The sequence below is a fragment of the Streptomyces mangrovisoli genome (assembly GCF_000974985.2).
Taxonomy (GTDB): Bacteria; Actinomycetota; Actinomycetes; order Streptomycetales; family Streptomycetaceae; genus Streptomyces; species Streptomyces mangrovisoli.
The window spans coordinates 1-55,844 of record NZ_LAVA02000017.1 but is presented as its reverse complement, the minus strand read 5'-3'; the positions used below and the strand labels follow the sequence as shown (position 1 = coordinate 55,844).

At 70.4% G+C, this 55,844-nt stretch carries 52 protein-coding genes and 4 pseudogenes (1 of these 56 running past the window's edge); 37 read left to right on the top strand and 19 right to left on the bottom strand.

What is annotated here, in order from left to right:
* The 3 genes from WN71_RS08885 to WN71_RS08875 all read right to left on the bottom strand — a co-directional run.
* A protein-coding gene (locus tag WN71_RS08885) for a PP2C family protein-serine/threonine phosphatase (protein WP_046592185.1) crosses the window boundary here: on the bottom strand, positions 1-869 show its 5' portion. The gene continues 313 nt to the left of window position 1, outside the view; only the first 869 of its 1,182 coding nucleotides appear in the window; the start codon lies at positions 867-869; its stop codon lies beyond the left edge, outside the window.
* Positions 870-930: 61 nt separating this feature from the next.
* Positions 931-2,841: a PP2C family protein-serine/threonine phosphatase gene (locus WN71_RS08880; RefSeq protein ID WP_063777742.1), complete on the bottom strand. Its 1,911-nt coding sequence runs from the start codon at positions 2,839-2,841 to the stop codon at positions 931-933.
* A 419-nt stretch (positions 2,842-3,260) separates the two neighbouring features.
* Entirely contained in the window at positions 3,261-4,421 is a 1,161-nt protein-coding gene (locus WN71_RS08875) for a PP2C family protein-serine/threonine phosphatase (protein ID WP_046592201.1), read from the bottom strand.
* A gap of 151 nt (positions 4,422-4,572) precedes the next feature.
* On the opposite strand from WN71_RS08875, the gene WN71_RS08870 reads away from it, so the two are divergent.
* On the top strand, positions 4,573-5,052 hold the full coding sequence (locus WN71_RS08870) for a MarR family winged helix-turn-helix transcriptional regulator (RefSeq protein WP_206300045.1): 480 nt from the start codon (positions 4,573-4,575) through the stop codon (positions 5,050-5,052).
* A 363-nt stretch (positions 5,053-5,415) separates the two neighbouring features.
* Here the strand turns inward: WN71_RS08870 and WN71_RS08865 are convergent, their stop codons facing one another.
* Positions 5,416-5,694 (bottom strand): GlsB/YeaQ/YmgE family stress response membrane protein, encoded by a 279-nt coding sequence (locus tag WN71_RS08865; RefSeq protein ID WP_046592184.1) that lies wholly within the window; start codon positions 5,692-5,694, stop codon positions 5,416-5,418.
* 278 nt (positions 5,695-5,972) lie between these two features.
* Positions 5,973-6,806, bottom strand: a complete 834-nt coding sequence (locus tag WN71_RS08860; RefSeq protein ID WP_046592183.1) for a DUF1206 domain-containing protein — start codon at positions 6,804-6,806, stop codon at positions 5,973-5,975.
* Between the two features lie 343 nt (positions 6,807-7,149).
* Between WN71_RS08860 and WN71_RS08855 the strand changes: the two genes are divergently transcribed.
* Both WN71_RS08855 and WN71_RS43200 read left to right on the top strand, forming a co-directional pair.
* Positions 7,150-8,058 (top strand): restriction endonuclease, encoded by a 909-nt coding sequence (locus WN71_RS08855; protein ID WP_046592182.1) that lies wholly within the window; start codon positions 7,150-7,152, stop codon positions 8,056-8,058.
* A 22-nt stretch (positions 8,059-8,080) separates the two neighbouring features.
* Positions 8,081-8,206, top strand: a complete 126-nt coding sequence (locus WN71_RS43200; RefSeq protein WP_276208090.1) for a hypothetical protein — start codon at positions 8,081-8,083, stop codon at positions 8,204-8,206.
* Between the two features lie 79 nt (positions 8,207-8,285).
* On the opposite strand, the gene WN71_RS08850 is transcribed toward WN71_RS43200, so the two are convergent.
* Positions 8,286-9,653, bottom strand: a complete 1,368-nt coding sequence (locus tag WN71_RS08850) for an MFS transporter (protein WP_046592181.1) — start codon at positions 9,651-9,653, stop codon at positions 8,286-8,288.
* 719 nt (positions 9,654-10,372) lie between these two features.
* Between WN71_RS08850 and WN71_RS08845 the strand changes: the two genes are divergently transcribed.
* The 7 genes and pseudogenes from WN71_RS08845 to WN71_RS08825 all read left to right on the top strand — a co-directional run bounded on the left by WN71_RS08845 (position 10,373) and on the right by WN71_RS08825 (position 15,113).
* A complete protein-coding gene (locus tag WN71_RS08845) occupies positions 10,373-11,074 on the top strand; it encodes an SDR family NAD(P)-dependent oxidoreductase (protein ID WP_046592180.1) in 702 nt (233 codons plus the stop codon).
* A 19-nt stretch (positions 11,075-11,093) separates the two neighbouring features.
* Positions 11,094-11,262, top strand: a pseudogene (locus WN71_RS42625) (PIN domain-containing protein); the annotation flags it as partial.
* A 987-nt stretch (positions 11,263-12,249) separates the two neighbouring features.
* Positions 12,250-12,672 (top strand): annotated as a pseudogene (locus WN71_RS39645) (phosphotransferase); the annotation flags it as partial.
* Positions 12,659-12,838, top strand: a pseudogene (locus WN71_RS08840) (winged helix-turn-helix transcriptional regulator); the annotation flags it as partial. The pseudogenes WN71_RS39645 and WN71_RS08840, both read left to right, overlap by 14 nt.
* Before the next feature lie 167 nt (positions 12,839-13,005).
* Positions 13,006-14,034 carry an SDR family oxidoreductase gene (locus tag WN71_RS08835; RefSeq protein ID WP_046592179.1) on the top strand — a complete coding sequence of 343 codons (1,029 nt, stop codon included), beginning with the start codon at positions 13,006-13,008 and terminating at the stop codon, positions 14,032-14,034.
* A gap of 9 nt (positions 14,035-14,043) precedes the next feature.
* Positions 14,044-14,856 (top strand): helix-turn-helix domain-containing protein, encoded by an 813-nt coding sequence (locus tag WN71_RS08830; RefSeq protein ID WP_046592178.1) that lies wholly within the window; start codon positions 14,044-14,046, stop codon positions 14,854-14,856.
* Between the two features lie 47 nt (positions 14,857-14,903).
* On the top strand, positions 14,904-15,113 hold the full coding sequence (locus WN71_RS08825) for an integrase core domain-containing protein (RefSeq protein ID WP_046592177.1): 210 nt from the start codon (positions 14,904-14,906) through the stop codon (positions 15,111-15,113).
* A gap of 36 nt (positions 15,114-15,149) precedes the next feature.
* Here WN71_RS08825 and WN71_RS08820 read toward each other — a convergent pair whose 3' ends face one another.
* Complete coding sequence (locus tag WN71_RS08820) at positions 15,150-16,259, bottom strand: NADH:flavin oxidoreductase/NADH oxidase (RefSeq protein WP_046592176.1); 1,110 nt, start codon at positions 16,257-16,259, stop codon at positions 15,150-15,152.
* Between the two features lie 221 nt (positions 16,260-16,480).
* On the opposite strand from WN71_RS08820, the gene WN71_RS43195 reads away from it, so the two are divergent.
* The gene (locus WN71_RS43195) at positions 16,481-16,612 is read left to right on the top strand and encodes a hypothetical protein (RefSeq protein ID WP_276208089.1); all 132 of its coding nucleotides are present in this window, start codon (positions 16,481-16,483) and stop codon (positions 16,610-16,612) included.
* A 56-nt stretch (positions 16,613-16,668) separates the two neighbouring features.
* Positions 16,669-17,025, top strand: coding sequence for a hypothetical protein (locus tag WN71_RS08810; RefSeq protein WP_046592174.1), 357 nt, complete (start codon positions 16,669-16,671; stop codon positions 17,023-17,025).
* Between the two features lie 26 nt (positions 17,026-17,051).
* On the opposite strand, the gene WN71_RS08805 is transcribed toward WN71_RS08810, so the two are convergent.
* The gene (locus WN71_RS08805) at positions 17,052-18,191 is read right to left on the bottom strand and encodes a PucR family transcriptional regulator (RefSeq protein WP_046592173.1); all 1,140 of its coding nucleotides are present in this window, start codon (positions 18,189-18,191) and stop codon (positions 17,052-17,054) included.
* Between the two features lie 87 nt (positions 18,192-18,278).
* On the opposite strand from WN71_RS08805, the gene WN71_RS08800 reads away from it, so the two are divergent.
* The 4 genes and pseudogenes from WN71_RS08800 to tgmC all read left to right on the top strand — a co-directional run bounded on the left by WN71_RS08800 (position 18,279) and on the right by tgmC (position 22,203).
* Positions 18,279-19,334 (top strand): ferredoxin reductase, encoded by a 1,056-nt coding sequence (locus WN71_RS08800; RefSeq protein WP_046592172.1) that lies wholly within the window; start codon positions 18,279-18,281, stop codon positions 19,332-19,334.
* 7 nt (positions 19,335-19,341) lie between these two features.
* A complete protein-coding gene (locus tag WN71_RS08795; RefSeq protein WP_046592171.1) occupies positions 19,342-20,460 on the top strand; it encodes a fatty acid desaturase family protein in 1,119 nt (372 codons plus the stop codon).
* Positions 20,461-20,546: 86 nt separating this feature from the next.
* Positions 20,547-21,017: an MvdC/MvdD family ATP grasp protein gene (locus tag WN71_RS08790; RefSeq protein WP_240529603.1), complete on the top strand. Its 471-nt coding sequence runs from the start codon at positions 20,547-20,549 to the stop codon at positions 21,015-21,017.
* A pseudogene (gene tgmC, locus WN71_RS08785) lies at positions 21,014-22,203 on the top strand (ATP-grasp peptide maturase system methyltransferase). Before WN71_RS08790 ends, tgmC begins: the two are co-directional and overlap by 4 nt.
* Before the next feature lie 320 nt (positions 22,204-22,523).
* Here the strand turns inward: tgmC and WN71_RS08780 are convergent.
* The 4 genes from WN71_RS08780 to WN71_RS41795 form a co-directional block, all read right to left on the bottom strand.
* Positions 22,524-22,799 carry a hypothetical protein gene (locus tag WN71_RS08780; RefSeq protein WP_046592170.1) on the bottom strand — a complete coding sequence of 92 codons (276 nt, stop codon included), beginning with the start codon at positions 22,797-22,799 and terminating at the stop codon, positions 22,524-22,526.
* Positions 22,800-23,118: 319 nt separating this feature from the next.
* Positions 23,119-24,654, bottom strand: coding sequence for an ISL3 family transposase (locus WN71_RS08775; RefSeq protein WP_420856475.1), 1,536 nt, complete (start codon positions 24,652-24,654; stop codon positions 23,119-23,121).
* 96 nt (positions 24,655-24,750) lie between these two features.
* Positions 24,751-26,106, bottom strand: coding sequence for a glycosyltransferase family 2 protein (locus tag WN71_RS08770; protein ID WP_052743224.1), 1,356 nt, complete (start codon positions 26,104-26,106; stop codon positions 24,751-24,753).
* Complete coding sequence (locus WN71_RS41795) at positions 26,096-26,254, bottom strand: hypothetical protein (protein ID WP_167382905.1); 159 nt, start codon at positions 26,252-26,254, stop codon at positions 26,096-26,098. Before WN71_RS41795 ends, WN71_RS08770 begins: the two co-directional genes overlap by 11 nt.
* 307 nt (positions 26,255-26,561) lie before the next feature.
* Between WN71_RS41795 and WN71_RS08765 the strand changes: the two genes are divergently transcribed.
* A complete protein-coding gene (locus WN71_RS08765; RefSeq protein WP_046592168.1) occupies positions 26,562-27,821 on the top strand; it encodes a nucleotide sugar dehydrogenase in 1,260 nt (419 codons plus the stop codon).
* Positions 27,822-28,072: 251 nt separating this feature from the next.
* Here WN71_RS08765 and WN71_RS08760 read toward each other — a convergent pair whose 3' ends face one another.
* The 3 genes from WN71_RS08760 to WN71_RS08750 form a co-directional block, all read right to left on the bottom strand.
* The gene (locus tag WN71_RS08760; protein WP_052743223.1) at positions 28,073-28,717 is read right to left on the bottom strand and encodes a TetR/AcrR family transcriptional regulator; all 645 of its coding nucleotides are present in this window, start codon (positions 28,715-28,717) and stop codon (positions 28,073-28,075) included.
* Between the two features lie 75 nt (positions 28,718-28,792).
* Positions 28,793-29,872 carry a Zn-dependent alcohol dehydrogenase gene (locus WN71_RS08755; protein ID WP_046592167.1) on the bottom strand — a complete coding sequence of 360 codons (1,080 nt, stop codon included), beginning with the start codon at positions 29,870-29,872 and terminating at the stop codon, positions 28,793-28,795.
* A gap of 152 nt (positions 29,873-30,024) precedes the next feature.
* Positions 30,025-31,476: an aldehyde dehydrogenase gene (locus WN71_RS08750; RefSeq protein WP_046592166.1), complete on the bottom strand. Its 1,452-nt coding sequence runs from the start codon at positions 31,474-31,476 to the stop codon at positions 30,025-30,027.
* Between the two features lie 360 nt (positions 31,477-31,836).
* Between WN71_RS08750 and WN71_RS08745 the strand changes: the two genes are divergently transcribed.
* From WN71_RS08745 to WN71_RS08720, 6 genes are read left to right on the top strand one after another with little or no spacing between them, the layout of a single operon-like run.
* Positions 31,837-32,604: a crotonase/enoyl-CoA hydratase family protein gene (locus tag WN71_RS08745; RefSeq protein WP_046592165.1), complete on the top strand. Its 768-nt coding sequence runs from the start codon at positions 31,837-31,839 to the stop codon at positions 32,602-32,604.
* Positions 32,601-33,746: a CaiB/BaiF CoA transferase family protein gene (locus WN71_RS08740; protein WP_167382904.1), complete on the top strand. Its 1,146-nt coding sequence runs from the start codon at positions 32,601-32,603 to the stop codon at positions 33,744-33,746. The genes WN71_RS08745 and WN71_RS08740 overlap by 4 nt, the downstream gene beginning before the upstream one ends.
* A complete protein-coding gene (locus WN71_RS08735; RefSeq protein WP_046592164.1) occupies positions 33,743-35,413 on the top strand; it encodes a class I adenylate-forming enzyme family protein in 1,671 nt (556 codons plus the stop codon). Before WN71_RS08740 ends, WN71_RS08735 begins: the two co-directional genes overlap by 4 nt.
* A gap of 30 nt (positions 35,414-35,443) precedes the next feature.
* Positions 35,444-35,830, top strand: a complete 387-nt coding sequence (locus tag WN71_RS08730; RefSeq protein WP_052743221.1) for a Zn-ribbon domain-containing OB-fold protein — start codon at positions 35,444-35,446, stop codon at positions 35,828-35,830.
* Complete coding sequence (locus WN71_RS08725; protein ID WP_052743220.1) at positions 35,824-36,693, top strand: HpcH/HpaI aldolase/citrate lyase family protein; 870 nt, start codon at positions 35,824-35,826, stop codon at positions 36,691-36,693. The genes WN71_RS08730 and WN71_RS08725 overlap by 7 nt, the downstream gene beginning before the upstream one ends.
* Positions 36,690-37,586: an acyl-CoA thioesterase gene (locus tag WN71_RS08720; RefSeq protein ID WP_052743219.1), complete on the top strand. Its 897-nt coding sequence runs from the start codon at positions 36,690-36,692 to the stop codon at positions 37,584-37,586. The genes WN71_RS08725 and WN71_RS08720 overlap by 4 nt, the downstream gene beginning before the upstream one ends.
* An 85-nt stretch (positions 37,587-37,671) precedes the next feature.
* On the opposite strand, the gene WN71_RS08715 is transcribed toward WN71_RS08720, so the two are convergent.
* The gene (locus tag WN71_RS08715; RefSeq protein WP_046592163.1) at positions 37,672-38,520 is read right to left on the bottom strand and encodes an SDR family oxidoreductase; all 849 of its coding nucleotides are present in this window, start codon (positions 38,518-38,520) and stop codon (positions 37,672-37,674) included.
* Positions 38,521-38,704: 184 nt separating this feature from the next.
* Here WN71_RS08715 and WN71_RS08710 point away from each other — a divergent pair, with 184 nt between their 5' ends.
* From WN71_RS08710 to WN71_RS08655, 12 genes are all read left to right on the top strand, one after another.
* The gene (locus tag WN71_RS08710; RefSeq protein ID WP_046592162.1) at positions 38,705-39,862 is read left to right on the top strand and encodes an acyl-CoA dehydrogenase family protein; all 1,158 of its coding nucleotides are present in this window, start codon (positions 38,705-38,707) and stop codon (positions 39,860-39,862) included.
* A gap of 41 nt (positions 39,863-39,903) precedes the next feature.
* Positions 39,904-40,662: a 3-hydroxyacyl-CoA dehydrogenase gene (locus WN71_RS08705; protein ID WP_046592161.1), complete on the top strand. Its 759-nt coding sequence runs from the start codon at positions 39,904-39,906 to the stop codon at positions 40,660-40,662.
* Positions 40,663-40,696: 34 nt separating this feature from the next.
* Positions 40,697-41,857, top strand: coding sequence for a thiolase family protein (locus WN71_RS08700; RefSeq protein WP_046592160.1), 1,161 nt, complete (start codon positions 40,697-40,699; stop codon positions 41,855-41,857).
* 28 nt (positions 41,858-41,885) lie between these two features.
* Complete coding sequence (locus WN71_RS08695; RefSeq protein WP_046592159.1) at positions 41,886-43,040, top strand: acyl-CoA dehydrogenase family protein; 1,155 nt, start codon at positions 41,886-41,888, stop codon at positions 43,038-43,040.
* Between the two features lie 9 nt (positions 43,041-43,049).
* On the top strand, positions 43,050-44,228 hold the full coding sequence (locus WN71_RS08690; protein ID WP_046592191.1) for an acyl-CoA dehydrogenase family protein: 1,179 nt from the start codon (positions 43,050-43,052) through the stop codon (positions 44,226-44,228).
* Entirely contained in the window at positions 44,225-44,593 is a 369-nt protein-coding gene (locus WN71_RS08685) for a Zn-ribbon domain-containing OB-fold protein (protein ID WP_046592158.1), read from the top strand. Before WN71_RS08690 ends, WN71_RS08685 begins: the two co-directional genes overlap by 4 nt.
* Positions 44,590-45,756, top strand: a complete 1,167-nt coding sequence (locus WN71_RS08680; RefSeq protein WP_046592157.1) for a thiolase — start codon at positions 44,590-44,592, stop codon at positions 45,754-45,756. Before WN71_RS08685 ends, WN71_RS08680 begins: the two co-directional genes overlap by 4 nt.
* Entirely contained in the window at positions 45,753-46,625 is an 873-nt protein-coding gene (locus WN71_RS08675; RefSeq protein ID WP_046592156.1) for an HTD2 family dehydratase, read from the top strand. Before WN71_RS08680 ends, WN71_RS08675 begins: the two co-directional genes overlap by 4 nt.
* Before the next feature lie 37 nt (positions 46,626-46,662).
* Complete coding sequence (locus WN71_RS08670; RefSeq protein ID WP_046592155.1) at positions 46,663-47,121, top strand: MaoC family dehydratase; 459 nt, start codon at positions 46,663-46,665, stop codon at positions 47,119-47,121.
* Positions 47,122-47,170: 49 nt separating this feature from the next.
* Positions 47,171-47,935: a 3-oxoacyl-ACP reductase FabG gene (gene fabG, locus WN71_RS08665; protein WP_046592154.1), complete on the top strand. Its 765-nt coding sequence runs from the start codon at positions 47,171-47,173 to the stop codon at positions 47,933-47,935.
* 235 nt (positions 47,936-48,170) lie between these two features.
* Positions 48,171-49,721 (top strand): long-chain-fatty-acid--CoA ligase, encoded by a 1,551-nt coding sequence (locus tag WN71_RS08660; protein ID WP_107469600.1) that lies wholly within the window; start codon positions 48,171-48,173, stop codon positions 49,719-49,721.
* Positions 49,722-49,780: 59 nt separating this feature from the next.
* Entirely contained in the window at positions 49,781-50,431 is a 651-nt protein-coding gene (locus WN71_RS08655; protein ID WP_046592152.1) for a TetR/AcrR family transcriptional regulator, read from the top strand.
* Between the two features lie 42 nt (positions 50,432-50,473).
* On the opposite strand, the gene WN71_RS08650 is transcribed toward WN71_RS08655, so the two are convergent.
* From WN71_RS08650 to WN71_RS08640, 3 genes are read right to left on the bottom strand one after another with little or no spacing between them, the layout of a single operon-like run.
* A complete protein-coding gene (locus tag WN71_RS08650) occupies positions 50,474-51,370 on the bottom strand; it encodes an enoyl-CoA hydratase-related protein (RefSeq protein ID WP_046592151.1) in 897 nt (298 codons plus the stop codon).
* Positions 51,371-51,393: 23 nt separating this feature from the next.
* A complete protein-coding gene (locus tag WN71_RS08645) occupies positions 51,394-52,578 on the bottom strand; it encodes a CaiB/BaiF CoA transferase family protein (RefSeq protein WP_046592150.1) in 1,185 nt (394 codons plus the stop codon).
* Complete coding sequence (locus WN71_RS08640; protein WP_046592149.1) at positions 52,575-53,813, bottom strand: MmgE/PrpD family protein; 1,239 nt, start codon at positions 53,811-53,813, stop codon at positions 52,575-52,577. The genes WN71_RS08645 and WN71_RS08640 overlap by 4 nt, the downstream gene beginning before the upstream one ends.
* A gap of 507 nt (positions 53,814-54,320) precedes the next feature.
* Here WN71_RS08640 and WN71_RS43330 point away from each other — a divergent pair.
* Together WN71_RS43330 and WN71_RS08630 are read left to right on the top strand one after the other, a co-directional pair.
* Entirely contained in the window at positions 54,321-54,452 is a 132-nt protein-coding gene (locus WN71_RS43330; protein WP_143074817.1) for an MBL fold metallo-hydrolase, read from the top strand.
* A 351-nt stretch (positions 54,453-54,803) separates the two neighbouring features.
* On the top strand, positions 54,804-55,415 hold the full coding sequence (locus WN71_RS08630) for a TetR/AcrR family transcriptional regulator (protein WP_046592148.1): 612 nt from the start codon (positions 54,804-54,806) through the stop codon (positions 55,413-55,415).
* Positions 55,416-55,844 lie beyond the last annotated feature (429 nt).

The following is a 55,844-nucleotide window of genomic DNA, read 5'->3' as shown; positions in this document are numbered from 1 at the left end:
TCGACGGTGTTCCCGCGCTGGCGGTAGAGGCGGGGTGACCCGGCGTCGACGGCGTGCGCGGTGCCGGTGGCCAGGTCGAGGCGCAGCAGCAGGGTGGAGGCGTACATCTTGCCTCCGTATCGGCTGTAGACGGCCTGGTCGGCGAGGCATGCCTGGTCGGCGAGGCCGAGGCCGGCGCGGCGGGCGTTGCGCAGTGCCCCGATGGTGAGCCCGGCGAGCAGGGCGGCGTCGATTCCCTCGCCCATGCCGTCGGTGACGGTGAGCGTGAGGTCGTCGGCGCCGGCGGACCAGTCGAAGGTGTCGCCGCCGATGGAGTAGGCGGGTTCGAGGTGGGCGCCGAGGACACACTCCTCGCAGGCGTAGGCGCGGCCCGGCAGGAGCTGCCACTGCATCTCGGCGGCGAGGGTGAGGCGCCGGGTCCGGCGGGCCTGGAGATACAGATCCGTGTGCCGGCCGGCGGCCGCGATCTCGTGTCCCAACGCGGTGGCGAAGTCGGCCAGTTGCAGCACCGTGTCCGGTTCGGCGGACGGTGTGGGCACCCGGACGGACAGCACGCCGAGGCGGTCGCCGCGGACGGTGACCGGCAGGTGCACCATACGGGTGGCCGGGTCGGCCGTGACCTCCAGGACGGGGTGCTGGGTGGTGAAGGCGGTTCCGGCGGGCCCCTCGTGGGCGGAGACCGTGTCGCCGGTGTACGGCAGGTGGGTGACGGGCTGGAGGACGGCCAGGCCGTAGTCGGCGAGGAGGAGCGTCAGGTCCAGGGCGCCGACGCGCTCCGCCAGCAGGCGGCGCGCGGTGGGCACCAGGGCGTGCGGCGGAGCTGCGCGCAGCTGGGCTTCCGCGGACGGGCCCGGATCGGAGGCGTTCACCGTGTCTCCATACCCTCCACTCGGGTCCTGCACGCGCACGCCGTCGAGGCGCGTCGAGTCGTCAGCCCTGAGCGGCCTCCTCCCGGGGACGCGGCAGCGCGCCGCCCGAGTCGAGGTGCGGCAGCGTGTCGTCCGGGTCGGGACGCGGGAGCGTGCCGCCGGGATCGGGGCACGGGAGCGCGTCGTCCAAGTCGGGACGCGGCGGCTCGCCGCCCGATCCGGGATGCGCGGCGGGCGCAGCGTCGCGTTGCGCTCGCCGGTCCGCGGACGGAAGGGTGCGGCACAGCAGGAGACACACGTCGTCGTCGCGTTCGGAGTCGTGCACCAAAGGCTTGAGCAGCGTCTCGGCGCACCCGTCCAGGTCCTCCAGGTCGGCTGTGCTCAGCGCGGCCAGACCGTGCCCGAGCAGCTTGATGCCCGGGTCGATGCCCTGGGACCGCCGTTCGACCAGTCCGTCGGTGTACAGGGCCAGCGTCGAGCCGGGCGGCAGGTCGGCCGTGTGGTTGCGGTACTCGAAGGGCAGGGGGACTCCGAGCATCAGGCCGGGACGGGTGTCCAGCACGCTGACGGTGCCGTCGGGGGAGCGGACCATCGCCGGCGGGTGTCCGGCGGCGGCCCAGACGACCTGGGGATCGCCCGGTCTGAAGCGGGCGATCACGGCGGTCGCGTAGAGGTTGGGCTGCTGGTGGCGCAGCATGCGGTGCAGGCGGGTGAGGATGTGCGCGGGACTGCCGTCCTCGACGGCGTAGGCGCGCAGGGCGGTGCGCAACTGCCCCATGATCACGGCGGCGCGCAGACCGTGCCCGGTGACGTCTCCGACCACGGTCATGAGGCTGCCGTCGGGCTGCTGGAAGGCGTCGTACCAGTCACCGCCGATGTTGAGCCCGCGCGTGGCCGGAAGATAGCGGGCGGCCAGGTGTATCCCGTCGGTGGGGATCAGGTCGGTGAGCAGGGCGCGCTGGAGGGCCTCGGCCGTGGTGCGGTGCTGTTCGTAGCGTCGGGCGTTGTCCAGCGCGATGGCGGTCCGGTGGGCCAGTTCCACCAGCATCACGGTGGTGTCCTCGTCGAAGCGGTCTCCGGGTGCGGTGAGGGACAGCACTCCCGAGGTGTGGCGCACGGCGAGCGGCAGACAGAGCAGGGGCCGGTCGGGGGAGAGGGCGGAGGGCGGCAGATCGTCCACCCCGGGGAGGCCTCCGGGACGCGGTCCGGCGTGCTGGGGGCGTTCGCGACGGGCGGCCGCGACCGCGGCGGCGGAGCGGGCGTCGTGGGAATCCGCCGGTTCGTCGAAGAGCCATACGTCGACGTGGCTCGCGTAGTCGGGGACGAGGAGTTCGGGCAGACACCGCAGGATGTCCTCCTGGTCCAGGGACGCGCTCACCGCGTTGCTGGCGTCGCCGAGGAACGTGAGCAGCCGACGTGCCTTCTCCGCCTGGCCGCGGGCGGCCCGTTCGGCGTCCAGCAGGTCGCGCTGGGTGCGCGCGGCGGTGTCGAGTTCGGCGTGCAGCGCGAGTACGTCCTGGTTGGTCTGGTACAGCTCCTCGCGGTGCAGTCGTAGCTGCCGCTCTGTCTCGTCCAGCTGGCGCAGGACGGCCGCGGACTCCTCGTCCGCCGCCAGGACCGCTTCCGCGTGGAGGGCGTCGTCAGTGCTGTGCGTCCGAGGCGGATGCGCCGGTACGGCGCCGGGGCAGCTGATGGCGAGTTCCTGCGGCGGCGGACTGTGCGGCCCCTGTACGAGGGGTGTCGAGACCGCGTGCAGGAGCACGGTGCCGTCGGAGGCGGGCGGCCGGATGTCCAGGGTGAGTCGTGCACCGCCCCGGCCGAGGTGCTCGCGCAGGCCTTCCGTGAGCGCCGTGAGGAAGCGGGCCCTGTCCACAGCGGGCGCTCCCAGGGCGGACGTCAGATGCGCGGCGAAGATGCGGGCGCGGGCCGCCTCGCAGACCGAGGTGACCTCGCGGACCTCCGGCGGCGTCACGGTCGTACCGCCGGGGGGAGCACGGGCGGTACGGCCGCAGAGATGCCGTCGCCGACGGGACCTCGTGCGCCATGAGAGGGACTCGTCGCCGCGGCGACGGAGGCGCCGGCCGCCCTGGGACCTGGCGCGCCACGGGAGGGGCCCGCTGCGCCGCGGGCCCGATCTGGCGCGCCGCGTCCACTGCTGATCAAGCGTCCCGCAAGGCGTCCCGCGACCGCGGTGAGGCGGGCGCCGAGGCGTGTCGCCGGTCCCGCCGCCTGCTCCGACACGTACATCGTCTCCCTCTGGGCACCTGGCCGCCGTGCCGGGACCGGCACCACCTCTGCGGCAATTATTGCCGCATGACAAGTATCATGGCTGCGTGTCCGGCGGCAGCGACACAGGATCGACACATCCGCCTCCGCCCGCGGGGTGTCGGCTCATCGTCCCCGCCAGTCGAGGCAGACCACGAGGGCGTCGTCCTTGGGGAGCGACTGGCCGCGATGTCCGGTCAGCTCGCGCAGGATGGCGCGCGGTACCTCCGCCGCGGGCAGCAGGCGGGTGGACATGATCGCCCTGGTCAGGGCCGTGTCGCCGTACGCCTCGCCCTTCGGCGAGGCGACCGAGTACACCCCGTCGCTGACGAAGACGAGCCGGTCGCCGGGTTCGACGGAGAAGTCCTGGGCGACGTAGTCGGTCTCCTCGAACATGCCCAGCGGAAGCTGTGCCTCGAACGTCACGCGCTCGACAGCGCCGGCGCGCAGGCGCAGCATCTGGGGGGAGCCCGCGTCGACGACCTTCACCCGGCCCGTGGCCAGTTCGAAGTCGAACATCAGCACCGACAGGAAGCAGCGCCCCTGGTAGTGGGCGTACACGGCCTGGTCCGCCAGGGCCGCCTGGTCGTCGATGGAGATCCCGGCCCGTCGGGCGTTGCGCAGCGCGTTGATGGCGAGGTTCGTCAGCAGGGAGGCCTCTATGCCCTCTCCCATGCCGTTGGTGACGTACAGCTGGAGGTGGTCGGCCGTCGCGGACCAGTCGAAATTGTCACCGAAGATCGCGTACGCCGGTTCGAGCTGCGCGCCGACTTCGTACTCCGGCGCGCTGCAGGAGCGGCCGGGCAGGAGCTGCCACTGCATCTCGGCGGCGAGGGTCAGCCGGTCCTTGCGCCTGGCCTGGAGATACACGTCCGTGTCGCGCTCGGCCACGATGACCTCGTGCCCGAGCACCTGGGCGATGTCCGCGAGCTCGCCGAGAAGCTCGCGGACGCTCTCCTTCTCCGGCAGGGTCACCGTGAGCACGCCAAGACGGTCACCTCGCACGGTGACCGGGAGATGGACGCGCACGGAGCCCTCGGGACCGCTCTCGAGGCAGGGCTCCTGGGCGCCGAAGGCGCGCCCGGCCGGGCTGCTGTGCACCGGCACCGGCACGGCGGTCTGGGGCAGCTCGGACACCGCCTGCAGGACGGTGAGGCCGTAGTCGGCCATCAACAACTCGACGGACCGTGCCCCGTACTCCTCCACGAGGACGCGGCGCACGGCGTCGAGCAACTCGTGCGGGGCCGCCGCGCGCAGAGCGCGCTCGGCGGTAACAAATCTGTGCATGATCGTGAATACACCCATCCTTCGCCGGACGCGTACGAACCTCATCCGGACGAGGCCGCGCCCGAACCGGGTCCTGTCAGGTCGTCCGAACCATCTCTTGCCGCTACCGGCACCTAGTACGCTGGCAGCCGTCCCAGGTGCCTGCGAGAGTGTGACGGTGACTGTCTTCCGCCCCCGCCCCGAGCCGGTCGAGGTCGCGCGTGTGACCTTGACCGCCGTGGAGTTGCTGGAAGTCCTGTGGGGCCGCGCGTCGACGGCACCCGCCTCTCCGTCCCAGATGCGCGTCCTGCTGATGCTGGAACACCAGGACGGCATCAACCTGCGCACCCTCGCGGACAGTCTTGCCTCGACGCCACCGTCCACCAGCAGGCTCTGCGACCGCCTGGTGGCCGCAGGCTTCGTCGACCGTGTGGTCAGCCCCGCCGACCGGCGTGAGGTGCGGCTGCACCTCAGCGATCGCGGCCGCACCTTCCTCGACGGCCTGCGTGAGCGTCGGGAGCGCGAGCTCCAGGCGGTGCTGGAGCAGATGCCTCCCGCCAAGCGGGCGGCGCTCCTCGAGGGGCTGGAGTCGTTCTGCGACACGGCGGCCGTACAGATTCACGACACGACCCCGCGGGCCGGTACGGCCTGATCGCCGGGCCGGGCCGCCCGTTGCCCCGAAGCTCCGGGCCCTTGACGGCCGGCGCACGGAGCGACCTCCGCCCTCCGGAACATTGCAGACCCTTCCCCGTGCAGTGCGACACCGCCACTTTCTTGCCTCCTGACCATAGTTGTCAAACGACAACAGTCGATCCTGCCTCCGTCTCCGTTCCGGGAGGCGCTCGTCCGTGGTCCGAGACGCCTTCGTCTCTGATCCGAATACCCCGAAACCGCCTCCGTCGGATGTGGGGTACGCCTCTCGTCGGAGCCTGGACATGCCGACGGCTCCCGTCCTGTGTGTCAGGGGGAGCCGTTCAGCTGGTACGAGCGTGTGTACGGGCGTGCGCCTCGCCGGTCAGGCGTGGCGGTGGGAATGCCGGTTGCCCGTCACGAGCCGGTAGAGAACGAGCAGGATGAGGGAACCGACGATCGCGGCGATCCAGGTCGAGAGGTCGAAGAACCCGTCGACGGAGTCAACGCCGAAGATGACCTTGCCCAGCCAGCCTCCGAGCAGGCCGCCGACGATGCCGATGAGCATGGTGACGATGATGCCGCCCGGGTCCTTGCCCGGCATCAGGGCCTTGGCGATGGCGCCGGCGAGCAGGCCGATGATGATCCACGCGATGATGCCCATGTGTGTCTCCGCTCTCGAATAGAGGTGGTGTCAGCTCTTCGTGTGTACCGATGGAGACCGAACAAACGTCCCATCCGGATAAAGGCTCTTTGACGGTTCTCGACGTGGTGGCCAGTGCTCGGCGGGATCGGTGGGATCGGTGGGACCGGTGGGACCGGTGGGCCGCTTCCAGTCCCAGCCTCTGGCGTGCGGGGGCCGATCTCCCCGGCGGTGACGATTCCGTCGGCGGTCCGGGCCCTGCCGCCAGGGCATGTCGCACCCCCAGCCCGCCGGGTCGATCAGACCTTGCGCCAGCGGGCGTTGGCCCAGGAGAAGACTCCGAAGGCGATGAGTCCGACGGCTATCAGTGCCAACAGCCAGGGGCCCGCAGGGGTGTCGGCGAACGTACGCAAGGTGTTGTCCATGCCCTTGGCCTTGCCCGGCTTGTGCTGGACGGCCGCCGTGATGGCGAAACCGCCCGCCGTGGCGAAGATGATGCCGCGGGCCGTACCGCCGAACACGCCGAAGAAGGAGACGACTTGACGAGTCCTCCGGGACATCTCCGTCGTCTTGAGATGTTTCTCGAACTTGCGCAGGAGAGCCCGGATCGCGATCCATACTCCGGCCGCGACCACCCCGGCACCGGCGACGGCGACGATCCACTGCCCGCCGGGCCACTCCAGCGCCTTCGCCGTGACGTCCTGGGAGTTCTGGTCGGAACTGCCGCTGCCGCTGCTCTTGTGCCCGGCCGCGTAGGACAGCACGGAGTACGCGACGAAGCCGTAGAAGACACAACGCCCCGCGGACATCACCCTCTTGCTCGGCTTGTCGCCGTCGGGTCCCGCCTGCCCGAAGGCGGCCTCGGACAGCCGCCACAGGGCCATCCCGGCCAGGGCGATCCCGAGCAGCCACAACAGTGCGGTGCCGAAGGGCTTTTGGGCGATCTCGGCGATCGCGCCGCCCCGGTCGGCCTGCTCGCCCCCACCGGAGAAGGCGATCCGAAGGGAGAGGACTCCGACCAGTGCGTAGATGACACCGCGGGCGACGAAGCCGGCGCGGGCCGCTGCCGCGACCGCCTTGCTGTTCGCCGCACGTCTTGCCTGACCGTGTGCTGTTGCGGATCCAGTAGCCATGGCTCACCGGATGCCCCGGAAGCGCGAAGGCATCCCGGGCCGGATTCGCTCGGTCCTGCTGCCCGCGGCCCGGCAGGGCGCAGCCATGGCGCGCGTGCCGAGCGCACCGACTGGGCGCGGAAGGCCATCGCGCGGGCCCGCCGCCCCCCGACACGCCTGCCGCGCACGCCCCTCCAGATGTCCCCAGATACCCGCAAACGCTCCCAGACGCCCGCCGGCGCAGGAGAGTCCGAGTCTGCCCCCGGGCCGAACGAGGCCCGCACGATGGAGCAGATAGAACGGCCGCTGCCTGGGAAGACGCGAATTGATCTTCGTTGACGTCCCAGGGGGAGGAAACATCACCATGGCCGTTCCCGCACGCGACCGGCGCACCACGCGCCGCCCCCGCCGCTTCGAACTCCGCGCGACGGCCCTCTACTTCACCCTGCTCGCCGTGATCCTGGCCCTGGTGGGCGCGGCCGCTCGCACGGCCTTCGCGGCCGCGGTGCACCGTCCCGCCTGGGCTGTGGCGCTGGTCCTGATGGGCGTCAGCGCCGTCATGGCCGGCTGCCGCGAGAAGCGCCGGAAATCGGCGGCGAGGATCGCGCGCCGCTCGGCCCAGGCCCTGGAGGACGCCACCCAGACGGCGGTCGAAGCGCTCGACGCGGCGTCACCGGCTGCCGCCGTCGCTCTGGCCCCCGCCGGGGCCGGTGCGGAGGCTACTGTGCTGCTTCCCGAGACCGTGCCCGAGGTGCCCGAGGTGCCCGAGGTGCCCGAGGTGCTCGAGGTGCCCGAGGTGCCCGAGGTGCTCGAGGTGCTCGAGGTGCCCGAGGTGCTCGAGGTGCCCGCCGCCCCGGTGGAGATCGCCTACGAGGCCCTGGACCCTGACGAGTTCGAGCAGGCGGTGGCCGAACTGTGCCGCCGCGACGGCTGTCTCGACGTGGACGTCGTGGGCGGGGCCGGCGACCTGGGCGCCGACGTGGTGGCGAGGACGCCCGAGGGGCGCCTGGTCGTCATCCAGTGCAAGCGGTACTGCGACGACAACCGCGTCGGATCGCAGGACCTCCAGCGTTTCGGAGGCACCTGCTTCACCGTTCACGGGGCCGACGTCGCCGTCGTGGTCACCACCAGCGACTTCACGGCCCCCGCACTCGACTACGCGGAGCAGTGCGGCATCGTGTGCGTCGACGGCCCGCAACTGCAGCGCTGGCAGGAGGGCACGGGACCGCGGCCCTGGGAGGGGCAGCCGTGGCAGGCCGAGGGCACGCCGTGAGCAGCGATGTGTCTGGGCCCAGTTGCCTTGTTACCGTGCCATCCCGCTCTACGAGTCCGCGATCGCCGCACCCACCACGGCGCTCGGCCCCGACCACCCCGCCCCCCGGACCGTCTCCGGCTACTTCGCCGAGATGCGTACCCCGTGACCGCTGTGGCTTGGACCCAGCCGGACATCGGAAACGGTCGGCCCGCTCCCGCCGGGACGGTAACCGTCGGCGGGCGGCCTCACCCGGCTTTCTGGCGGAGCCTGGCCGCGACCCCGACGCCCGCGAGGGAGAGCGCGGCCAGCGGGATGAAGATGGCGGTGAAGGCACCCTTCGCCCCGCCGAGGGCGGCGAAGACCGTGCCCGCGGAGGCTACGAGGACGACGCTGGACAGGGCGTCGGAAACCTGCAGGGCAGCCGAGTTGGCGCCGGCTTCGGAGGGCGGCGAGAGCTTGAAGAGGATGACGCTCAGAGAGGAGATGACCAGGCCCGCGCCCAGGCCGCCCACGGCCCACGCCGCGGCCGCGCTCCAGCTGGGGGCGGCGTCCAGAAGCGGCAGGGCGGCGCCGGCGATGGCGGCGGCCATGAGCAATGTGCCGAGGGCGACCAGGCGCTCGCGGTGGGGCTCGAACCGGGGGCGGCCCTGGATCCAGGAGCCGACGCCCCAGGTGACGCCACCGCCTGCCAGGGAGAGCCCGGCGAGGGTCGGGGACATGTGCCGCTGCGTGACGAGCATCAGCGGGACGAAGCTCTCGGCGCCCAGGAACGTACCGGAGGCAACGCCTCGCAGCAGCACCACGGACGGCAGCCCGCGGGCCGCGCGGAAGGTGCCGCGGGGCAGCAGTCCCAGCGCGGCCGGTACGACGAGCGCGGCGCCCGCCGCCGCGAAGACCAGCGACAGCGGACGCAGGTCCTGCCCGGCGTACTGGAGCAGCCCCGCCCCCGCGGAGACGGCGAGCGCCAGGCCCAGTCGCCGCCGGTCGGGGGCGGTGCGGTCGTCCGCGTGCCGCTGCAGGGACGTACGGCGCAGTGCGGGCAGGCCGATGAGGAGGGGGAGCACGACGAGCACGGGGATGGCAAGGAAGACCCAGCGCCAGCCGAACTGTTCGGTGACCGTGCCGGCCACGAGCGGGCCGACGATGGAGGGCAGCACCCAGGACGCGGCGAAAGCGGCCATGACGGAGGGGCGCAGGCGTTCGGGGTAGGCCAGGCCGACGAGGACGTACAGGGCGACGATGACGAGCCCGCCGCCGACGCCCTGTACCGCGCGGCCCAGCACGAACGGCCACATGGACTGGGCGGTGCCGGAGACGACCAGGCCGGCCGCGAAGGCGCCGATGCCGGTGATCAGCGGGGCCAGCGGGCCGGTGCGGTCGCACCACTGGCCGCTGACGACCATCGCGAAGAGCGAGGTGGTGAAGTACCCGGAGAAGGCGAAGGCGTACAGCGGCAGGCCGTCCAGCTCACGTGCGGCGATGGGCATGGCCGTGCCGACGGCGGTGGCCTCGAAGGCGATGAGCAGGATGACCGAGACCATCGCGAGGGTCAGCGCGCGGTAGCGGCTGCCCAGGAGGGTGTCGGTGTCGGTGCCCGGCGTGGCGAGGGGCATGCCTCCATGGCCGGATACCGGCTCGATGTCTACGGTGGTCACCACGAAAGGGTAAGGGGTCAATCACGGCCTTGCTCCTGGCAGCCCTGCCGCTCTTCCGGGGGCCGGAGATGCGGTCCCCGGCAGGGAGCGCATGGGTCACGCCGCACCCCACGGCGAGCGTGGCCGGTGGGCCGTGAGGACGCGACCGGCTGCCAGGCCGCCTTCGGGCGCCGTCGCGCCCGACAGGCGGCACTCGGCGCCGCCGGCGCCGCCGGGTTGGGCGGCATCAGCCTGCTCGTGTGGTGGCTGCGAAGCCGTTACTGAGGTTCCGTGCGTGGTGTCGCCGACGGCAGGTCGCTGACCTGCGCTCCTGGCGTGCCAGCGCGCGACACCACGCAAAGATCATCTGTAGGCGCGAGTTCGGGCGACACCGGGGCTCGCAGCGCGGGTTCAGCGAGATGCAGCTCGCGGCGCGGAACCTCGGTGTACCCGCGGCCGACGACCCCGCCCAGCCGCGACGCACAGAACCTGCGGGAGCCCGCGGACGCGCTGGTCGCCGCGCGGCACGGTCAGGCGCCGACCGACCCGGACCGGGGAGTCCGTCGACCCTGGTGCGCCGCCGGCAGGCTGACGTGCCGTGCCCGGTGTGCCCGCGTCTGCATCCGCCCGGCGGCCGGCCGGCGAACCGGACGCGTAGTGCCAGGTGGGCGGGCGCGGCACGGGACGGGAGGCTGGGCATGGACCTGCGAGGTGCACGGATTCTGGTGCCGGGTGCCACCGGGGAGATCGGGGTGGCGCTCGCCGTACGGCTGCACGCCCACGGTGCCCGCACGGCACTGGCCGGACGTGACCGTGAGGCCCTGACCCGTGTCTCGGCGGCGTGCGGGCACGCTCCCGCCCGCCTCTTCGACGCCTGGGACGCCGATTCCTGTGCGAAGACCGTCGACTGGGCGGCGGCCCAGCTGGGCGGCCTGGACGGTGTCGTCGTATGCGTCGGAGTCGCGGCCTTCGGGCCGGCCGGGGAGGTGGAGGACGCGGTGTCCGAACACCTGATGGCGGTGAACGCGCTGGCCCCCATGGCGTTCCTGAGGGCCGCCGGGGACCGGTTGCCCGCGGGTGGCGTTCTCGCGGCTGTCACCGGGATCGTCGCCGAGGCGGCACCGGCCCGGATGGCGGACTACGCCGCTGCCAAGGCCGCTCTGGCCACCTGGCTGACGGCGGTCCGCCGCGAGCGGCGACGCCAGGGTGTGACCGTGCTGGAGATCAACCTGCCTCACATGGACACGGGCTTCGCCGGGCGCGCCGTCGCGGGCCAAGCGCCGCCGCTGCCGCGGGGACTGCCCGTTCCGGAAGCAGTGGACGTGATCGTGCGGGCGCTCGGCGAGGGGGCGAGACTCGTGCGTCCCGGCAGCGGTGCGGCGCTCGAAGTGGTGCGGTAGGGCGGACATGCCTAGCTAGGAGATCCTCACCCGGCGCGGACGGCAACGCAGCGCCCAAGCCGTCGGCCTGGTCGTCGCCGCCACGGCTGACTGCAGGCTCTGACCCTCCTGCGGCGTGACCGGGATTTCGAATGCATCGGCGCCGTCACCGGTCAGGCCCTGCAGTGTACGGCTCGCAGACCGGTCAGGTGGGCGGTCCGGTCGGTGTCCGGCAGGTGGGCCAGACACGCGGTGTCGCGGGAAACGGGGATGCCGTGGCAGCCGGCCGGGTCGGTGGCCGGGTCCGCGCCATGCCCGGAGTGCGGCCAGGGGGCGGTAAGGGGGGCTCATGGTGCGGGGGCTCCAGGGGCGCGTGCTGGATGCCGGTATGGACGCTCTGCGGGCCTTTGCCGGTTCAGGGACAGCAGTGCCGGGGCCAAGGCTCGCACGCCGTGAGTGATCTCCACGGCGATGTATGCCCCGTCATCGATGCGACGCTCACCGCGCGGCCGGGGGCCGGCGAGGTCCACGGGGAGGTTCGGCGGCCCCGACGAGAAGCTGTCGCTGGCGGTCACCGGCGTACCAACCGTCCCTCTGGCCGAAGAACTACGGATCACGGAAGAGGGTTGGGACGCCGCTCAGACGTGCAGGAAGATGGCCGGAGGCCTGCGGCTCGCTGCCTGCCCGGCACCCGGAGGGAACCGCGGACCGCCATGCATTCCTCGAAGCGGCCGCGGTGGCAGGAGCGGTGTGATTCGCGTTCCGGGTCGCGGCTGCCCTACGAATTTCGGCCGGCCTCTTCCGATGTGGCTGGAACGTGGTGCATCGTGAGCACGCGGCCCCCGCGCTTCGCTCACGCGACGGGCCGCACCAGGTTCCTCGTGGAGCCTGCCGCTCCTCCCGCTCCTCCCCACGGGAGGACATGCGGCTGCCCGCGTGCAGCCCGCTCCTCTGCCCGCAGCCTGATCATGCTCGGGGCTGCGACGCAGGCCATCCACGGCCCGGAACGGTCTGGTCTGGCGTGATCTCATGCGGCCTGGTCACTTCTGTGAACCTTGGAGCCGGTCCGTCGGTTTGTCCCGAAGCCTTTGACCCGTGGCTCTCTGAAACCGCATCGGTGATGCCGCAGGCGTCGCAGCGAGATGTCCCGGAGGGCGTGGGCCGCTTCGCCTGCCGCCTCGGTACTGTGACTTCGCATGAGCGGCACCGAGATCGAGATCACCGCAGACCTGGTTCGTGACCTGCTGCAGGAGCAGCATCCAGACCTTGCAGGGCTGGCCGTCCGCGAGGTGGCGGGCGGCTGGGGCAACCAGATGTGGCGCCTCGGAGACGATTTGGCGGTGCGCATGCAGCGCATGGACCCCACCCCCAAGCGCCAGCTCAAGGAGCGGCGGTGGCTACCCGTGCTGGCTCCGCGCCTTCCGCTCCCGGTGCCGGCTCCGGTGCGGTTCGGCGAACCGTCCGAGCGCTTTCCCAGGCACTCGACGGTGATGACGTGGGTTCACGGCGAGCCGCTGGACCACGGCTCGATCAGCCGGGGCGCCCACGCGGCCGACACGCTGGCGGGCTTTCTGCGGGCGCTCCATGTGGAGGCGCCCGCCGGGGCGCGTGGAGGCCACCGTGCCGCCCCCCGTCCACTACCGGCTCACCGAGCTCGGCCTGTCCCTCGAGGAACCGCTCTCCGCCCTGCGGGTCTGGGCCGAGACGCACATGCCGGAGATCGACCACAGCAACCGGCTCGCCGACGCGTCACCCCGATCAGCCGTGGATCACAGGTGCTGGTGACGGGAGTTCGTCGATGGCCGAGGCAAGGACGATCGCCTCTGACCTCTGACCTCTGAGCAGAGCGTCGACCTGTCGTACGGCGTGGCCACGGACGTCATGCCTGTCCCCGCGGGTACCAGTATCGGCGGGATCTGGAACGGGCGGTCGTGCGCGGTGATCCTGTCGTCATGGCACACGTACTCGTCACTGGTGGGACCGGCTTCCTGGGCTCCCACACCATCGCGCGGCTCCTGGCGTCGGGACACAAGGTCACGACCACGCTGCGCTCGCTGAAGCGGCAGCCCGACGTCGAAAAGATGCTCGCCGTGGCCGGGGCGCCGGGGCGGGAGGGAGTCTCCTACGTCGAGGCGGACCTGACCTCCGACGCCGGGTGGGACCGCGCCGTAGCCGGGGCCGACCATGTCCTGCACATCGCTTCGCCGTTCCCCGGCTCCCGCCCGAAGGACGAGAACGAACTGATCGTCCCGGCCCGCGACGGTGCGTTGCGAGTGCTGCGGGCCGCGCGGGACGCCGGCGTCAGGCGGGTCGTGCTGACGTCCTCGTTCGCCGCGGTGGGCTACGGCCACGGCCCGACGGACCGGGTCTTCACCGAAGCCGACTGGACGAACCTGGACGGGCCCGGCGTGACCCCGTACGTCAAGTCGAAGGCCGTCGCCGAGCGTGCCGCCTGGGATTTCGTCGCCGCCGAGGGCAACGGTCTGGAACTCACCACGATCAACCCGGTCGGAATCTTCGGTCCGGTACTCGGTCCCGACTACGCCGGCTCCGTCCGCATCATCCACTCCATGCTCACCGGGGCCATGCGTGCGGCACCGCCGATCCGGACCAACACCGTCGACGTCCGGGACGTCGCCGAACTGCACATCAAGGCGATGACCTCGCCGGCTGCCGCCGGACAGCGATACCTGGCGCTGGCAGGCGAGCCGATCTCCTTCCAGCAGATCGCGCTCGCCCTGCGCTCCCAGCTGGGCGAGGCGGCCGCGAAGGCCCCCACCCGGTCGGCCCCCGCCTGGCTGCTGCGGCTGCTGTCCATCGCCAGCCCGCAGCTGCGCGAGACGGTGCCCCAGCTGGGCGTGGTCCGCCGGGCCGACAACGCCAAGGCCCGTGAGCAGCTGGACTGGGCACCGCGCTCCAACGAGGAGAGTGTCCTCGCGAGCGCACGCAGTCTGGTGCGGCTCGGCCTGCTCGCCGACTAACGTCGAAGGATGAACGACATGGCGGACACCCTCGGCCACTTCCTGCGGGCGCGGCGCGAACAGCTCAGCCCCCAGGAGGCCGGCCTGCCCGCCGGAGCGCGCCGCCGTGTACCAGGGCTGCGCCGAGAGGAGGTCGCCCACCTCGCCGGCATCAGCCCGGAGTACTACCTGCGCCTGGAACAGGGCCGCAACCGGCACCCCTCCGACCAGATCCTCGAAAGCCTGGCCGCCGCACTGCGACTCGACGACGACGCCGTCGCCTACCTGCACCGCCTCGCCCACCCCACACCCCCGGCCCGGCGACGCCGTCGCCGCTCCCCGACGGGCCAAGCCGACCTCCAGCCCCTGCTCGACAGCTGGCCCCGCACACCCGCCTACGCCCAGGGGACAGCCGGCCGCGTCGTCGCCGCCAACCGCCTGGCCGTGGCCCTGTGCCCGTTCTTCGCCGTGGGGAGCAACCCCTTGCGAGCCGTGTTCCTCGAACCCGAGATGCGCGGCCTCTATCCCGAATGGGACGACGTGACCGCCAAAGCCGTTTCCGGACTCCGCGCGACCCTCGGCATCGACGACGCCGATCCCGAACTCCTGGAAACCATCGGCGAATTGACGGTAGCCAGCGATCGCTTCCGCGCGCTGTGGGCCAAACGGGAAGTACGCCGACGCGCCGCCGGTCACACGCGGTTCGACCATCCCCTGGTCGGGCAGCTCGAACTGCGCTACGAGAAGTTCCTCAGGCCAGAGGCACGGCAACTGCTCGTCGTCTACCACGCCGACCAGGACTCACCCAGCGCGGAACGCCTGCAACTCCTCGCCAGCTTCTGAACCCCCGGGCACCGACAGCACACCCCGTCCGGGGGCCGGCCAACGCGATGGCCGAGGCCCTGAACGGCACCTTCAAAGCGGAGTTGATCGAGATGCAGGGCCCCTGGAGGGACGTCGACCAGGTCGAGCGGGCGATCCTCCCGTGGATCGCGTGGTACAGCGAAGAGCGCCTCCACTCCGCACTCGACTACGTGCCACCGGCCGAGTACGAAGACGACTTCTGGCAGAGCCGGGAGCAAGCCCCGCAGTCCGCCTGAACCATCACGATCGGACTCCACGAAACTCGGGGCAACTCACACCCCCTGGGCGCGGTGGTACTGGACGGGGGTGGGCACCGTCCCTCCCAGCGCCGCGGCCGCGTGCCGGGGCCAGTACGGGTCGCGCAGCAGCGCCCGGCCGAGAAGGATTGCGTCGGCCTTGTCGGAAGCGAGAATCGCCTGAGCCTGGTCGGGCTCGGTGATCAGACCTACGGCGGCGACAGACATGTCGGCCTCCGTGCGGACGCGGCTGGCGTAGGGCACCTGGTAGTCGGGGGCGACCGGGATCTTCGCGTCGGGCACGTTTCCGCCGGTGGAGACATCGAGGAGGTCGACGCCGCGGGCGCGGAGTTCCTTCGCCAGGCGTACGGTGTCGTCCGCGGTCCATCCTTCGCGGTCGGCGTCGCCGGTCTCCTGGAGCCAGTCAGTGGCCGAGACTCGGAAAAGGACAGGCAGGTCAGCAGGCCAGACGGCGCGGACGGCGTCAACGACCTCCAGAGCGAAACGGGTGCGGCCGGCGAAGTCGGCGCCGTAGGCGTCGGTGCGGTGGTTGCTGTGCGGGGAGAGGAACTGGTGGATCAAGTAGCCGTGCGCACCGTGGATCTCTGCCACCTGGAATCCGGCGTCCCGGGCTCGCTGCGCGGCCTGCGCGAAGGCCTCCACGATGCGGCTGATCTCCTTAACCGAGAGCTCCTCGGGCGTGGTGGACGCCGTCCCGAACGGGGCGGCACTCGGGCCCACCGGGGTCCAACCGTGTTCCTCGCTCGGGGGGATCGGGGCGCCACGGTCGATCCAGGTCCGCTCGGTGGAGGCCTTGCGGCCTGCATGAGCGAGCTGGATACCCGGCACTGTGCCCTGGGACTTCAGGAACGCGGTGATCCGTCGGAAGCCCTCGGCCTGGGTGTCGTTCCAAATGCCGAGGTCGTAGGGACTGATGCGGCCTTCGGGGCTGACCGCGGCGGCCTCGGTAATGATCAGCCCGGCGCCCCCGGTGGCACGCGCCGCGAGGTGCGTGAAATGCCAGTCGTTCGGCACACCCGCCTGGTCACCGTCCGGAGCGGCGCTGTACTGGCACATGGCGGCCATCCAGATCCGGTTCGGGATCGTCAGCGACCGAAGGGTAAGTGGCTCGAAGAGCGTGCTCACGAAGGTGTCTCCTCAACGCGTGACCAGGTGTTTTACGGAGTGAGCGCCTGCTGCGGGAAGCTGCCGGCTTGTCCGCAGTTTCGCCGCTTGCAAACGCTGCATACCCGCGCTCGTATTCCCACCGGTCCGAGGAGCCGCCGTGTCCTCAACCGAGGCAGGTGATCATCACGGCGCATTGCGCAGGGCCGGGCAGGTGCCCGACTGGCGTCCTGGATCATTGCTTGCGTCCGCCCGACCTCGCCTACAACCAGCCGAGGGCCATGGGCGCCTTGGCGTACACCGACTCCGTCGTGCACAGCGACTGGTTGAACCTGGGCCGTTTCCTCCAGCCGCTTTGTGCGCTGGTCGGCTGACAGAGTTGTGGCGGGGAGCAGCCTCGGCTGGTCGCGTCCATGGACGAGGTCCCGCGTTGGCTCAGGCGAGGGGGCTGACACCGCTGGCTGCTCTACCCGGCGCAGAGGGCCGGTACGTCCGGCTGACCGGTGACGAGGTCAGCGCAGCCGACTTCATCGGCCTCGTCGGCAAGTGCAGCGCGCGGCTGTTGTACTTCTGCACCGAGACGTTCACGGCGGAGACGTTCGCCGTCTTGGACGACGACGAGTTCGAAGCCGAGGACCAGCTGAGTGCCGATGCCCGAGACGAGCTGAACCGGCTACCGCCCGCCCACACGACGGGGGGCCGTGGCGATTTGCTTCATGGCCGAGGGCCTGCCCCACTGCTGGACCGAGGAAGCCGCCTCGCCGCAATTCCTGGACCGCTGGCGTGAGCGGTCGTGAGCGGTCGTGGCACGCGTCAGCTGACCCGAAGACCGACCGCCAGCGTCAGTTCAAGGACCCGGTGTGGTGATGTGAGATCCGGATACAGTTCCCGCAGCTGCGACATCCGGTACCGGACTGTCTGGGGATGGACGAACAGCGCCGCCGCCACCTCGTCCCGCCTGCCCTGGTGCAGCAGCCACTCCCGCAACGTCTCCTCCAACCGCGCTGCCGTCGCGACAGGCAAGGCCCGCAACGGTGCGAGGGCTCGGGCCCGCAGATCTGCGAACGCGTCCACGTCGGCGCTCAGCACCAGCTCGGCCAGGTGCTCCTCGGTGTCGCGAATATCAGGGGAGAGGGAGCGCGCGCGTACGGCTCGCGCGTACGAGGCGGACGCACGGGTCCATGGCCGGGCCGGACCGACCACGGCGGCACGGTCGGTCAGGTGCCGCAAGAGATGTGGCCGGTCGACATCGGGGACGAGCAGCACACCGGTGGCGTCCGGAAGATCGTCGAGGACGAGGGTGCCCGGGTCGAGCGCGCGGTAGGCAGGCCGGGCCTGGGCGGCGGGCAGCAGGACCGCGGTGAGTGAAAGCGGAGGCTGCCACCCGGCCCGTTGGGCGGAGGCCAGCAGCACGTCCGGGCTCGCGCCGGCGAGGAGGTCGCGGGCCAGGTGTTCGAGGTGGCGTTCGTGGGCCCTGCCCCGGGCGGCCAGTTCGTCGGCGTGGCCCGCGGCGCTCGCGGCGGAGAGCTCGTCGATGTAGGCGAAGGTCAGCTCGGCGAACTTGGCGACCTCGGCGGCGGGCAGACCCGCGGGTACGGCACCCGCTGCCAGGCATCGCCAGGCCACGCGGGCGCCGACGCGGTAGGCGCTGAGCAGGGCGTCCATCGAACGGCCGTCGCGGACCTCGCCGCGGCCCAGCTCGTAGGCGGCGTCGCCGCCGTCGCCGCCCGTGGCGTTCCCGCTCGCGAGGTCCAGGTAGTGCCCCAGGGCGGTGCGTACGGCCCGGCGGATGGTGGCGCCCATGTGGCCCGACAGGGCGTTGGCGTAGGAGGGGACTTCGTCGATGATCGCCTGGACGACCTCGTCGGCGGTGGTCTTCAGCGCGGCCCGAAGTGCGGTGACCGTCGTCTCGTCCAGGGCCAGCTCGCTGGCCCTCCGGATTGCATGGCTCACGTTTTTATTCCCTGCGAACAATTCCACCCACCAGATTCACGTCCTGCGGTCAGGACTTTACGCCCTGAGACGCAGCAAGCTGGGGCCATGACGAGTACAGCCCTCCGCAGCAGGGCGTGGAAACTGCTGGAGATGGTCACGACGCCGCTGCTGCCGTCGGACTACCTCGACCTGGTCAGCCCGCTGCGCGCGGGCGCCGACCTGCGGGGGCGCATCGAGGCCGTGCACCCCGAGACGGGGGACGCCGCGACCATCGTGATCAGACCGGGACGGGGCTGGCGCGGCCACACAGCCGGCCAGTACGTGCGGGTCGGGGTCGACGTCGACGGGGTGCGCCTGTGGCGCGCCTACTCCATCACCTCGCCGACGAACCGCGAGGACGGCCGCGTCACGATCACCGTGAAGGCGATCCCGGACGGCAAGGTCAGCAACCACCTGGTCCGCGGCGCGCTGCCGGGCACACTGATCCAGCTCGACCAGCCGACCGGCGACTTCGTACTGCCGCGTGCCAAGCCCGCCAAGGTGCTCTACCTGACGGCCGGCAGCGGCATCACGCCCGTGATGGGCATGCTGCGCGACACCGAGTTCGACGACGTCGTCATGGTCCATTGCGCGCCACGGCCGCAGGACGTGATCTTCCGCAACGAACTGCATGACCTGGTCGCGGACAAGAAGCTGCGGCTCACCGAGGTGCACACCGACACGGACGGCATGCTCGACATCGCCCGTCTCGACGAACTCGTGCCCGACTGGGCCGAGCGCGAGACCTGGGCCTGCGGGCCCGCGGGACTGCTCGACGCCGCCGAGAAGCACTGGGCCGAGCACGGCGTGCACGAGCGCCTGCACACCGAACGCTTCCGCCCCGGCATCGTCGTCACCGGCGACGGCGGCACGGTCACCTTCAGCGCCACCGGCAGGACCGCCGACGCGGACGGCGCCACGCCGTTGCTGGACGTCGGCGAGGAGGCCGGCGTGCTCATGCCCTCCGGGTGCCGCATGGGCATCTGCTTCGGCTGCGTCACGCCGCTCAAGGCGGGCGCCGTCCGCGACCTGCGCACCGGCGAGATCACCGAGGCCGAGCCAGGCGTCCTCATCCAGACCTGCGTGTCCGCCGCCGCGGGCCCCTGCGACATCGAACGGTAGGAGCACCTTGACCGCCATCGACCCCACCGCCCACCTGACCGCGGAGCAGATCGAGGAGCTCGGCCGCGAGCTGGACGCGATCCGCGACGAGGTGATCGCCAGCCGGGGGGAGAAGGACGCCGCCTACATCCGCAAGGTCATCTCGGCGCAGCGCAAGCTCGAGATGGCCAGCAGGGGCGTACTGCTGTTCTCGCTCTTCCCGCCGGCCTGGCTGCTCGGCACCGCCGGACTGTCCGTGGCGAAGATCATGGACAACATGGAGATCGGCCACAACATCCTGCACGGCCAGTGGGATTGGATGCGGGACCCGAAGATCCACTCCACCACCTGGGAATGGGACCACGTCTCGCCGGCCGACCAGTGGAAGCACTCGCACAACGAGCTGCACCACACGTACACCAACGTGATCGGCAAGGACAACGACCTCGGCTACGGCATCATGCGCGTCGACGAGGACCAGAAGTGGCACCCGTTCCACCTCGGCCAGCCGCTGTGGAACTTCCTCAACGCCTGCTTCTTCGAGTACGGCATCGCAGCCTACGACCTGGAGCTCGGCAGGAACCTGCACAAGCGCCGCCGCAACAACCCGGAGTTCCGCGCGCGGGCCAGGGCCGTGGGCCGCAAGATCCGCAAGCAGGTCCTCAAGGACTACGTGATCCACCCGCTGCTGTCGGGCCCGTCCTTCCTCCCCACGCTCGCCGCCACGTTCACCGCGAACCTGGTCCGCAACATCTGGTCCCACTCGGTCATCATGTGCGGGCACTTCCCCGAGGGCGTGCAGGTCTTCGAGCGCCGGTCGATCAAGGGCGAGACACGCGGCCAGTGGTACCTGCGCCAGATGATGGGCTCGGCGAACATCAGCGGCAGCAGGGCCATGCACTTCATGACCGGCAACCTCTCGCACCAGATCGAGCACCACCTGTTCCCGGACCTGCCGAGCAACCGGTACGCCGAGGTCGCGGTGAAGGTGCGCGCCCTGTTCGAAAAGTACGAGCTGGAGTACGTCACCGGGCCGCTGCCCAAGCAGGTGTTCTCCGCGTGGCACAAGGTCTTCCGGCTCTCGCTGCCGAACAAGAAGCCCAAGGTCAAGACGCCGGACCACGAGCAGGAGCTCGTCGCGGCCTGATCCTTGGTACTGGTTCAGATCTTTCGGCCGTACTGTGGGCGATCATGTAATTCGGCTCTGTCGGCGATCTTGTGACGCTGCCGGTCATGGGCTGTGCAGGATGCGTCTGCGGAGCAGGTCGAGTCTGGGCCCAGCGTGTCTACTCCGGCTCCTTCGACGACTCCCTCGCGGTGACCGCCCACCTGTTCCGGGCGGAGATCCCCAAGACCGGTGACGTCCGCGTCACCGTGGTGGGCCGCCGCGTGTGTGCCCAGCAGATCGCCGCGCCGGACGGCGCGCTGAACTGGCGCCGCGGTGACTGGGGCCGGCTGCTGCACGCTCCCATCGCCGTCCCGGCCGCCGTCGAATCCGCACTGCACAGCTATCTGACCGCATTCTCCCTGGTCTTCGGCTGCTTCGACTTCGCCCTGACCGGCGACGGCGAAGCAGCCCAGCACTGGGTGTTCATCGAGTGCAACCCGAACGGCCAGTGGGGCTGGCTGCCCGACGCAGGCGACATCACGGCCGCGTTCGCCGACATCCTGAGCACGAGCGTGGAAGGAGGCGGAGCGCGATGATGGCCGCCAGCCTGGAAACCGACGCGGAGCGGCTGCGGCAGGCGATGGCAACGGCCCTCGCCGGCGACGGCGTCCTTGCCGACCCCGGCTGGCGGGCGGCCGTCGAGCGGGTGCCCCGCCACGCCTTCGTGCCGGGCTTCTACCTGCCCGCCGACGAGCCCGACAGACAGGGTCTGACTGTGTGGGAGCCGGTCACCGCCGCGTTCGACTACGGACGGTGGCTGTCCTCCGCGTACTGCGACACGACCCTGATCACCCGGTTCCACGGCGACGAACCGGATTGGAAGGCACCCAGGGCGCGCCACGGCGGGGCACCGACCTCGTCGTCCACGCTGCCCTCGCTGGTGGTGCGGATGTGGGCCGACGCGGACGTGCAGGAGGGGCACTCGGTGCTGGAGATCGGCACCGGCACCGGCTACTCCACCGCGCTGGCCTGCGAACGTCTCGGCTCCGCCGACGTCACGAGCATCGAGGTCGACCCTCGCCGGCTGGAGCAGGCAGCGCCCTGTACGGCTGCGGCTACACGCCGACCCTGGCGGTGGCGGACGGGCTGTACGGGTACTGGCCAGAGGCCCCCTTCGACAGGATCGTGGCCGCCTGCTCCTTCCGCTCCATCCCCCCTGCATGCTGGCACAGGCCAGATCCGGCGGGAAAATCCTGCTCACCCTGTCCGGCTGGCTCTACGGCTACGCCCGCGTCCTGCTCACCGTCGGCCCCGACGGCACTGCCGCGGGCTGGCTGCTGGGCGGCACCGTGTCTTTCATGTCCGCCCGCACCCAGGCCGCGCCTATGTTCGGCAACCCCGCCCACTGGGCCGCGGGGCTTCCGGAGTCCGGGCGGGCCGCCCGGCACGGCCCCGAACGGATCACCTCCTCGACCGAAGAGGCGTTCCACTTGCGGTTCCTCGCCCAGTGCGCTGTGCCGGACGCGCAGATGACGACCGTCAAGGACGCTGTGCACCTCGTTGACGTCGTCACCGGCTCCGCCGCCACCCTCCCTCCCGGGGAGAATCGGTGGGAGGTGCGTGAGGGCGGCCCGCTGAAGCTGTGGGAACGGATCGCGGGTGCTGTCGGCCTGCGACGAGGCAGACCGGCCGGGACCGGAAACCTTCACCCTGCCCGTCCGCCACGATCGACAGAACCTGCGGCACCCGCACGTTCCTGACCTATCTCTGCCAGGGATCTGAGCAGTAGTGCCTGTTCCTGATCCGGCCGTGTCAGGGACACCGCCTGAAAGGGGGGATGAATGCGTTGTGGTCCAACGGGCTCTCATCCCGTAGCCGCTGCGCCGGGAGCTCCGTTCACCCGCCCAGGATTTTGCTGCTATCCCTTTCGGCCCGTGTCCCGGCCTCCTGCCGCCTCCGGCGACGGGCCGCGGGAGGAAGAACGTGTCTTCGGCGGTCTGAAGCAGGCCATCGCCGGGCAGTTGAAGTGTCAGCGGGATCGGGACAGTCCGCGGGAAAGTGGGCTCCCGGCACGGTTTCGGGGACGTCTGGGAGGAGAACTTCTATCGCTGGCTGCGCAGTATTTGCTCAATCAGGTCGGGACGCTGCTGCGCGAGCTTTGCCGCCTCCCGGATGTCCCTTTGGCCGATGGGTGCTTCGCTGAGATGGAAGTTGAAGCGGCCGGCGGACACGGCCATGTTCTTCATCCGGTTCTGCCGGATCTGGTGGGCGATGGTAATGATCACCGCCGCGGCTGCCGCATCGCCGACGAGCAGCACGGCCGCCCCGGCAGCTACGTGGCCCCCGGCGGCCAGAGCGATAGCGCTGAAGCTGGTCATGGTATCCCTCCTTGCGATCTGGTCACTCACGACACGGGCATCGCAACCCGATTACATGAGTGGAGAGTTGAGGCCCGCACGTACGGGCCAGGTGCTGGAATAACGGCTGTCACCAGCCAGACGTCGCTGCACATGGAATTACCGGTGGCAGGGGACTGCGGCGATCGTTCCTCGTGCCCACGGACGCGTTCTCGATGTGAACTCCCCCGAACGCTGCGTGCGGCCGGGGAAGTTCCGGAGGAATGCTGTCCGACCACCCCGGTTCGGGAGTGTAAATCTAACGGCCCTGTCTCACTTTCGGTGGTGACGGAGCGTGCTGCTATCCGAGGAGGATGCGGTGGCGAAGCAGGGTGAAGCCTGCTCGTCCATGCATCTGGCGCGCGATCCGCTTGGTCTTGGTGTTCACACCCTCGGTGGGGCCGTTGCTGTAGGGAAGTGTGAGGGCGGTGTTTACGGCTTCACGGTCTCGTTCCAGACCTCCAGTGAAGGCATGCAGGTGGGGCAGGTCGGCGCCGCGGACCTGGACGATCCAGCGCGAGAGGGCGTCGGCATTGTCGGCGTGAGGTGCAAGGAGCGGGGCGAAGTCACGGATGCCTGCGGCCAGTTGGGTCATCTCGGGGCAGGCGGCGGTGAGCTTGGCCAGGAGCTCGTGTTGCTCCGCCTTGAGGTTGTCGGGCCTGGTCAGCAGCATCCGGGCGAGCCTGCGCGGGGAGATGTGGCTGCGGTCGGCGTCCGCACGGCCCTGGTTGATGTACTTGTGCAGGAGGTTCAGGCAGCCCGTGAAGCCGAGTGCTTTGATCTCGTCGAAGAGGTGCTTGACGGGGACGCCGGGATCCTCGGCCCGGCGTTTGCGCAGGTGCTCGTGGTAGGGGTCGACGAGGCTGGCACGGTACTTGGGGACGCGGAGCATCCGCTCGGGCCGGTCGGCGCGGGCATAGCGTTTGACGGTGTTCAGGGCCAGTTCCAGGCGGCGGGCGCATTCGAGCAGGCCCACGCCCTGGTCGAGCAGGTCGTGGACCTGGTGCCAGCGCTCCAGGGTGGTCTGGGCGCGGGGCCCGTTGTAGATCGGCGCGTCCAGTACGGCGGCCCAGCAGGCGCTGTGCGCCTTGACCTCGCTCAGAGCGGCTTCGCACAGGTTGTGCCACAGATGCCACCGATCACCGACCTGCGTCGCACGGGGCAGGGCGCGGCGGATGGCCTCGGCGTAGGTCGCGGAGCCGTCACGGCACACGATCTCGATGTCCGGATGCTCGCGCAGCCATGCTTCCAGGGTGTCGGCCGTGCGATCGGCCAGCACGTCGATCCGCTCGTGGGTCTCGGCATCGATGATCACGGTGGCGTAGCGGTGCCGCCGGCGCAGCGCGAAGTCGTCGACGCCGATCACGCGGGGCACCCGCCCGGTGGGCAGCGGGATCCGCAGCAGGGCGCGCAGAGCAGTGTGACGCGAGACGCCCGCCGCGAGTATCGCCAGCAAACGTGCCCCCGCCCGGCCCGCTAACTCCTTGACCACCGCCTTGACCTGCCTGGTCAGCCGGGTAGTGCGTCGCTGGTATCGGTCCAGGACTCCGGGAACCTGCTCGCGGAAGGTATGTCGGCAGCCGCGGGTGGGGCACACCAGACGTCGCATCCGCACACGGACCACCACCCGCCGGCCGTCGACCGGCACGTCAGCCACCGTCCGCCAGTGATAGCCGTGCACCCGCCCCGACGACACCCCGCACACCGGGCAGGCCGCAGTGTCCTGCGGAGTCCGTGCCCGCACCACGACTCGCACGCCCTCGTCGACCACATCCTCGATGACCAGCGGGGACAGCCCTGAAAACACCGTCTGCACAAGCTCGTTGACATCCTTCACATGGATACCAACGACACCTCACCACTCTGCGTCACCACCGAATATGAGACAGGGCCGTTAAGTTGACACACCCGGTCTCGTTGCTGGCGGCTCAGGCTAGGGGGTGAGCGCGGGTGCGGGCTCCCCTTGGGCTGAGTCGTCGTCCGCCGACTGCCGGGGCGTGGCGCCGGTGGGTCCGTAGTCGGAGCGGCGGGCGCCGGCGTGCGCGTCGCCGCGGGTGTGCCAGCCCCAGTGTCGGATACGCACCACGGCCCAGTATTTGGCCGGGTAGAGCAGCAGGAGGGTGACCAGGCCTTCGGCGGGGGTGGCCCACAGCAGACGCCACAGGCGGGCAGGCAGGGTCATGCCCGGGCGCTGCATGACGTACTGGGAGGTCTCCATGTAGCGCATGAGCAGGTATGAACAGCCGATGGTCCACAGGTACAGCGAGGGCGCTCCGGAGAACGCCCCGGTGATCACTATCGCTGCCAGGGCCGGCAGGAACAGCCACTTCACCGAACCTGCCAGGGGGGCGATCAGCTGGCGCCACGCGAGGTTGGTGACGGCGAAGGGCAGCGCGGCCCAGGCGGATTTCCCCCAGCGCACTCGCTGCTGGAAGGTTGCGCGGATGGTGGTGGGCATCGCGGAGTGCACGCGTGCGTCGTGGACGGCGATGACCTGGCCACGCAGGAGGGCGTACATGGTCAACCGTCGGTCGTCGCCGGCGGTCCCCGAATTCACATAGTCACGGACGTTGTCGAAGAGGATCGGCGCCCGGTACAGCGACAGGGCCCCTGACGTGGTTTCGACCACGCCGAAAACCGATCGCGACGCCCGGTCGATGAGACAGGACGTGCCGACGTTGAGGTCCATGAGGCGGGTGAGCAGGTTGTGGTCGTGGTTGCGGGTCATCACCAGCCCGGTGGCGGCCATCACCCGTGGCTGAGACATCGCCCGCAGCAGGTGCTCCAGGGCGGTGTCCTCGACGACGGAGTCGGAGTCCACCGTCATGACGAAGTCCCAGTCCTCGGGGCGCAACCGGGCCAGAACGTGGGCTTGGGCGCGGCGTTTGCCGGCGTTGTTCTGGCGGTGAAGGACGACGCGGGGATCGTCGAAGGGGCGCACCGGGTGGCGCACCGATCCGTCGTCGACGACATGGATCTCATCGACCGGGCGGGTCTGGCGGAGCAGGGCCGCGATCGTGGCTTCCAGGAGCTCGGGCTCCTCCTCGTAGACGGGCACGATGGCGACGACCCGTCCCGGCGCGACGGGGCCGCGACCGTGGCGCCGGTTGATCTGCGAGGCGGCCACGAAGTAGGTGACCAGCGCGGCGTTGACCAGATAGACGGCTGTGAGGAACGGGCGCTCGTGGGGGTTGATGACCAGCCAGCACCGGGCCGCCCAGCCGAGCAGTCCGATCACGCCCAGCACGCAGACGACCAGAGCGCTGCGGCTCGCGGCGTTACGGTGCATAGCGGTTGTGTCGATTGGCGTAGCGGTAGAGCACCGCACCGCCGAAGACGAGGACGAGAATGACGGCCAGCACCCACTCGTAGGCGATCGACACCCCGAGCATCGTGATGCCGGCGCCGGTTTGGGCAAGGCTTTCTCTTCCGTACATGCAACACCTCCGCCCTGAGCATCCACCGGAGCCTGTCAAGCCACGACCCGTAGGAGCCTTGTGGGGTGCGGGACCGCTTCTTTTTCACTGTCCTGGCCGTATCGGTGGCGCGGTGACGCCGGTCGCTTGCCGTCGTGTCGTAGCGTCGTCATCGCATGCCTTCATGAAGGCATTTCCACCGGGATGGCGGCCAGCTCTCTTTCCGCACCGTCGTTGACGTCGCCAGAGCTCAGCGCTGGCAGCAATGGGCTCTGGAGTCAGGCGGGGACCGGTCTTTCGCTACTCGGCCAATCCGAAAGGGCACGTCATGCGTTGCGACCTTGTGGTCATCGGCCTCGGCTATGTCGGTCTGCCACTCGCGGTGGAAGCTGGTCGTTCGGGGCTGAGCGTGACGGGTCTGGACTGCGACGCTCGCGTCGTGGCACGGCTTAACCACGGTAAGTCGCATGTCGACGACGTTGACGACGCGGCGATGGCCGACCTGCGCGCTGCGGGTTTCACCGCGACCACGGACGAGCGGGTGATCGCCGAGGCCGATTCCGTGGTCATCTGCGTCCCCACTCCCCTGTCGGATCACGGCGGTCCGGACCTGGGCATGGTCGAGGACGCCTGCGCGATGGTCAGTCGCAGGCTGCGCCCGGGCACCCTGGTGGTGCTGGAGTCGACCAGCTATCCGGGAACCACCGACGAGGTGGTCCTGCCCATCCTCGAGCAGTCTGGGCTTCGCGCCGGCAGCGGCTTCTACCTGGCCTTCTCCCCGGAACGGGTGGACCCGGGGAACAAGGTCTACGGAGTCCGTAACACTCCCAAAGTCGTCGGGGGCTATTCGGATGCCTGCACCACGACTGCGGCGATCTTCTACAGGAAGTTCGTCGATCACGTCGTGGAGGCCGCCGGCACCCGAGAAGCCGAAATGGCCAAACTCATCGAGAATACCTACCGGCACGTCAACATCGCCCTGGTCAACGAAATGGCAATCTTCTCCCACGAACTGGGCATCGACCTGTGGGACGCCATCTCCTGCGCCGCCACCAAACCCTTCGGCTACCAAGCGTTCCGCCCAGGACCGGGAGTCGGCGGCCACTGCATCCCCGTCGACCCCAACTACCTGGCCCACAAAGTCCGCACGCTCGGGTACCCGTTCCGCATGGTCGAACTGGCGCGGGAGATCAACGCCCGGATGCCGGGCTATGTCGTCGAACGCGCCCGCCAGCTCCTGGACAACCACGGCAGCACACTCAGCGGCGCGAACGTTCTCCTGCTCGGTGTCACCTACAAAGCTGACATCGCCGACCAGCGCGAAACCGCCGCAACGGATGTCGCCAGAGGACTGCGCGCACACGGCGCCCGCGTCACCTACTACGACCCCTACGTCAGCAACTGGGAGGTCGACCGAGAACCCGTAGCCCACGGCACCTGCCTGACGACCGCTCTGAAGCAGACAGACCTGGCAATCCTCCTGCAGCATCACACGGCATTCAACATGAACGAGATCGAAACCCTCGCCCCGCTCCTCCTCGATACCCGCGGCACCACCCACCCTCACTCACACATCGTCCGCCTTTGAACGCACCGCACTATGACTGGATCCGCCGCACGCGGATCCGTCCAGCTCCGAGTGCTGGCAGTCCGCCGGGCCGGCACCCATGGGTGCAGTTGCTGGTCGCCCGATTCGGCTGCGGCTCGGGCGCCACCTACGAACCAGGGGCGGGACTCGCGGCGCCGCCGTGGCCCAGCCGACCCCACAGCACCGCGGGCCAGGAGGTTTCGAGCATCAGCACGAACGTCCCATGGCCGGTGTTCGTCCCGCGGGCCCCTTCAAGGCCCTCCGTCGGGATCGAACTCGGTGAAGAGCAGGACGAGGCGACCGCGCATGGCGGACCACTCGGCCTCCAGTTCCCCGTCGCCCAGGCCGAGCGCACGGGCGGTGAGCAGGAGGCCGCGCATGGCGTGGATGGTGGTGGTGAGGCTCGACTCGAAGCCCGGTTGCTCGGTGCGTGTGCCGGCCAGTTGGTGGACCGCTTCGGACAGCGCCGTGTGCAGGTTGTCTTCGAACGTGCGCAGGGCACGACGCATCTCCGGGTCGCGCCGCACTCCCGCCATGAGTTCCAGGCAGGCCTGGTACTCACGCGTCCGCTTCAGGCTCCACAAGGTGTCGAGTGCCCGAACCAGTCGGCCCTCCGTCGGACCCTCGGTGATGAGCCGCAGATGCAGAGGGATGTGGGCCCGGTAGAGCTCGACGAGGTGGTCGAGGGTGGCTTCGACGAGCGCGAGCTTGGTCGGGAAGTGGTGGACGAGCCGGCCTCGGGTGACACCCGCGGCCTCTCCGACGGCGTTCGTGGAGAATCCCGCGTAGCCCTGATCGACCAGGACGTCGACCGTGGTGTCGAGCAGCAGCTCCCGGGTGTTCAGGGCGCGTTGCTGAACGCGCCGGGTACGAGTCGGGCGGGAGGGCTGTGACATGCGGAAAGTCTACGGGTCGGCGGCGGATGGCTGCTGTGCGCGATGCAGGGAGGCAGCCATCCGCTCAAGCGGAACTCAGTCGTTGGTGAGCATGACGCGCAGGGCTTCGCCCGTGCGCATCAGGTCGAGGGCGTCGTTCACCTGGGCCAGAGGCAGGCGGTGGGTGACAAGGGCTTCGAGATCGATGCGGCCGGCTCGCAGCAGGCCGATGATGCGGTCGTAGGTGCGGGTCACGTCGTCGCCGCCGTACACGGAGGGGACGATGCGCTTGGCGCTGACGAAGAGTTCGAGCAGGTTGACCGGCAGCATGTCCTCGAAGCCGCCGACTCCGACGAGGCACATGGTCCCGCCGCGGCGGGCGGCTTCGTAGGCGGAGCGGACGGTGCCGGGCCGACCGACGGCTTCGATGACATGATCGAAGCCGAGGCCGCCGGTGAGGTCGGCCACGGCGCCGGCCAGTTCGTCGGGGGCGACGGCGGTGGTGGCGCCGAAGTCGCGCGCCCAGTCCCGGCGGCGGGCGACCGGGTCGACGGCGACGATCTGCGCGGCGCCCGCGGCCTTCGCGCCCATCACGGCGCTGATCCCGACACCACCGCATCCGATGACTGCCACGTTCTCCCCCGGCTTGACGCCGCTGGAGTTGATCGCTGCGCCGATCCCGGTGGTGACACCGCAGCCGATGAGGGCTGCTGCCTCGTAGGAGACGTCGTCGGGCAGCGGGACGGCGAATCCGGCGTCGAGGACGACCTCCTCGGCGAAGGTGCCGGCGCCCATGAAGCGGTACAGGTCCGTGCCTCGGGAGGTGAACGCCGGTACCCGCATGGCTTGCGAGCCGCTGTCGCACAGATTTGACTCGCCGATCCGGCAGTGCGGGCAACGGCCGCAGGCCGGACGCCAGTTGACGATGACCCTGTCGCCGGGCCGGACATGGGTGACGCCGTCGCCGACCTCCAGGACCTGGCCGGCTCCCTCGTGGCCGAGGACGAGGGGGGCGGGGCCGGGGATCTTGCCGGACATGCCGGAGAGGTCGGAGTGGCACAGCCCGGTGGCCTTGATGGCGACGCGGACCTTGCCGGGCCCGAAGCCAGTGGCTTCGACGGCGTCGCGTATCTCCAGCTTGTCCTGGCCGGGCGCGGTGATGAGGGCGGCGAGCATGATGACTCCTCAGGGTGGCAGCGCTGCCACGAGTGGGTGATGAGAGTGGGGGAGTGGACCCCGGCCGGATGGTCCGCGAAAGGATCGCCCGGCCGGGGCCCGGATTCCGGACTCGCGGGTTGAGCGCCGAGCCGGGAGGCGGGGCGGACCGTTCAGGTCGCGGGCAGCGCAATCGCCTTCTGTTCCAGATAGGCCGTCAGGCCCGCAGTACCGAACTCGCGGCCGATTCCGGAGTTCTTGAAGCCCCCGAAGGGTGCGGTCAGGTCGATGGAGAAGCCGTTGACGGTGAAGGTGCCGGTGCGTATCCGGCGGGCGATGTCCAGACCGCGTTCGGTGTCGGCGGTGACGACGGCACCGGAGAGGCCGTAGTCGGAGGCGTCGGCGATACGTACGGCCTCGTCCTCGTCGTCGTACGGCATGAGGCAGACGACGGGGCCGAAGATCTCCTCGCGGGCGACGCGCATGTCGTTGGTGACGTCACCGAGGAGGGTGGGCCGGACGTAGGCGCCCGCCTCCAGGCCCTCCGGCACCCCGCCGCCGGTCAGGAGGGTTGCTCCCTCTTCCACACCGATGCGGATGTAGTCGAGGTTGCGTGCCTGCTGGCGCTTGGTGACGAGAGGGCCCACCTCGGTGGTGAGGTCCAGTGGATCGCCGACCGTGAGGGCTGCCACCGCCTCGGTCAGGCGGACGGACAGCTCCTCATACCGCGTGCGCGGCAGCAGAACGCGGGTCAGGGCCACGCAGGCCTGGCCGTTGTTGAGGAAGGAGCCGGTCAGGACGGTGCGTACGACCACGTCGGGGTCGGCGTCCGGCAGCACGATCAGGGCGGACTTGCCGCCGAGTTCGAGGGTGACGCGGGTGAGGTTGCGGGCGGCGACCTCCATCACGCGCCTGCCGGCGGCGACGGAGCCGGTGAACGCCACCTTGTCGACGCCGGGGTGGGCGACGAGGTACTCGCTCACCTCACGGTCGGCCGGCAGCACCGACAGCACGCCCTCGGGCAGACCGGCCTCGGCGGCGACCTCGGCGAGGAGGTAGGCGTCCAGCGGTGTCTCCGGCGACGGCTTGAGGACCACGGTGCAGCCGGCGGCCAGCGCGGGGGCGAGCTTGGAGGCCGCGGTGAACTGCGGCACGTTCCAGGGAACCACGGCCGCGACGACGCCCACGGGTTCGCGGCGTACCACCAGCGGCGAGCGCATGCCCTGACGCTGCTCCTCCATCGGGAGGGCGGCGGCGGCCTGGGCGGTGACGGCGAAGTGTCCGACGGCTCCGAGCACCTGGTTGGTGACGCTCCAGCCGATGGGAGAGCCGTTCTGGCGGGAGATCAGGGCCGCGAACTCCTGCGCGCGGGCCGCCATGAGTTTCTGCAGCCGCTCAAGGATCGTCAGGCGCTCTTCCATGGTCATCCGAGGCCATGGGCCGTCGTCGAATGCCGTACGGGCGGCGGTGACCGCGCGGTCCACGTCCTCGCGGGTCGCGTGCGGGACCCGGCCGACGAGACCGCCGTCGTGGGGTGAGAGCACGTCGATCACGTCTGTGCCGGAGGGTTCGACCCAGCGGCCACCGATGAAGAGCGTGCGGTACTCCGGCACGTCGGCGGACATGGCTACTCCTTGCTGTTTCGCCCCTGCGGTGGAGCGTCGGCTGCGCCGACGTCCGCGCCGGCCGCCATTAAACGTACAGTACTGACTGTTTAGCGGAAAGGATTATGAGTCAGTGCTGACTGTTTTTGTTGACTCCCTCCGAACACGTGAAGTCAGGCGTTCCCGGGCGGGAGAGGTGTGGTGGCGTGAACGCGTGGTCCCGGTGCGGGAGTGTCGATGCCCTCCCACGTCGCAAGGCGGACCGGGTGCGCGGTGGATCACAGTGGGCGGAGGGTGGACAGGGGCGCTGTCGCCTCGTAGCTTAACGAATGTTCGACAAAGGCGGTGATCGTCCTTCGTGATCAGAGCAGGGAGCCAAGCATGTCCGACGCAGTACTTGCCGAATTCCGCGACGACGGGATCACCGTCATCACCCTGAACCGCCCCGAGGCCCGCAACGCGGTGAACCGCGCCGTCGCCGAAGGCGTCGCCGCCGCGCTCGACGAGCTCGACCGCAGAGACGACCAGGCCGTCGGTGTCATCACCGGAGCCGGTGGCACGTTCTGCTCGGGCATGGACCTCAAGGCGTTTCTCGCCGGGGAGCGGCCGGTCGTCGAGGGGCGCGGGCTCGCGGGGATCACGGAGGCGCCGCCCCGCAAGCCGATGATCGCCGCCGTCGAGGGGTACGCCCTGGCCGGCGGCTGCGAGATCGTACTCGCCTGCGACATGGTCGTCGCCGCCTCCGACGCAAGTTTCGGGATACCCGAGGTCAAGCGTGGTCTCGTGGCTGCCGCAGGCGGACTGCTGCGCCTGCCGCGCCGCATCCCGCAGCAGATCGCCATGGAGATCGCCCTGACCGGCGACTTCCTCGACGCGGTCCGCGCCCACGACTTCGGGCTCGTCAACCGGCTCACGGGACCCGGTCGTGCCCTGCACGAGGCACTCGACCTGGCGCGGGCCGTCGCAGCCAATGGCCCTCTCGCCGTACGCGCCACCAAGCAGATCCTCACCGAGGCCCGCACCTGGTCGGCCGACGAGGAGTGGGCGCGCATGCGGGAGATCACCACCCCCGTGTTCGGTTCCGACGACGCCAAGGAAGGTCCCCGCGCGTTCGCGGAGAAGCGCGCGCCGCGCTGGACCGGACGGTGAGCGCCGGACCGCTGGCCGGAGTGCGCGTCGTCGAACTGGGCGGACTCGGCCCCGGACCGTTCTGCGGGATGCTGCTCGCCGACCTCGGCGCCGAGGTGATCCGGGTCGACCGGCCCGCCGACGCCGGCCGGGCCACCCGGCATCCCGTCCTCCACCGCAGCCGCACCTCCGTCGCCGTCGACCTCAAGCACCCCGAGGGCTCCGAAGCCGTACGGAGGGTGATTGCGGGCGCCGACGCCGTCATCGAAGGGTTCAGGCCCGGCGCCGTGGAGCGTCTCGGCCTTGGGCCCGATGTGTGCCTCGCCGGCAACCCGAAGCTCGTCTACGGGCGGATGACCGGATGGGGCCAGGACGGGCCACTCGCGCAGGAACCCGGCCATGACATCAACTACATAGCGCTGGCAGGCGCGTTGCACGCCATCGCGCCCGCCGACGGCGACCCCGTGCCGCCGGTCAACCTCGTCGGCGACTTCGGGGGCGGCGGCATGCTGCTCGCCCTCGGGCTGGTCAGCGCGCTCCTGCACGCGCGCACGACGGGCCAGGGACAGGTCGTCGACGCGGCGATGACCGACGGAACCGCCCTGCTGCTCGCCATGACGTACGGCTTCCTGGCCCAGGGAGCCTGGGAGGACCGGCCGGGGGTGAACCTTCTGGACGGGGGTGCGCCCTTCTACGCCGTCTACCGCTGTGCGGACGGCGGACACGTCGCGGTCGGGGCGATCGAGCCGCAGTTCTACGCCGCGCTGCTGGACGTTCTCGGCCTGCGGGACGACGAACGGTTCGCGCGGCAGCGAGACCGCGCGAACTGGCCTGCCATGAAGGCCGTGTTGAAGGAGACGTTCGCCTCGCGCACACGGGACGACTGGAGCGTCGCCTTCGAGGGCAAGGGCGCGTGCGTCACCCCTGTGCTGTCTCTCACCGAAGCCGCCGGGCATCCGCACAACACCGCCCGTGGCACCCACCGCCGCGGAGCACACGGCGGACCCGAACCGGCGCCCGCTCCCAGGTTCAGTGCCACCCCCGCCGACGAGCCGGTTCCCGCGCCCGTCATCGGGGCGCACACGGCCGATGTACTCACGGCCGTGGCTGGTTTCACGGATGACGAGGTCGACACACTGCGCAGGAAGGGGATCGTCGGATGAAGCGATACGTGCCTGAAGGAATGCCGGAGAGCCTCACCTACCCGCACGCGTCCGTCGGTGACCTGCTTGCCGGTTCGGCCCGCCGGCACGCCGGCCGGATCGCGCTGAGGGACGGCGAACTCACCCTCACGTACAGCGAGCTGTACGACTACGCGTCCCGTGTCGCTGCCGGACTGCGGGAGAGGGGCGTACGGCACGGAGAGACCGTTGCCCTCCATCAGCCCAACTCCGCGTGGTTCACGGTGACGTACTACGGCGTACTGCTGGCGGGTGCGGTAGTGACGCCGGTCAACCCGGCCCTGCCTGCCCTGGCCCTGCGCGACCAGCTCCAAGAAGCGGGCGCGGTGGCCGTGTTCACGCACCCCCAGACCCGCTCCGTCCTGGAAGAAGCCGGAGTACCGGAGATCCGGCTGACCGTTCTGGTCCCGCCGACGCAGGCGGCGCCCGCCCTGGACGACGCCGACCTGAGCGGCGTACCACTGGAGGCGCTGCTGGCCACCGAGCCGCGGCACCCCGTCGCCGTGTCCGGCGACGACCTCGCTCACCTCTCCTTCACCGGCGGAACCACGGGTCGCTCCAAGGCGGTGCGGGTGCTGCACCGCAACGTCGTCGCCAACGTCCTGCAGATGGCCTGCTGGCGAGGAGCCGCTCGGCCGGTCGTCGACGTGGAGGGACGCGTGCACCTGGAGCACGTCCCGGAGGCGCAGACCCCGTACACGATCAGGATCGGGTCGTCGACCGGCGTCTCGCTCGCGCCGATGTTCCACGCCATGGGTCTCATCAGCCAGTCCGTGAGCACGGCCACGGGGACGAGCGTCGTCCTCGCGGGGCGGTTCGAGCCGCGGCGGTTCGTGCGGCTGATCGAGCAGCACCGGGTGAACATTATCCCGGGTTCACCCGCCCTGTTCCACGCCCTGCTCGCGCTGCCCGGCATCGAGGACGCCGATCTGGCCTCGGTCCAGATCGTCAACTCCGGAGCGGCGCCCATCGACGGCCACACCCTGTACCGGCTCGGCGAGCTGTTCCCCAATGCGTGCGTCGTCGAGGGATACGGACTCACCGAGGCCACCATGGCCCTCACCACCCACCCGATGCTGCGCAACAGCCCCGTGTCGACCGGCAGCGTCGGCGCGCCGCTCTTCGACACGAACATCGAGATCAGGGAGCTGGGCTGCGGCCCCGTCGTGCCCACGGGCGAGACCGGCGAGGTATGGGCACGCGGCCCGCAGATCACCGACGGCTACCAAGGGCACCAGGACCTCACCGACGAGCAGTACCAGGGCGGCTGGCTGCGCACCGGCGACCTGGGACGCATGGACGAGGACGGGTGGCTCCACCTGGTCGGCCGGGCCAAGGACATGCTGATCTACAAGGGGTACAACGTGTACCCGACGCCCCTTGAGGACCTCCTCTACGAACACCCGGCCGTCGAAGGGGCGAGCGTCATCGGTGTGCCGCACGCCGAAGCCGGCGAGATTCCGGTCGCCTACGTCGTCCCCAGGACCGGATACGAAGGCGGCCCACAACTCGCGTCACAGCTCATGGAGTTCGTGGCCGCGCGTGTCGCTCCCTACCAGCGGGTGCGCGAGATCCACTTCCTGCGCGCCCTGCCGGTCTCCGCGGCAGGCAAGATCCTCAAGACGGAGCTGCGGCAGCGTCATGTGTGACGCGCGGCACCGAGAAAGGCTGTAACACCCATGTACGTGCGAACCGTCCAGCGCGAGCAGAGGATCGGCCCGCCGACGGTCGACACAGAACTGCGCTATCAACGCTGCACCTGGTGTTCGACGGTCGTCTTCCGCACCGTGCTGCTCTGTCCCACCTGTTCGTCCACAGAACTGTGCTGGTCGACCAGCCCCGGCCACGGAACGGTGAGCGGCGTCGTCGAGGTGCGACGCAAGGGACACCGCCCGCGGATGGTCGCCGTCGTGGAACTGGCGGACGGAGTGCGCATGCGCTGCCTCGTCAAGGGAATGTCCCCCTGCGCGGTCACGCCCTTCGGGGCGTCCGTGTCCATCGTCGAGGTCGCGCCCGATGGCATCCCCGTCTTCCGCCTCGATCCCCTGAGGAGAGAACGATGGTGAGCGGGCTCGTGCGGCGCGTGCCGCGGTCCCTGCTGTCCGTCCCGGGCAGCAGCGAGAGGTTCCTCGCGAAGGCACGGGACGTCCCCGCGGAAGGCATCGCGTTCGATCTGGAGGACTCGGTCGCGCCGGCCGACAAGGCGAGCGCACGGCGCCTCGTCGCCGACTGCTTGGCCGATTTCCCCTCACAGGGGCGGATGTTGTGGGTGCGTCCCAACGCCCTGGACTCCGGGCTCCTGGAAGCGGACCTGGACGCCGTGGTGGGGCCTGGCCTGCACGGACTGCATCTGCCGAAGGTCGACGACGCGGAGACCCTCGTCCGGGTAGGTCACTACCTCGACTATCTGGAAGCGGTACGAGGCCTGGACGCCGGTTCGGTGCGGCTCATGGCGTGGATCGAGTCGGCGGCCGGTCTCGCCGACGTCGAGCGGATCTGCCGCGCGTCGCCCCGGCTCGACGGGGTCTCCCTCGGGTCCGAGGACTACACCACGTCCCTCGGCGTGCCCCGTACCCGCGACGGGCGCGAGCTGGCGTACGCCCGAGCCCGTGTCGCCAACGCCGCGGCCGCCGCCGGGATCGGTGCGATCGACGGACCGGAGGCCGACTACCGTGACGTCGAACTCTTCACGGACCAGGCCGAGTCGGCGCGGAACGTCGGCTTCGCCGGCAAGTTCTGCATTCACCCCGGTCAGGTGGACGCCGCCCATCACGTGTTCGCCCCCGGCGACGCCGAGCTGGGCTGGGCCCGCAGCGTGCGCGACGCGTTCGAGGAGGCCGGCGCAGGAGTGGTGACCGTGGCCGGAATGATGGTGGACCGACCCGTCTACCTGCGTGCCTTGCGGACCTTGGGAGTGATGGACGGATGAGCGGGATCACGGCCGACGAGCCGGCAGCGCTGGACGAGGAAGAAGCCGACCCCCTTTGTCCTGGCCCCCTGGGCAAGGGCGAGCACATCTCCGTGCGGGAGGTGGAAGGGGAAGGGCCGGACGGTGGCATCGTCGAGGGGTACTGCCACCCCGGTCGCGCTCCCTCCCGCAGTTACGGCGGAGCCGCCCTGGCCCAGGCGCTCGCCGCCGCGTACCGCACCGTCGACCACGATCGGGCCGTGCACTCGTTGCACGCGTACTTCCTGCGGGCCCTGTCGCCTCAGCGGCCCGTCCGCTACGCCACCGACGTGGTGCGTGACGGCCGCAGCTACTCCATGCGGCAGACCACCGCCGTCCAGGACAGCGAGGAGGCGCTGACCATGAGCGTGTCCTTCAAGTCGGCCCAGGGAGACGGGAGCTGGCGGCAGCCGCAGATGCCGGACGTGCCGGATCCGGGGCGGCTCGGCGACGGCTGGGCCTTCCGGCCGACGGACCATCCGCTGCGTAACGCCCTGGAGTACCGGGAGGTGCCCCGGGCGGCCCCGCACCCCGGAACCGGGCGCATCGACCGCTACGCCTGGATACGCACCGTCGGGACGCTCCCCGACGATCCGACCTTGCACGCCTGCGTCCTGGCCTACGTCTCCGACGCCCCGCTCGCCCCGACGGCCCTGGTGCCGTACGGCGAGCCCCGCCCCGTCGGCGTCGCCCTCGCCTCACTCGACCACGCCATGTGGTTCCACCGGCCGGTCCGCCCCGATCGGTGGCTGCTGTACGCGTGCCGCAGCACGGTCGCCGGGGACGGGCGCACCCTGGCACACGGAGAGTTCTGGACGCGCGACGGAGACCTGGTCGCGTCGGTCGCGCAGGAGGCGCTCCTGCGCGTGCGCTGAGCGGCCCCTGACCCCGGAAAACCCCTGTCCCACGAAGATCACCTCGTGGGACAGGGGTTTTCCGGCGCCAGGCTGGCGGGCGTGCCTAGAGAAAGATGTCGGTCCGCAGTGCCGCGTCACTGTCCGGGTCCGCGCGGTACGCCCCGAAGTCGGTGACGCCCTCCCCGCGCAGTACATCCTCGTCGATCAGGCAGTGTCCGGTCGTGTCCCCCGCCGGGCGGGTCAGCACGGCGTGGGCGGCGTCCGCCATGATCTGCGGGGTCCGGCTGACCCGCGCCGCCTCGTCGGCTCCGCGGAGACTGGCGGTGGCGGCCGTCGCGATCGTGGTCGCCGGCCACAGGCAGTTCGCGGACAGGGATTCGCCTCGGTGCTCCTCGGCGATGCCGAGGGTGAGCATGGTCATGCCGTACTTGCTGACGGTGTACGGGGCGTGGTCGCGCAGCCAGCGCCGGTCCGGGTTCAGCGGCGGCGACAGCGTCAGGACGTGCGCGTGGCCGGAAGCGCGCAGGTGCGGGAGAGCGAGGGAGCTCAGCAGGAACGTGCCGCGCACGTTCACGTCCATCATGAGGTCGTAGCGCTTGAGGGGGAGTTCGCCCGGGTTCTGCAGGGTGATGGCCGAGGCGTTGTTCACCACGACGTCGATGCCGCCGAATTGTTCGACGGTCGCCTCCACGGCCTGTCGTACGTCGTCCTCGTCCCGAACGTCCCCGACGATCGGCAGTGCCTTGCCGCCCGCCTTCTCGATCTCGGCCGCGGCCGTGTGCACGGTTCCGGCGAGCCGGGGGCGCGGGGTGTCCGTCTTGGCGAGCAACGCGACGTTGGCGCCGTCGCGGGCGGCGCGCAGTGCGATGGCCAGGCCGATGCCGCGGCTGCCGCCGGACATCAGGAGCGTGCGGCCGGTCAGTGGGAGGCGTCCTGAGGCGGACGGGGTCATCGGCGTGGTCCTTTCCGGAGCGATACCGCAGGGTGCGGTGCGGGCCGTGAAGCAGGTCACCTCGACGTTGTCTCTCTGGACAGGACCTGCCGCACGGACATAACTTAACGATCGTTCGAACAAGTCGTCTACGACGCACGCCACATTCGACCGGGCGCCGTGGATCACAGGAGAAGAGGCTGCCGTGCGCCGCACGCTGTTCAACGAGGACCACGAGGCGTTCCGTCAGACGCTGCGGGACTTCATCGCCAAGGAGGTCGTCCCGGTCCACCACGAGTGGGAGGAGGCCGGCCACCCGCCGCGCGACTTCTACCGCAAGCTCGGCGAGCTGGGCCTGCTCGGCATCCAGGTGCCCGAGGAGTTCGGCGGCGCGGGGGAGACCAGTTTCAAGTTCTCGGCCATCGCCTCGGAGGAGACCTCGCGGGCCGGTGTCTCGTTCGGCACCTACTCGGTGCACGCCAACCTGATCCTGCCGTACCTGATGGCGTACGCCACGCAGGAGCAGAAGGAGCGCTGGCTGCCCGGCTTCGCCACCGGCGACCTGATGACGGCCATCGCGATGACCGAACCGGGCACCGGCTCCGACCTCGCCAACATCCAGACCAAGGCCGAGCTGTCCGCCGACGGCACGCACTACGTGCTCAACGGCGCCAAGACGTTCATCACCGGCGGAGCACTCGCCGACCTGGTCCTCGTCGTCGCCCGCACGGCGGCCTTCGACCCGGCCGACCGTCGCGCGGGTCTGTCGATCCTCGTCGTGGAATCGGCGAGCGAGGGCTTCACGGTGGGCCGCAAGCTCCAGAAGATCGGTCTGAAGGCGTCCGACACCGCCGAGCTGTCCTTCGTGGACGTGCAGGTCCCGGTCGCGAACCTGCTCGGCGAGGAGGGCAAGGGATTCTCCTACCTCTCCCACAACCTGGCCCAGGAACGGCTCGCCATCGCCGTCGGCGGTGCCGCCACGGCCGCGGCCGCGCTGCGGTTCGCGACCCAGTACGTCAAGGACCGTACCGTCTTCGGCAAGCCCGTCGCCCACTTCCAGAACACCAAGTTCGTCCTCGCCGAGTGCGCCACCGAGGTCGAAGCCGCGCAGCTGATGGCCGACCGGGCCCTCGAACTGCACGACGTCGGCGAGCTGTCGGTGGCCGACGCGGCGAAGGCGAAGCTGTTCTGCACCGAAGTCGCGGGCCGCGTCATCGACAAGTGCCTCCAGTTGCACGGCGGTTACGGCTACGTCACCGAGTACCCGATCGCCCGCCTGTACGCGGACACCCGCGTCTCCCGGATCTACGGCGGCACCAGCGAAGTGATGAAAACGATCATCGCCAAGTCGCTCGGCCTCTGAGCCCCGAGCCCCGAACCCAGCCCGTCCAGAAGGGATTTGCCATGCAGATCGATGCCCGCTCCTCCGCCCTGGTCACCGGTGGCGCCTCCGGTCTCGGCCGCGCCACCGCCGAGCGACTGGCCGCGGCCGGCGCCCGCGTCGTCATCTTCGACCTGCCCACGTCCGACGGCGTCGCCGTCGCCAAGGAGATGGGCGCCACCTTCGCACCCGGTGACGTCACCAGCGAGGCCGACGTCAGCGCGGCCGTCGCCGCGGCCACCGCGCTCGCCCCGCTGCGCATCACCGTCAACTGCGCGGGCATCGGCGGCGCGGGCCGCACCGTCGGCAAGGAAGGCCCGTACGACCTGGACAGGTTCCGCAAGGTGGTCGAGGTCAACCTGATCGGCACCTTCAATGTGATCCGCCTCGCCGCGCAGGCGATGGGTGACAACGAGCCCGTAGACGGCGACCGCGGCGTCATCGTCAACACGGCCTCCGTCGCCGCGTTCGACGGACAGATCGGGCAGTGCTCGTACTCCGCGTCGAAGGGCGGCATCGTCGGCATGACCCTGCCGATCGCCCGCGACCTGGCCCGCACGAACATCCGTGTGATGACCATCGCGCCAGGACTGTTCGAGACGCCGCTGCTCGGCCGTCTTCCGCAGGAGGCGAAGGACTCGCTCGGCGCCCAGGTGCCGCACCCCTCGCGGCTCGGGCAGCCCGCGGAGTACGCGCGGCTCGCCGAGTCCATCATCATCAACCCGATGCTGAACGGCGAGACGATCCGCCTCGACGGCGCGATCCGCATGGCTCCTCGCTAGACCCCGACACCCTTGATCATCGAAGGAGTTCAGCATGCGTGACGCGGTCATCGTCGATGCCGTACGCACCCCCGTCGGCAAGGGAAAGCCGGGCGGTGCCCTGTCAGGCATCCACCCGGTCGACCTCTCCGCCCATGTCCTCAAAGCCCTCGCCGAGCGCACCGGCCTCGACCCGGTCACCGTCGACGACGTGATCTGGGGCTGTGTCTCCCAGGTCGGCGAGCAGGCCGGCGGTGTCGGCCGGTACTCGGTGCTCGCGGCCGGCTGGCCGGAGTCCGTGCCCGGTCTGACCGTCGACCGGCAGTGCGGTTCCTCGCAGCAGGCCGTGCACCAGGCCGCCGCCGGAGTCATCTCCGGGCAGTACGACATCGCCGTCGCGGGCGGCGTCGAGTCCATGTCCCGTGTCCCGATGGGGTCGACGCGGGCGGGCGGCCAGGTCGGCGCCCCGTACGGGCCGCTGGTCGGCGAGCGCTACGACCACTACAAGTTCAACCAGGGCATCGGCGCCGAGATGATCGCCGAAGAGTTCGGACTCACCCGTGCGGAGCTCGACCAGCACGCCGCCGACTCCCACGAGCGCGCCGCCCGTGCGATCGACGAGGGCCGCTTCAAGGGCCAGATCACCCCGGTCACCCTCGCCGACGGCACCGTCTTCGACACCGACGAGGGCGTGCGCCGCGGCACCACGACCGAAAAGCTCGCCGGGCTGAAGACTCCGTTCAAGGAGAACGGCGTCATCTCCGCGGGCAACGCCTCGCAGATCTCCGACGGTGCCGCCGCGCTGCTCGTCACCACGTCCGAGATCGCCGAACGCAACGGCTGGTCGCCGATCGCCCGGTTCCACACCGGCGTCGTCACCGGCGTCGACCCGATCACCATGCTCAAGGGGCCGATTCCCGCCACGGCCAAGGTGCTCGAGCGCTCGGGCCTGGCGCTGGACGAGATCGGCGCGTACGAGATCAACGAGGCCTTCGCCTCCGTCTCGCTCGGCTGGCAGCGGCAGACCGGCGCCGACTACACGCGGATGAACCCCAACGGCGGCGCCATGGCGCTCGGCCACCCGCTCGGTGGCTCCGGCGCCCGTCTGATGACGACGCTGGTGCACCACATGAGGGACAACGGCATCCGCTACGGCCTGCAGTCGATGTGCGAGGGCGGCGGCATGGCCAACGCCACCATCCTCGAACTGCTCTGACACCACTCACGGAAGGACCGAGGACACCATGGACGCCGCCGACTTCAAAGCGGTACGGGACGCCGTGCGTCGTCTCGTGCGCGAGGACGTGGTCCCGCGCGAGGACGAGATCGAGGAGACCGACGCGATACCGGAGGACATCCGGCGCAAGGCGGCGGACATGGGCCTGTTCGGGTACACGCTGCCCGAGGAGCACGGCGGACTCGGGGCCTCCCTGCACGAGGACGTACAGCTGGCCTTCGAGTTCGGCTGGACCACACCCGCGTTCCGCTCCATGTTCGGCACGAACAACGGCATCGCGGGCAAGGTCCTCGTCAACGCCGGGACCGAGGATCAGCAGCGCCACTGGCTGCCCCGGCTCGCCGAGGGCGCCGTCGCCTCGTTCGCGCTGACCGAGGCCGAGGCGGGATCCGACCCCTCCGGTCTGACCACGCGCGCGGTGCGCGAGGGCGACGGGTACGTACTGAACGGCTCGAAGCGCTTCATCACCAACGCGCCGCTCGCGGACCTGTTCGTGGTCTTCGCACGGACCGGTGAGGAGTCGTACGGGACGAAGGGCATCTCGGTCTTCCTCGTCGAGGCCGGGCTGCCGGGCGTCACCGTCGGCCCCAGGGACCACAAGACCGGTCAGGCCGGCGCCTGGACCGCCGAGGTGTTCTTCGACGACGTACGCGTCGACGGGGCGTCACTGGTCGGCGGCGAGGAGGGCGCCGGGTTCGGTGCCGCCATGAAGTCCCTCATCCGCGGCCGCATCCACATCGCCGCGCTGTGCGTCGGCATGGCCGAGCGGATCCTGGAGGAGTCCGTCGCCTACGCCGCCTCCAGCAGGCAGGGCGGCCGTCCCATCGGGGAGTTCCAGCTGGTGCAGGCCATGCTCGCCGAGATCCAGACCGGCGTACTGGCCGGCCGGGCCATGGTCCTGGACGCCGCCGAGAAGTACGACTCCGGTGAGGACCGCAGGCTCAGGCCCTCCGCCACCAAGCTGTACTGCTCCGAGATGGTGTCCAGGGCCGCCGATCTCGCCGTGCAGATCCACGGCGGCATGGGCTACATGCGCGGAACCGTCGTCGAGCGCTGCTACCGCGACGCGCGACTGTTCCGCATCTACGAGGGCACCAGCGAGATCCAGAAGCTGATCATCGGCCGTGCCCTCCTCAAGGACGCTCAGAAGGGTGTGAAGTAGCCGATGGCCATGACCGAGATCCCCCTCATCGCCCAGCTCTCCGAGGACGAGCGGGCCATCGTCGAGGTCGTCGCCGACTTCGTCGACCGTGAAGTGCTGCCGGTGGTGCAGGAGTTGGAGCACTCCAACACCTACCCGGAGAAGCTCGTCGAGCAGATGAAGAAGCTCGGTGTGTTCGGTCTGCTCGCGCCCGCCGAGTACGGAGGCGTGGACGTGTCGACCGCCTGCTTCGCGCTCGTGGCCCAGGAGCTGGCGCGCGGCTGGATGTCCCTGTCCGGGTCGATGGGCGGCCACTCCGTGGTCACCTATCTCATCCGCACGTTCGCTACGCCCGAGCAGCAGGCCGCCTACCTTCCGCGCATGGCGACCGGCGAGCTGCGCGCCACCATGGCGCTCACCGAGCCCGGTGGCGGCTCCGACCTCCAGGCCATGGGCACCAAGGCCGTCCTGGCGGACGGCACGTGGACCGTCAACGGTTCCAAGACCTGGATCACCAACTCGCGCCGCGCCGGTCTCATCGCTCTCCTCTGCCGGACCGAGCCGAAGGAGGGCAAGGGCTTCTCCATTCTCCTGGTGGAGAAGGACGCGGGGTACGTCGTCTCCAAGGACCTGCCCAAGCTCGGCTACAAGGGCGTCGAGAGCTGCGAGTTGGTCTTCGACGACGTGAAGGTGCCGGAGTCGGCCGTACTCGGAGGCACCTCCGGGTCCGGGTTCGCCCAGATGATGCGCGGCCTGGAGATCGGCCGCATCCAGGTCGCCTCCCGCGCCCTCGGTGTCGCCCAGGCCGCCCTGGACGACGCCACCCGCTACGCCCAGGAACGCCACACTTTCGGGCAGCCCATCTGGCAGCACCAGTCGATCGGCAACTACCTCGCCGACGGTGCCACCAAGCTGCGCGCCGCCCGCCTGCTCACCCTGGACGCCGCCGCCCGGGTGGACGCGGGGGAGCGGGCCGACATGGAGGCCGGCATGGCGAAGCTGTTCGCCTCCGAGGTCTGCATGGAGATCGCTCTCAACGCGGTGCGCGTGCACGGCGGTTACGGCTACTCCACCGAGTTCGACGTCGAACGGTACTTCCGCGACGCCCCGCTGATGATCGTCGGCGAGGGCACCAACGAGATCCAGCGCAACGTCATCGCCAAGCAGCACATCGCCCGCAACCGGGTCGACGACGGAGGCCGCCGATGACCGCCCCCTCGACCGGATACGAAGAGGGGCTCGCGACCGGTGAACTGCGCTTCCAGCACTGCGGCGACTGCCAGAACGCCGTCTTCTACCCGCGCGTCCTGTGCCCGCACTGTGGCTCCGAGCCCCTTGAGTGGCGGACGAGTTCGGGACTCGGCACGGTCTACGCCACGACCGTCCTGCACAAGCGCGGCACCGACCCGTACAACGTCGCCCTGGTCGACCTCGACGAGGGGTTCCGCATGATGAGCCGCGTCGAGGGTGTCGCGCCCGAGGACGTCGAGATCGGGTCGCGGGTGGGACTGGCCGTGATCGAGGAGGAGGGCGCGCCGCTCGCCGTCTTCCGACCGCTGGGGGACCAGGAATGAGCAGCACGGATCTGCGGGGCAAGGTCGCCGTCGTGGGAGTCGCCGAGTCCGACCTCGGCCAGGTCGCCCCCGGACTCACCCACTTCGACCTCATGGGTCAGGCCACCGCCCGCGCGCTGAAGGACGCGGGCCTGAAGAAGTCCGACATCGACGGCTTCTTCTGCGCGTCGTCGTACCTCCCGTTCCCGACCCTCGACGTCGCCGAATACCTGGGCATCCGGCCCGTGTACGCCGACTCCACGAACGTCGGAGGCAGTTCCTTCGTCGCCCACCTGCTGCACGCCGCCATGGCCATCGAGGCGGGCCTGTGCACCACCGCTCTCATCGCCTACGGCTCCACCCAGCGCTCCGACGGCGGCCGGCTCGTCTCCCCGACGACGCTGCTGCCATGGGAGGAGGCCTACAGACCCCGCTACCCCGTCTCCATGTACGCTCTCGCCGCCTCCCGGCACATGCACGAGTACGGCACGACGCGTGAGCAGCTCGCCGAGGTCGCCGTCGCCGCCCGGCATTGGGCGCAGCTCAACCCGAAGGCGTTCACCTACGGACGCGGCCCGCTGACCGTCGAGGACGTGCTGTCCTCGCAGATGATCAGCTACCCGCTGACGTCCAAGGACTGCTGCCTGGTCACCGACGGCGGCGGCGCGGTGATCCTCACCAGTGCCGAGCGGGCCCGGGACCTGCCGACCGCCCCGGCGTACTTCCTCGGTGGCGGCGAGGCCACCTGGCACCGCTCGATGTCGCAGATGCCGGACCTGACGACGACCGCCGCCGTCGACTCGGGGCGCCGCGCCTTCGCGATGGCCGGACTGAAGCCGAGCGACGTGGACGTCGTCGAGCTGTACGACGCGTTCACCATCAACACCCTGCTGTTCCTGGAGGACCTGGGGTTCTGCGAGAAGGGAGAGGGCGGGGCGTTCGTGTCGGACGGGAGGATCGCACCCGGCGGCGAGCTGCCGGTGAACACCAACGGCGGCGGCCTGTCGTACTGCCACCCCGGCATGTACGGCATCTTCCTGATCATCGAAGCCGTGCGCCAGCTCCGCGGCGAGGGCGGCGCCCGCCAGCAGGCGAACACGAACGTCGCGCTCGTCAACGGCAACGGCGGTGTCCTCTCCAGCCAGGCCACCGCGCTGCTCGGCACGGCGGAGGCCCTCGGATGACGGCCGACGTCCGCGAGACCTTCGCCCGGATCGAGGCCGCATGGCGGCCCGCTCCCGTGGAGACCACCGAGTTCCTCACGGCCGCGCCCGCCCAGGCCCTGTCCGGCCTCTTCGACCAGCCGCCCGCGGCCACAGCAGTGGGCGATCCACTGCCACCCCTGTGGCACTGGCTGTACCTGCTCGACAGGCCCGCTCAGGCGGAGCTCGGCGAGGACGGCCACCCGCACGACGGACTGTTCCTGCCGCCCCTGCCCCAACGCCGGCGCATGTTCGGGGGTGGACGGTACGCCTTCCACGCGCCGCTATGCGTCGGTGACCTGGTGACGCGCAGCTCAGAGGTCCTGTCCGTGCGGGTCCGCGAGGGAGGGGCGGGACCGCTGCTGCTGGTGACCGTCCGGCACACCCTCCTCGTCGAGGGCGAGGTCCGCACGGTGGAGGAACAGGACATCGTGTACAAGCAGCCCGGAGATGTCCGCGCCACCGCGCCGAAGACCGGCCGGCAGGCCGATCGCCGGAGCGCACCTGAATGGTCGTTCGGTCTGCGCCCCAACCCGTCGCTCCTGTTCCGGTTCAGCGCGCTCACCTACAACGCCCATCGCATCCACTACGACCGCGACTACGCCCGTGACGTCGAGGGCTACCCCGACCTCGTCGTGCACGGCCCGCTGCTCGCCCTGGCCCTGCTCGAACTGCCGCGCCGCCACGTTCCGGAGCGCGCCGTCACCGCCTTCTCGTTCCGTTCCACGGCACCGCTGTTCGCGCCGGGCGAGTTCCAGGTGCGCGGCACACGGGACGGCGACGCGGTCGCGCTGGACGCGGGTCTGACGGGCGCCGTGCCCGGCATCACCGGCACGGCGACGCTGGCATAGGCGTTCGCGAGCCACCAGAGAAAGAAGAGTCATCCCCATGCCCAAGGTCTTCCCCTCTCCCGCCGAGTTCGCCGCCGCGGTCGGCACCCACGTCGGTGTCAGCGACTGGGTGACCGTCGCGCAGGACCGCATCGACACGTTCGCCGACGCCACGGGCGACCACCAGTGGATCCACGTCGACCCGGCGCGCGCCGCGGACGGCCCCTTCGGCGGGACCATCGCGCACGGCTACCTCACCCTCTCCCTCATCCCGGTCCTCACCCAGGGAATCTACAAGATCGAGGGCGTCAAGATGGGCGTCAACTACGGGCTCAACAAGGTCCGCTTCATGAACCCCGTCAAGGCCGGCTCGCGCGTCCGCGCTTCGATCGACATCGTCTCGGCCGACGAGGTGCCCGGCGGCGGACACCAGGTGGTCAACAAGGTCACCATCGAGATCGAGGGCTCCGACAAGCCCGCCTGCGTGGCCGAGACCGTCGTACGCGTCTACGCCTGACCACGCTCCGACACCACCAACCGACCCGCACACGACAATGGAGTGCATCATGTCTTCCGAGGCCGCCCAGAAGGTCGCGATCGTCACCGGAGCCGCCCGCGGCATCGGCGCCGCCACCGCCCAGCGCCTGGCGCAGGACGGTTATGCCGTCGCCGTCCTCGACCTCGACGAGACGGCCTGCGCCGACACCGTCGCCGCCATCGAGAAGGACGGCGGCCGCGCCCTCGCCGTCGGTGTGGACGTCTCCGACGCGGACAAGGTCAAGGCCGCCGTCGAGCGGGTCGCCGCCGAGCTGGGCGCGCCGCTCGTCCTCGTCAACAACGCCGGCATCACCCGCGACAACCTCCTGTTCAAGATGACCGAGCGGGACTGGGACTCCGTCATCGGCGTCCATCTGCGCGGCGCGTTCCTGATGTCCCGCGCATGCCAGGCGTACATGACGGAGGCCCGATGGGGCCGCATCGTCAACCTGTCCTCCACCGCGGCCCTCGGCAACCGCGGCCAGGTCAACTACTCCGCCGCCAAGGCCGGACTCCAGGGTTTCACCAAGACCCTCGCGATCGAGCTCGGCAAGTTCGGCGTCACCGCCAACGCCATCGCGCCCGGCTTCATCGCCACCGAGATGACCGCGAAGACCGCCGAACGCGTCGGGATGTCCTTCGACGACTTCAAGGCGCGAGCCGCGTCGAACATCCCGGTCGCCCGTGTCGGCGCACCAGAGGACATCGCCAACGCCGTGTCGTTCTTCGCGGGCGAGGCCGCCGGGTTCGTCTCCGGACAGGTGCTGTACGTGGCGGGCGGGCCGCGGGCCTGACGCGCGAACGCTTCGTGAACGGCCACGGCGTGCTCCCGCGCCGTGGCCGTTCCCCGTCCCGCCTTTGAACGTTCGTTCAAGGCATTGACAGAGGCGGGTCCGCCGACGATGCTCGTCCCGTCGGAATATGACCACCCGGTCACATTCGATTCCCCTTCCAGGAGTGCCCCCTCACGGCCGCACTCCCGCCCTTCCGCACCCGGCCTCGTCGCCGACGCCGATGGAGGAATCCCGCATGGGCCCCTTTCTGCCCGATGCCGTACGCCGTCACGCCGCCGGCCGCCCGCACGCGCCGGCGGTCACCCAAGGCGCCGAGACCCGCACCTACGCGGATCTCGACGCGCGCAGCAATCGCGCCGCCCGGGCGCTGCTCGCGCTGGGGCTGCCCGACGGTGCCCGCGTCGGCTACCTGGTCCGCCCCGGCCTGATGGCCGCCGAGCTGCTGGTGGCCTGTGCCAAGGCAGGTCTCGTGGCCACGCCGCTGAACTGGCGGCTCGCCGAGCCCGAGCTGATCGCCGTCGCCCGCGACGCCGGACTGGGTGTCGTCCTCACCGAAACCGAGTTCCTGCCCAAGGCCCGCGCCGTACGCGCCGCCCTGCCCGGCATCGACCTCGTCACCGAGTCCGGTGCGGGCGAGGAGCACGGCGAGCGGACGTACGAACGCTGGCTCGACGACGCGAGCGCGGACGACCCCGGTCACGGCCAGGACGGCGACGCCGTCTTCCTCCAGCTCTACACCTCCGGCACCACGGGCCTGCCCAAGGGCGTCCAGCTCACCCTGGGCAACGTCAGCGCGGGGGAGCACCAGCTCCGCGAGATGGGCTGGCAGCAGTCCTCGGTGGCCCTGAACGCCATGCCCGTCTTCCACATCGCCGGCACCGGCTGGCTGGTCACGGCACTGAGCGCGGGCGCGCACACCGTGGCGCTGGCCGACCTGGTCCCGGCGCGTGTCGTCGAGGAGATGGAACGCCACCGCGTCACCCACGCCTTCTTCGTGCCCGCCGTGCTCCACCTGCTGACCCAGCTGCCTGGCGTGGGCGAACGCGACTTCTCCGCGCTCGAACTCATCGTCTACGGCGCCTCCCCGATCACCCCGGCCTTGCTGCGCCGCTCCATGGACACCTTCGGCTGCGGCTTCTACCAGAAGTACGGGCAGACCGAGACGACAGGCTCCGCCACGCGCCTGCTCCCGGAGGACCACGTCGTGGACGGGCCGCGCTCCGCGCTGCTGCGCTCGGCGGGCAACACCCGGCCCGACGTCGAGGTCGCCATCGCCGACCCAGTGACGGGGGAGACGGTGCCGCCCGGCACGGTCGGTGAGATCCTCACCCGCTCGCACCACCTCACCCCCGGCTACTGGCAGCGGCCCGACGAGAACGTCGCCCTGTTCACCGCGGACGGCTGGCTGCGCACCGGTGACGCCGGCTACCTCGACAAGGACGGCTACCTCTTCATCACCGACCGCATCAAGGACATGGTGATCACCGGCGGCGAGAACGTGTATCCCATAGAGGTGGAGTCCGCGCTCGCCGAACACCCCGCCGTCCTCGACGTCGCCGTGTTCGGTACACCCGACGAGACGTGGGGCGAGGCGGTCACCGCCGCCGTCGTGCTCCGCCCGGAGGCGGCCCCCGTGAGCGCCGACGACCTCATCGCCTTCACGCGTGACCGCGTGGCCTCCTACAAGAAGCCGCGCGTCGTGCACTTCGTGGACGAGCTGCCGCGCAATCCCAGCGGCAAGATCCTCAAGCGGGTGCTGCGCAGTGAACTGAGCCCCGACAGCTGACGCCGCACCTGCCATGATGGGGCGTGCACACGACCGTGCGACGCCCCATCGGAGGATCCTTGCCCACGACGACCTGGCAGCGACTCGATCCCGCGCGCCGCGAGCGGATCACCGCCGCGGCGATGACCGAGTTCGGGCGTCACGGCTACTCGGCGGGAAGCCTCAACACCGTCGCGCGCGAGGCGGGCGTGGCCAAGGGGTCGCTGTTCCAGTACTTCGACGACAAGCTCGACCTGTTCCGGTATGTCGCCGAGACCGCCGCGCAGCGGGTCCGTGACGCCCTCGCGCCCTGGCTCGGCACCCTTCCGCGCGACACCACCTACCACGCCTTCTTCTGCGGCGGCGTCCTCGCCTGGGTCGACTACTTCGCCACCCATCCGCTGGAACGCGGCGTCATCGCCGCCACCCACCTGGAGATCGACCCCGAGGTGCGCACCGCCGTCCACGAACCGGCCCGCCGCCTGTACACCGCGGAGGTCGCCTCGCTCGCCCGACAGGCGGTCGCGCGTGGCGACCTCCGCGCGGACGCGAGTCCCGACATGTTCGCGGCGCTCGCCAGTGTGCTGCTGCCGTATCTCGCGGTCGCGCCGTGCGAGCCGGGTTTCGAGGGCCCTGTGCCGCTCTACGGGCTGCCGCGCGACGAGCTGCACTCCCGGGTCAGGGAGCTGGCATCCAGCTTGTTCGCGGGGTTCGGACCCGTGCCGGCCTGAGCGTCCGAGAGGTCCGCAAGGAACGGATCTCGTCGGGAGCGGCTAGGCCGTTCCCTCCCGCCATGGCAGGTACTCCGGCAGGTCTTCCGGAAGCCGCCCCGGGAACTGGGGCGTCCGCCGTTCGAAGAACGACTTCACGCCTTCCCGCGCGTCGGCGCCGCGCACCGTGTCGAAGACGAGACGCGAGTCCAGCCGGTGCACGGCTTCGGGACTTTCGGCCCAGGCCATGCGGTACACGAGCTGCCGGGTGACGGCGACCGAGACCGGTGCGGTCTGGTCGGCCAGGCCGCGGGCGAGCGCGTACGCCGCGTCGAGCACGTCGTCCGACTCGTGCAGGCTGTGCACGAGCCCGGCGTCGAGGGCTTCCTCGGCCGGCACGATGCGGCCCGAGATCAGCCAGTCCAGCGCCTTCGCCAAGCCCACCAGACGTGGCAGGAACCATGCGGACGCGCCCTCGGGCACGATGCCGCGCCGCGTGAACGGGAAGCCGAACTTCGTGCCGTGCGCGGCGAGCCGGTAGTCGACGGGCAGCAGCATCGTCGAGCCGACGCCCACGGCGGCGCCGCGCACCGCGGCGACCACCGGCTTGTTCATCGCGTACAGGACACGTGTGACCAGGCCGGCGGGCTCTTGGTACGTACCGTCCGCGACCTGCCGCGCCGTGTCCTCGTCGACCTTCTGCGTGAAGCCCTGCTCCTTGCCGGAACCGGCCGACAGATCGGCACCCACGCAGAAGTCCTGGCCCGCGCCGGTCAGGACGACGACGCGCACGGCGTGGTCGGCGTCGGCGGTGCGCAGCGCGTCCGTGATCTCGTCGGCCATCTGCCGGGTGTAGCCGTTGCGGGCTTCGGGCCGGTCGAGCGTGATCGTGGCGACGCGGTCGGCGACGCCGTAGGAGATCTGCTCGTACCTCTCCGTCACCTTCCGGGCCTCCTGCATCTTCGTGCTCCTGGTGTGATCGGTCACAGCGCACCCCCGGCGTGCAGCTCGGCGAGGGCGTCGGTGTCGTAGCCGAGTCCGCGCAGTACGGGCTCGGTGTGCTCGCCGACCGCCGGGACAGGGTCCATACGGGGCGTCAGGCCCGTGGGCGTGGCGGGTGGCAGGAGTGCCTTGACGGTGCCGCCGGGTGTGGCGACGTCCCGCCACCGGTCACGCCCCGCGAGGACAGGATGGTCCCAGAAATCGGCGACCGAGTTGAGGCGCGCGTTGGCGACCTTCGCCTCGTCGAGCAGCTTCACCGCGTCGGCGGCGGTGAGCTCCGCGAAGCGTGCGGCGACGACGGCGTTCAGTTCCTCGCGGCGGGCCACGCGCGACGACCCCTTGCGGAACCGGTCGTCCGTCGCCAGGGCGGCATCGTCGAGGAACACGGCGCAGAACGAGGCCCATTCACGCTCGTTCTGGATCGCGAGCAGCACCGTCCTCCCGTCGGCCGCGTCGAACGGACCGTACGGCGCGATCGTTGCGTGCTGCGCACCCACGCGCGCGGGCTGCGTGCCCGAATACGCCGTGTAGTACGCGGGCGAGCCCATCCACTCGGACAGCGCCTCGAAGAGCGACACCTCGACGGGCCGCGCCACACCGGACTCCCGGCGTTCGTAGAGCGCGGTGAGGATGCCCGAGTACGCGTACATGCCCGCCGCGATGTCGGCGATCGAGATGCCCACCTTCGCGGGCGCCTCGGGAGTGCCGGTCAGCGACACCACACCGGTCTCGCACTGGATGAGCAAGTCGTACGCCTTGCGGTCCGCCCACGGCCCGGTGTTGCCGTATCCGGAGATGTCGCACACGATCAACGACGGGTGACGCCGAGAGAGTTCGGCCGCGCCGAGGCCCAGGCGCCGGGCCGCGCCGGGCGCCAGGTTCTGCACGAACACATCCGCCTCGCCGAGCAGCCTCTCCAGGACCTCGCGGCCGCCGGGCGACTTGATGTCGAGCGCCACCGACTCCTTCGAGCGGTTCAGCCACACGAAGTAGCTCGACTGGCCGTGCACGGACTCGTCGTAGCCACGGGCGAAGTCACCGGCGCCGGGCCGTTCCACCTTGATGACGCGGGCGCCGAGGTCGGCGAGCTGGCGGGTCGCGAACGGCGCCGCGACCGCCTGCTCCAGGCTGACGACGGTGACGCCTTCCAGGGGCAGGCGGGTCATTCGTTCTCCAGGGGGCACGCGGTGGAGGGGAAGGAAGCGCGCATCAATTCGGCTGCGCCCTTCCAGTCGAGGCCGGTCAGGAGGCCGACGACGTCGGAGCCGCAGTCCGCGAGCTTCGCGGCGAACTCGGTCTCGGTAGCGGGGAGTGCGGGCGATCCGGGCGGGAAGGCGAGCGTCGCGGTGTGTGCGGCGCCGTCGACCGTGGTGATCTCCACCGTCGTCTCGCCGGTCAACAGGCCGTCGCCGTCGGGCGACATGACGACCTCGACCAGCTCCACCAGGCGGCGTGCGGCCGGACGGCGTACCTGCTCGTCGGTGAACGACGTGAACCCGGGGTGCCGGTCGAGCAGCGCCGCGGCGACGGCGTACTCCAGGCTGAACTTGCCCTGCAGACCGGTGTCCGGGCGGGCGTGGATCAGCGGGTGCACGGCGGCCTTCGGCGTGCGCACGACGATGCGCACGACATCGGACGAACTGATCGCTCGCTCGGCGATCAGTTCGCGGACCGCGCCGATCGGGCGCTGCATGGCGTAGCAACACGGGAAGATCTTGGTCGCCAGGCCGCCGGGCACAGCAGCGGTGGTGGGGGCGAAGGCGTCGGCGGCGAGGGCCTCCCGGTCGCCGCCGACCAACGGCAGCCACGCGTCCAGGGCGGAGGGGTCGGCGCCCGCGCCGGCCGCCGCCAGTCGTGCCGCCCGCACTCCGGCCTCGGTCGCGAAGCCCACCTGGAGCGACTTCGTGTCCGTGCCGAACGCCCGCTGCACCCCACCTGCCGCGGGCAGCGCCAGCGAGATCGCGCGCGCCAGGCCCTCGGTGTCCAGGCCCAGCGCGAGGCCCGCTCCGACGGCGGCCGCCGGGGCACCGGTCGTGCAGGTCGCGTGCCAGCCGCTGGTGTAGTGCCCCCAGCCGAGCGCGACGCCGAGCCGGGCCATCACCCCGGCCGCGGCCAGGTACTCACGAGCGCCGCCGCCGGCCGCGAGCACCGCGGGCACGCACACGACGGAGATGTGCGCGGTGGACGGCAGATGCAGATCGTCGAAGTCCAGTACGTGGCCGACCGCGGCCCAGCGGGCGGCTTCCGGCAGTCCTGCGGACAGGCCGGCCATGCGGTGCCCGCGTGCGGCCAAGGACACGGCGACCGTGTCCCTGAGCGCGTGCTCGGCCAGGCGCAGGTCGGCGGGGGAGGGATCGAGGGCGTGGGCCCAGGCGGCCAGCTCCTCGGCGAGGTACGGCATGCGTCTCTCCCGAAGGGGGTGATCGGTGGCGCCGCACGGGCCGACGAAAGGGCGGGGCGCGCCACGGGAGGCAGGGTTGTCGGATCGGTTGACTGTGCCGGGCGGCCATGGTTACGTGCAGCCCGCAATTAATTCGAACGATCGTTAAGTTAACAGATGGGGGCTACACCCACCATGCCCCCGTGCGTGACGAACGCCGCACCACGAACCGCATGACGCATCACCGGACGAAGACCCGCCGTACGCCGAACCCCCGCACGACGAAACGGGGCAGCATGCCCGCCCCATCCACCGCCGTGTCCCCGCTCGACTGGGGCGACCGGACCGACGTCACGAACGCCCGCCGAGGCCGACTCGGCACCCTGGAACCGCGCGTGATCAAGAACGCGGCGGGCCGGGGTCTGGGACAACGAACGCTGGTCGTTCCTCGCCGATGACTGCCCCGACACCGCCGACCCGAGCCTGTGGCGCCAGAGCCGGCTCAACTCCCTGCACGGCCTGTTCGAGGTGACCGAGGGCGTCTACCAGGTCCGCGGCTTCGACGTGTCCAACATGACCGTCGTCGAGGGCCCGGACGGGCTCGTCATCGTCGACCCGCTGATCAGCGAGGAGTGCGCGGACGCCGCCCTCGCGCTCTAGCGCCGCCACCGCGGCGACACGCTCCCCGTCGCGGCCGGCCGGGTGCGGATCGTCGCCCCGAGGGCTTCATGGAGGAAGCGGTCAGCGAGAACGTCGTCGCCGGGCCCGCCATGCTGCGCCGCGCCCAGTACATGTACGGCGTCGGGGCGAACAGGGGCATATCTGGACAGTGGGCAGTGCTTGACCCGCGCGACCTGAACGATTGCTCTGGGAATGGTCGCTGGTCAGGTACCGCATGGATCAAGGAATCCTGGATGGGCATGGCCCACGGCGGTACGATGACGGCGCGTCGCTAGTTGTACGACTGTTCAGTCACGGAGTGAGCTGAGCCGCTGAGACGATCGGAGCACCGTGTCCACGCGACCCGCAGGCCACAAGGCCATCATCGAGGCCGCCCGCGAGGAGTTCTCCGAGCAGGGGTACGGCGCGACCTCGATCCGGAACATCGCCAAGCGGGCCGGGGTCAGCCTCTCCGCGCTGTACTACTACTACAAGGGCAAGCAGGAACTCCTCGTCGCGATCCTCGACGACGGTCTCGACGCCTACTTCGGCGCCTGCGACACCGCCCTGCGGGAGGCGGGCGACGACCCGGCCGAACAGTTGGAAGCACTGGTCGCGGCCACGGTCCGGTTCCGTATCGAGCACCCCGTCAAGAGCAGCATCGTGCTCACTGAGGGACGCAGCCTGGAACCGGAACACCTCGCCCGCTACCGGAAGAACGAGGAGCGCGGCACCCAGCAGTTCCGTGAGGTCATCGAGCGGGGAATGGCCGACGGCATGTTCCTGACGCCCTACCCGGAGGACGCCCGTCGCGCGGTCATCGCCATGTGCAACGCCATCGCGCAGTGGTACCGGCCCGAGGGCGAGGTGACCCCTGAAGAACTCGTGGAGCGTTACGTGTCACTGGCGCTGACCGTGGTGGAGTATCGGCCGCGCTCGGTGCGCAAGGCCGTGCGCAGGTAGGGCCGGGGTTGCGTCCAGGGAAGTGGTGTACGGGTTCGACTGAGGTTGATCCCCGGGAGTGGGCACCGGGTTTCATGCGACGAGACCCGACATCCGCGAGCTACCAAGAGGCCCTTCCTTCATGCACTGGCCTTGAACAACTCACCCGAACCAGGCGCCCGTTCGAACCTGTCCAACTGCGCGAACGGATAGAGAACAGACAGTTACACTCCTCGCTTGCGCGGCTCGCACGGGAGCACGAGAGGGGATCCGGGCGATCGCTCCGGGTGCCTGCGCAGCGGGTATCGCCACCCGGCGCCTTCCCGGCGCCAGCGCAGTGCCTGAGGCTGCCGCACAGGCCCGCAAGGCATCAGTGCGCATGGCCGGTCAGCTTCGAGGACGGCCCATGACGATGGTGGCGGGGGCCTTCCCCCGTGAAGGTGGGCACGC

Bases quoted from the DNA above. Each gene is read 5' to 3' on its own strand.
- WN71_RS08875 (WP_046592201.1), bottom strand. From the start codon at position 4,421: ATGCACAGATTTGTTACCGCCGAGCGCGCTCTGCGCGCGGCGGCCCCG.
- WN71_RS08865 (WP_046592184.1), bottom strand. From the start codon at position 5,694: ATGGGCATCATCGCGTGGATCATCATCGGCCTGCTCGCCGGCGCCATC.
- WN71_RS08860 (WP_046592183.1), bottom strand. From the start codon at position 6,806: ATGGCTACTGGATCCGCAACAGCACACGGTCAGGCAAGACGTGCGGCG.
- WN71_RS08855 (WP_046592182.1), top strand. From the start codon at position 7,150: ATGGCCGTTCCCGCACGCGACCGGCGCACCACGCGCCGCCCCCGCCGC.
- WN71_RS08850 (WP_046592181.1), bottom strand. From the start codon at position 9,653: ATGCCCCTCGCCACGCCGGGCACCGACACCGACACCCTCCTGGGCAGC.
- WN71_RS08845 (WP_046592180.1), top strand. From the start codon at position 10,373: ATGGACCTGCGAGGTGCACGGATTCTGGTGCCGGGTGCCACCGGGGAG.
- WN71_RS08835 (WP_046592179.1), top strand. From the start codon at position 13,006: ATGGCACACGTACTCGTCACTGGTGGGACCGGCTTCCTGGGCTCCCAC.
- WN71_RS08830 (WP_046592178.1), top strand. From the start codon at position 14,044: ATGAACGACATGGCGGACACCCTCGGCCACTTCCTGCGGGCGCGGCGC.
- WN71_RS08825 (WP_046592177.1), top strand. From the start codon at position 14,904: ATGGCCGAGGCCCTGAACGGCACCTTCAAAGCGGAGTTGATCGAGATG.
- WN71_RS08800 (WP_046592172.1), top strand. From the start codon at position 18,279: ATGACGAGTACAGCCCTCCGCAGCAGGGCGTGGAAACTGCTGGAGATG.
- WN71_RS08790 (WP_240529603.1), top strand. From the start codon at position 20,547: ATGGGCTGTGCAGGATGCGTCTGCGGAGCAGGTCGAGTCTGGGCCCAG.
- WN71_RS08780 (WP_046592170.1), bottom strand. From the start codon at position 22,799: ATGACCAGCTTCAGCGCTATCGCTCTGGCCGCCGGGGGCCACGTAGCT.
- WN71_RS08770 (WP_052743224.1), bottom strand. From the start codon at position 26,106: ATGCACCGTAACGCCGCGAGCCGCAGCGCTCTGGTCGTCTGCGTGCTG.
- WN71_RS41795 (WP_167382905.1), bottom strand. From the start codon at position 26,254: ATGTACGGAAGAGAAAGCCTTGCCCAAACCGGCGCCGGCATCACGATG.
- WN71_RS08765 (WP_046592168.1), top strand. From the start codon at position 26,562: ATGCGTTGCGACCTTGTGGTCATCGGCCTCGGCTATGTCGGTCTGCCA.
- WN71_RS08760 (WP_052743223.1), bottom strand. From the start codon at position 28,717: ATGTCACAGCCCTCCCGCCCGACTCGTACCCGGCGCGTTCAGCAACGC.
- WN71_RS08755 (WP_046592167.1), bottom strand. From the start codon at position 29,872: ATGCTCGCCGCCCTCATCACCGCGCCCGGCCAGGACAAGCTGGAGATA.
- WN71_RS08750 (WP_046592166.1), bottom strand. From the start codon at position 31,476: ATGTCCGCCGACGTGCCGGAGTACCGCACGCTCTTCATCGGTGGCCGC.
- WN71_RS08745 (WP_046592165.1), top strand. From the start codon at position 31,837: ATGTCCGACGCAGTACTTGCCGAATTCCGCGACGACGGGATCACCGTC.
- WN71_RS08735 (WP_046592164.1), top strand. From the start codon at position 33,743: ATGAAGCGATACGTGCCTGAAGGAATGCCGGAGAGCCTCACCTACCCG.
- WN71_RS08730 (WP_052743221.1), top strand. From the start codon at position 35,444: ATGTACGTGCGAACCGTCCAGCGCGAGCAGAGGATCGGCCCGCCGACG.
- WN71_RS08725 (WP_052743220.1), top strand. From the start codon at position 35,824: ATGGTGAGCGGGCTCGTGCGGCGCGTGCCGCGGTCCCTGCTGTCCGTC.
- WN71_RS08720 (WP_052743219.1), top strand. From the start codon at position 36,690: ATGAGCGGGATCACGGCCGACGAGCCGGCAGCGCTGGACGAGGAAGAA.
- WN71_RS08715 (WP_046592163.1), bottom strand. From the start codon at position 38,520: ATGACCCCGTCCGCCTCAGGACGCCTCCCACTGACCGGCCGCACGCTC.
- WN71_RS08705 (WP_046592161.1), top strand. From the start codon at position 39,904: ATGCAGATCGATGCCCGCTCCTCCGCCCTGGTCACCGGTGGCGCCTCC.
- WN71_RS08700 (WP_046592160.1), top strand. From the start codon at position 40,697: ATGCGTGACGCGGTCATCGTCGATGCCGTACGCACCCCCGTCGGCAAG.
- WN71_RS08695 (WP_046592159.1), top strand. From the start codon at position 41,886: ATGGACGCCGCCGACTTCAAAGCGGTACGGGACGCCGTGCGTCGTCTC.
- WN71_RS08690 (WP_046592191.1), top strand. From the start codon at position 43,050: ATGACCGAGATCCCCCTCATCGCCCAGCTCTCCGAGGACGAGCGGGCC.
- WN71_RS08685 (WP_046592158.1), top strand. From the start codon at position 44,225: ATGACCGCCCCCTCGACCGGATACGAAGAGGGGCTCGCGACCGGTGAA.
- WN71_RS08680 (WP_046592157.1), top strand. From the start codon at position 44,590: ATGAGCAGCACGGATCTGCGGGGCAAGGTCGCCGTCGTGGGAGTCGCC.
- WN71_RS08675 (WP_046592156.1), top strand. From the start codon at position 45,753: ATGACGGCCGACGTCCGCGAGACCTTCGCCCGGATCGAGGCCGCATGG.
- WN71_RS08670 (WP_046592155.1), top strand. From the start codon at position 46,663: ATGCCCAAGGTCTTCCCCTCTCCCGCCGAGTTCGCCGCCGCGGTCGGC.
- fabG (WP_046592154.1), top strand. From the start codon at position 47,171: ATGTCTTCCGAGGCCGCCCAGAAGGTCGCGATCGTCACCGGAGCCGCC.
- WN71_RS08660 (WP_107469600.1), top strand. From the start codon at position 48,171: ATGGGCCCCTTTCTGCCCGATGCCGTACGCCGTCACGCCGCCGGCCGC.
- WN71_RS08650 (WP_046592151.1), bottom strand. From the start codon at position 51,370: ATGCAGGAGGCCCGGAAGGTGACGGAGAGGTACGAGCAGATCTCCTAC.
- WN71_RS08645 (WP_046592150.1), bottom strand. From the start codon at position 52,578: ATGACCCGCCTGCCCCTGGAAGGCGTCACCGTCGTCAGCCTGGAGCAG.
- WN71_RS08640 (WP_046592149.1), bottom strand. From the start codon at position 53,813: ATGCCGTACCTCGCCGAGGAGCTGGCCGCCTGGGCCCACGCCCTCGAT.